The organism is Aquimarina celericrescens (genome assembly GCF_042682765.1).
GTDB classification, from domain to species: domain Bacteria; phylum Bacteroidota; class Bacteroidia; order Flavobacteriales; family Flavobacteriaceae; genus Aquimarina; species Aquimarina celericrescens.
In genome coordinates this window covers 173,015-230,685 of record NZ_JBHUHY010000003.1, presented here as the reverse complement: position 1 = coordinate 230,685, position 57,671 = coordinate 173,015, and the positions used below count along the sequence as shown (strand labels likewise).

General features: G+C 34.8%; 47 protein-coding genes and 1 tRNA gene (2 of these 48 running past the window's edge). 28 read left to right on the top strand and 20 right to left on the bottom strand.

Translation table 11 applies throughout. The features are described 5' to 3' along the window. From ACFSJT_RS04885 to ACFSJT_RS04845, 9 genes are all read left to right on the top strand, one after another. Positions 1–2,473, top strand: the 3' portion of a protein-coding gene (locus tag ACFSJT_RS04885; RefSeq protein ID WP_378319101.1) for an RHS repeat domain-containing protein. The gene continues 716 nt to the left of window position 1, outside the view; the window shows 2,473 of its 3,189 coding nt (coding positions 717–3,189); its start codon lies off the left edge, out of view; the stop codon is at positions 2,471–2,473. Between the two features lie 12 nt (positions 2,474–2,485). Further along, positions 2,486–7,840, top strand: coding sequence for a DUF6443 domain-containing protein (locus tag ACFSJT_RS04880; protein ID WP_378319100.1), 5,355 nt, complete (start codon positions 2,486–2,488; stop codon positions 7,838–7,840). A gap of 21 nt (positions 7,841–7,861) precedes the next feature. Beyond that, entirely contained in the window at positions 7,862–8,302 is a 441-nt protein-coding gene (locus ACFSJT_RS04875) for a contact-dependent growth inhibition system immunity protein (protein WP_378319099.1), read from the top strand. 441 nt (positions 8,303–8,743) lie between these two features. Next, positions 8,744–9,025 carry a hypothetical protein gene (locus ACFSJT_RS04870; protein ID WP_378319098.1) on the top strand — a complete coding sequence of 94 codons (282 nt, stop codon included), beginning with the start codon at positions 8,744–8,746 and terminating at the stop codon, positions 9,023–9,025. A 5-nt stretch (positions 9,026–9,030) separates the two neighbouring features. Continuing rightward, positions 9,031–9,885: a restriction endonuclease subunit S gene (locus tag ACFSJT_RS04865; RefSeq protein WP_378319097.1), complete on the top strand. Its 855-nt coding sequence runs from the start codon at positions 9,031–9,033 to the stop codon at positions 9,883–9,885. 1 nt (position 9,886) lies between these two features. After that, positions 9,887–12,949 carry a type I restriction endonuclease subunit R gene (locus ACFSJT_RS04860; protein WP_378319096.1) on the top strand — a complete coding sequence of 1,021 codons (3,063 nt, stop codon included), beginning with the start codon at positions 9,887–9,889 and terminating at the stop codon, positions 12,947–12,949. Next, positions 12,949–13,605, top strand: a complete 657-nt coding sequence (locus ACFSJT_RS04855) for a M48 family metallopeptidase (RefSeq protein WP_378319095.1) — start codon at positions 12,949–12,951, stop codon at positions 13,603–13,605. Before ACFSJT_RS04860 ends, ACFSJT_RS04855 begins: the two co-directional genes overlap by 1 nt. A gap of 153 nt (positions 13,606–13,758) precedes the next feature. After that, a complete protein-coding gene (locus tag ACFSJT_RS04850; protein WP_378319094.1) occupies positions 13,759–14,409 on the top strand; it encodes a hypothetical protein in 651 nt (216 codons plus the stop codon). 130 nt (positions 14,410–14,539) lie between these two features. Beyond that, positions 14,540–15,121 (top strand): hypothetical protein, encoded by a 582-nt coding sequence (locus ACFSJT_RS04845; protein WP_378319093.1) that lies wholly within the window; start codon positions 14,540–14,542, stop codon positions 15,119–15,121. 157 nt (positions 15,122–15,278) lie between these two features. Here ACFSJT_RS04845 and ACFSJT_RS04840 read toward each other — a convergent pair. Both ACFSJT_RS04840 and rseP read right to left on the bottom strand, forming a co-directional pair. Further along, a tRNA-Asn gene (locus ACFSJT_RS04840) sits at positions 15,279–15,352 on the bottom strand. A 92-nt stretch (positions 15,353–15,444) separates the two neighbouring features. Further along, positions 15,445–16,767, bottom strand: a complete 1,323-nt coding sequence (rseP, locus tag ACFSJT_RS04835; protein WP_378319092.1) for an RIP metalloprotease RseP — start codon at positions 16,765–16,767, stop codon at positions 15,445–15,447. 156 nt (positions 16,768–16,923) lie between these two features. On the opposite strand from rseP, the gene ACFSJT_RS04830 reads away from it, so the two are divergent. The 4 genes from ACFSJT_RS04830 to ACFSJT_RS04815 all read left to right on the top strand — a co-directional run bounded on the left by ACFSJT_RS04830 (position 16,924) and on the right by ACFSJT_RS04815 (position 20,233). Continuing rightward, entirely contained in the window at positions 16,924–17,595 is a 672-nt protein-coding gene (locus ACFSJT_RS04830) for an SCO family protein (RefSeq protein WP_378319539.1), read from the top strand. A 107-nt stretch (positions 17,596–17,702) separates the two neighbouring features. Then, positions 17,703–17,930, top strand: coding sequence for a FeoA family protein (locus ACFSJT_RS04825; RefSeq protein ID WP_378319091.1), 228 nt, complete (start codon positions 17,703–17,705; stop codon positions 17,928–17,930). A 15-nt stretch (positions 17,931–17,945) separates the two neighbouring features. After that, positions 17,946–20,042, top strand: coding sequence for a ferrous iron transport protein B (gene feoB, locus ACFSJT_RS04820; protein WP_378319090.1), 2,097 nt, complete (start codon positions 17,946–17,948; stop codon positions 20,040–20,042). Positions 20,043–20,083: 41 nt separating this feature from the next. Then, positions 20,084–20,233: a FeoB-associated Cys-rich membrane protein gene (locus ACFSJT_RS04815; protein ID WP_378319089.1), complete on the top strand. Its 150-nt coding sequence runs from the start codon at positions 20,084–20,086 to the stop codon at positions 20,231–20,233. On the opposite strand, the gene ACFSJT_RS04810 is transcribed toward ACFSJT_RS04815, so the two are convergent. Continuing rightward, positions 20,230–21,156 (bottom strand): DMT family transporter, encoded by a 927-nt coding sequence (locus ACFSJT_RS04810; protein ID WP_378319088.1) that lies wholly within the window; start codon positions 21,154–21,156, stop codon positions 20,230–20,232. The genes ACFSJT_RS04815 and ACFSJT_RS04810 overlap by 4 nt on opposite strands. 26 nt (positions 21,157–21,182) lie before the next feature. Continuing rightward, on the bottom strand, positions 21,183–21,599 hold the full coding sequence (locus tag ACFSJT_RS04805; protein ID WP_378319087.1) for a hypothetical protein: 417 nt from the start codon (positions 21,597–21,599) through the stop codon (positions 21,183–21,185). A gap of 99 nt (positions 21,600–21,698) precedes the next feature. Here ACFSJT_RS04805 and crtD point away from each other — a divergent pair, with 99 nt between their 5' ends. The 3 genes from crtD to ACFSJT_RS04790 are packed head-to-tail and all read left to right on the top strand — an operon-like array spanning position 21,699 to position 24,972. After that, entirely contained in the window at positions 21,699–23,183 is a 1,485-nt protein-coding gene (gene crtD, locus ACFSJT_RS04800; protein ID WP_378319086.1) for a 1-hydroxycarotenoid 3,4-desaturase CrtD, read from the top strand. A gap of 1 nt (position 23,184) precedes the next feature. Continuing rightward, entirely contained in the window at positions 23,185–23,811 is a 627-nt protein-coding gene (locus ACFSJT_RS04795) for a carotenoid biosynthesis protein (protein WP_378319085.1), read from the top strand. Beyond that, positions 23,812–24,972, top strand: coding sequence for a lycopene cyclase family protein (locus tag ACFSJT_RS04790; protein ID WP_378319084.1), 1,161 nt, complete (start codon positions 23,812–23,814; stop codon positions 24,970–24,972). On the opposite strand, the gene ACFSJT_RS04785 is transcribed toward ACFSJT_RS04790, so the two are convergent. Continuing rightward, positions 24,965–25,699: a TerB family tellurite resistance protein gene (locus ACFSJT_RS04785; RefSeq protein WP_378319083.1), complete on the bottom strand. Its 735-nt coding sequence runs from the start codon at positions 25,697–25,699 to the stop codon at positions 24,965–24,967. The two genes, ACFSJT_RS04790 and ACFSJT_RS04785, sit on opposite strands and share 8 nt — an antisense overlap. Before the next feature lie 211 nt (positions 25,700–25,910). On the opposite strand from ACFSJT_RS04785, the gene ACFSJT_RS04780 reads away from it, so the two are divergent. From ACFSJT_RS04780 to ACFSJT_RS04765, 4 genes are all read left to right on the top strand, one after another. Next, on the top strand, positions 25,911–26,321 hold the full coding sequence (locus ACFSJT_RS04780) for a BrxA/BrxB family bacilliredoxin (protein ID WP_378319082.1): 411 nt from the start codon (positions 25,911–25,913) through the stop codon (positions 26,319–26,321). A gap of 146 nt (positions 26,322–26,467) precedes the next feature. Then, positions 26,468–27,208 carry a lysophospholipid acyltransferase family protein gene (locus ACFSJT_RS04775; protein WP_378319081.1) on the top strand — a complete coding sequence of 247 codons (741 nt, stop codon included), beginning with the start codon at positions 26,468–26,470 and terminating at the stop codon, positions 27,206–27,208. A 13-nt stretch (positions 27,209–27,221) separates the two neighbouring features. Then, positions 27,222–28,223, top strand: a complete 1,002-nt coding sequence (locus ACFSJT_RS04770) for an acyl-ACP desaturase (protein ID WP_378319080.1) — start codon at positions 27,222–27,224, stop codon at positions 28,221–28,223. Positions 28,224–28,233: 10 nt separating this feature from the next. Continuing rightward, on the top strand, positions 28,234–28,887 hold the full coding sequence (locus ACFSJT_RS04765; RefSeq protein WP_378319079.1) for an HD domain-containing protein: 654 nt from the start codon (positions 28,234–28,236) through the stop codon (positions 28,885–28,887). A 49-nt stretch (positions 28,888–28,936) separates the two neighbouring features. Here ACFSJT_RS04765 and ACFSJT_RS04760 read toward each other — a convergent pair whose 3' ends face one another. The 8 genes from ACFSJT_RS04760 to ACFSJT_RS04725 all read right to left on the bottom strand — a co-directional run bounded on the left by ACFSJT_RS04760 (position 28,937) and on the right by ACFSJT_RS04725 (position 36,358). Next, entirely contained in the window at positions 28,937–30,235 is a 1,299-nt protein-coding gene (locus ACFSJT_RS04760) for an HlyD family secretion protein (RefSeq protein WP_378319078.1), read from the bottom strand. A gap of 2 nt (positions 30,236–30,237) precedes the next feature. After that, positions 30,238–32,436 (bottom strand): peptidase domain-containing ABC transporter, encoded by a 2,199-nt coding sequence (locus ACFSJT_RS04755; RefSeq protein ID WP_378319077.1) that lies wholly within the window; start codon positions 32,434–32,436, stop codon positions 30,238–30,240. A gap of 58 nt (positions 32,437–32,494) precedes the next feature. Then, positions 32,495–33,592 carry an alpha/beta hydrolase-fold protein gene (locus ACFSJT_RS04750; protein ID WP_378319076.1) on the bottom strand — a complete coding sequence of 366 codons (1,098 nt, stop codon included), beginning with the start codon at positions 33,590–33,592 and terminating at the stop codon, positions 32,495–32,497. Positions 33,593–33,607: 15 nt separating this feature from the next. Further along, complete coding sequence (gwsS, locus tag ACFSJT_RS04745) at positions 33,608–34,645, bottom strand: grasp-with-spasm system SPASM domain peptide maturase (RefSeq protein ID WP_378319075.1); 1,038 nt, start codon at positions 34,643–34,645, stop codon at positions 33,608–33,610. Further along, entirely contained in the window at positions 34,642–34,863 is a 222-nt protein-coding gene (locus ACFSJT_RS04740; RefSeq protein WP_378319074.1) for a hypothetical protein, read from the bottom strand. Before ACFSJT_RS04740 ends, gwsS begins: the two co-directional genes overlap by 4 nt. Next, positions 34,856–35,842, bottom strand: coding sequence for a grasp-with-spasm system ATP-grasp peptide maturase (gene gwsG, locus ACFSJT_RS04735; protein ID WP_378319073.1), 987 nt, complete (start codon positions 35,840–35,842; stop codon positions 34,856–34,858). Before gwsG ends, ACFSJT_RS04740 begins: the two co-directional genes overlap by 8 nt. A gap of 80 nt (positions 35,843–35,922) precedes the next feature. After that, on the bottom strand, positions 35,923–36,132 hold the full coding sequence (locus ACFSJT_RS04730) for a hypothetical protein (protein WP_378319072.1): 210 nt from the start codon (positions 36,130–36,132) through the stop codon (positions 35,923–35,925). A gap of 37 nt (positions 36,133–36,169) precedes the next feature. Next, the gene (locus tag ACFSJT_RS04725; RefSeq protein ID WP_378319071.1) at positions 36,170–36,358 is read right to left on the bottom strand and encodes a hypothetical protein; all 189 of its coding nucleotides are present in this window, start codon (positions 36,356–36,358) and stop codon (positions 36,170–36,172) included. A gap of 321 nt (positions 36,359–36,679) precedes the next feature. On the opposite strand from ACFSJT_RS04725, the gene ACFSJT_RS04720 reads away from it, so the two are divergent. The 3 genes from ACFSJT_RS04720 (at position 36,680) to ACFSJT_RS04710 (ending at position 40,482) form a co-directional block, all read left to right on the top strand. Beyond that, entirely contained in the window at positions 36,680–38,377 is a 1,698-nt protein-coding gene (locus tag ACFSJT_RS04720; protein ID WP_378319070.1) for a helix-turn-helix domain-containing protein, read from the top strand. A 126-nt stretch (positions 38,378–38,503) separates the two neighbouring features. Then, on the top strand, positions 38,504–38,665 hold the full coding sequence (locus tag ACFSJT_RS04715) for a hypothetical protein (protein ID WP_378319069.1): 162 nt from the start codon (positions 38,504–38,506) through the stop codon (positions 38,663–38,665). A 158-nt stretch (positions 38,666–38,823) separates the two neighbouring features. Continuing rightward, a complete protein-coding gene (locus tag ACFSJT_RS04710) occupies positions 38,824–40,482 on the top strand; it encodes a S8 family peptidase (RefSeq protein ID WP_378319068.1) in 1,659 nt (552 codons plus the stop codon). 11 nt (positions 40,483–40,493) lie between these two features. Here ACFSJT_RS04710 and ACFSJT_RS04705 read toward each other — a convergent pair whose 3' ends face one another. Further along, a complete protein-coding gene (locus ACFSJT_RS04705) occupies positions 40,494–41,567 on the bottom strand; it encodes a PA0069 family radical SAM protein (RefSeq protein WP_378319067.1) in 1,074 nt (357 codons plus the stop codon). 150 nt (positions 41,568–41,717) lie between these two features. Between ACFSJT_RS04705 and ACFSJT_RS04700 the strand changes: the two genes are divergently transcribed. The 5 genes from ACFSJT_RS04700 to pbpC all read left to right on the top strand — a co-directional run bounded on the left by ACFSJT_RS04700 (position 41,718) and on the right by pbpC (position 52,658). After that, a complete protein-coding gene (locus ACFSJT_RS04700) occupies positions 41,718–42,701 on the top strand; it encodes a toll/interleukin-1 receptor domain-containing protein (RefSeq protein ID WP_378319066.1) in 984 nt (327 codons plus the stop codon). A 130-nt stretch (positions 42,702–42,831) separates the two neighbouring features. Beyond that, positions 42,832–43,902, top strand: a complete 1,071-nt coding sequence (locus ACFSJT_RS04695; RefSeq protein WP_378319065.1) for an isoaspartyl peptidase/L-asparaginase family protein — start codon at positions 42,832–42,834, stop codon at positions 43,900–43,902. 249 nt (positions 43,903–44,151) lie between these two features. Next, positions 44,152–49,677 carry an alpha-2-macroglobulin family protein gene (locus ACFSJT_RS04690; RefSeq protein ID WP_378319064.1) on the top strand — a complete coding sequence of 1,842 codons (5,526 nt, stop codon included), beginning with the start codon at positions 44,152–44,154 and terminating at the stop codon, positions 49,675–49,677. A 197-nt stretch (positions 49,678–49,874) separates the two neighbouring features. Next, the gene (locus ACFSJT_RS04685) at positions 49,875–50,261 is read left to right on the top strand and encodes a GNAT family N-acetyltransferase (RefSeq protein ID WP_378319063.1); all 387 of its coding nucleotides are present in this window, start codon (positions 49,875–49,877) and stop codon (positions 50,259–50,261) included. 93 nt (positions 50,262–50,354) lie between these two features. Beyond that, positions 50,355–52,658, top strand: coding sequence for a penicillin-binding protein 1C (gene pbpC / locus ACFSJT_RS04680; RefSeq protein ID WP_378319061.1), 2,304 nt, complete (start codon positions 50,355–50,357; stop codon positions 52,656–52,658). Positions 52,659–52,660: 2 nt separating this feature from the next. On the opposite strand, the gene ACFSJT_RS04675 is transcribed toward pbpC, so the two are convergent. The 6 genes from ACFSJT_RS04675 to ACFSJT_RS04650 all read right to left on the bottom strand — a co-directional run. Then, positions 52,661–53,173: a YciI family protein gene (locus tag ACFSJT_RS04675; RefSeq protein ID WP_378319060.1), complete on the bottom strand. Its 513-nt coding sequence runs from the start codon at positions 53,171–53,173 to the stop codon at positions 52,661–52,663. Positions 53,174–53,248: 75 nt separating this feature from the next. Continuing rightward, positions 53,249–54,154: a transporter gene (locus ACFSJT_RS04670; protein ID WP_378319059.1), complete on the bottom strand. Its 906-nt coding sequence runs from the start codon at positions 54,152–54,154 to the stop codon at positions 53,249–53,251. A gap of 338 nt (positions 54,155–54,492) precedes the next feature. Continuing rightward, a complete protein-coding gene (locus tag ACFSJT_RS04665; RefSeq protein WP_378319058.1) occupies positions 54,493–54,960 on the bottom strand; it encodes a CYTH domain-containing protein in 468 nt (155 codons plus the stop codon). Positions 54,961–55,041: 81 nt separating this feature from the next. Then, on the bottom strand, positions 55,042–55,875 hold the full coding sequence (locus ACFSJT_RS04660; protein ID WP_378319057.1) for a DUF2911 domain-containing protein: 834 nt from the start codon (positions 55,873–55,875) through the stop codon (positions 55,042–55,044). A 23-nt stretch (positions 55,876–55,898) separates the two neighbouring features. Then, entirely contained in the window at positions 55,899–57,002 is a 1,104-nt protein-coding gene (locus ACFSJT_RS04655) for an AraC family transcriptional regulator (protein WP_378319056.1), read from the bottom strand. 256 nt (positions 57,003–57,258) lie between these two features. Further along, positions 57,259–57,671 carry the 3' portion of a hypothetical protein gene (locus ACFSJT_RS04650; RefSeq protein ID WP_378319055.1) on the bottom strand. 286 nt of this gene lie beyond the right edge of the window, so the window shows 413 of its 699 coding nt (coding positions 287–699); its start codon lies beyond the right edge, outside the window; it ends in the stop codon at positions 57,259–57,261.

The window sequence follows — 57,671 nt, the reverse complement described above, 5'->3', positions numbered from 1 at the left end:
GGGTTGGATGTTAGATCGAATACTGACCAAGAATTCAAAAGAAATACAGTTTACCTACACGCCCTATACGCTTGAGTATACACTGCATCAGATATCACATAATATTAGTTACGCCCCAGCTTGTATTAACGAACCAGGGATCAAATGTGTAGGCTGTGCCAACGATACTCAAGGAGCGCATAACACAAAGGTATTCCCCACCTCGATACAATATACCTCGATCAATCAATTAGTATCCACCATCGAGACCGAAAAAGTAAAAGCAACCTTTAACTATGTAGAAGACGTTAGCTTATCCACCTGGAAAAAGCAACTGAGTTCAATTACAATTCTGGATAAGATCAAGAACAAAACCAAACGCTTTGAGTTTACGTATAGACATTTTTCTGGGGATGCACGATTACGTCTGGATGCGGTTCAGGAAATAGGATTTGACGGGAGTGCAAAACCCCCTTATAGGTTTGAATACGTTGCAGGAGCGCTTCCTGAAAAAGCAAGCTTGTCTAAAGATTTTCATGGATTCTATAATGGGAAAAACAATACGAGTCTGGTACCATATTCGACACAAGCTTATAACACGATCAATCAGGCTTTTCGTAACAGTCTGGCAGATCGTAGAGAAGATACCAATTACCTTGCGATAGGAACCTTGCAAAAAATTACCTATCCAACCGGCGGAAGTACCGAATTTGAGTATGAGGCCAATGCAGTACCTTCGACGACCAATGACAATCCAAGATATATAACTAAATATGCGTCGGTGCATGCTTCAAGCGCGTATACAACTTCTGGAAGTTACCGGGTATTTAGATCTCCTTTTACCATCACAGAAGATCTAAGCCATTTGGGAACTCTGGTTACGTATACCACTTCCTCTTCCATATGCAATTTTGATCCTTTAGAACCCAGTATTGATTGTTCCCCCTTCAATATTTATCAAGTAAATACAGATGGGAGTTTAGGTGCGGCTGTCTTTTCCCCTTCCAAATTAATAGGTGCTGAAGGAAGCGTAGACCTTTTGAAGGGAGATTATATGTTAGAATTAAAGGTGGAAGATGCCAAACTAATTGCTAATCCTACGGCTCTGATTTCAGTAAACCTAAGCTGGGATGAGCAAGAAGCAGAAAGTACGGCTACCCGATATACCGGAGGGTTACGGGTACAATCGGTAATTGATAAAGATGCCGATGGAAGTATTGCCAAGCAAACCCAATATAGTTATAGTGGTTTAACAGGCTATAGTTTGAATTTGAGCGATACATTTAAGAGCTATGGAGAGCGGGCTGTATTTTCTTCCGATAATTTATCCTTAGAGGCCAGCCTTATAAAATCGGGCTATTTCTATGATACTGTCACTATAGAGACCATAGGAGATGATGGCCCTATAAAAACAATAGAATATTTTAAGGAGTTATATAGAAATAAATCGTATGAATCTGTAATGACTCGTCAGGAGTTCTATGAAGGTTCCTCCAAAGTAAAAACGGTTGATTTGGAGTATACCAATACCCTAGAGCAGAACCTGCAATTCTGGGTATTGTCTGATAAAGATGAGTGTTATCAATTTTCGAATACGATTTTGCCAGGACAGTTAGGATATCGCAATATGATTTCCAGGAATTATTATCATCGAAAAAATGAACTTACTGGGCGCACCGAGGTTGAGTATTATTCGGGAACCCCTTTTAAAGCTTTTCTGACCCAGTACAGGTATCAATACAATGATGATATGCAAATCATAAAACAAGAGCTGGATGGCAGGTATTATGCAACCAGTGAACAGGCGATCATCAATAAAAACTTTAGTACGAACCCCTACGGTAAACATACCATCATACAATATACGTATCCGGTAGATCATGCCTTAGAAAACAGTAGTATCGCTACGTTGCAAAACAACTACCAGGTGGGATTACCGGTGAGTAAAACCGTAACCACCAATGGTAGCCAGATCCTTGGACAGTTTATAGACTATGATGCCCAGGGTAATGTGGTTGCTACCTATAGGCACCATAAAGGAGAGACCATGCATACACACACCGCGGGTCATATCCCATCAGATTATGAGTTACGACAGGAGTTTATCTTAACTGCCGGAAAACCTGTGGAGGTACAACGAAAAGATGGACTTCCTACCACTATTTTATGGGATGCCACCCATAGTTATGTGTTGGCTCAATTGGTGGGAGTCACCAAAGCTGAACTGGATGCTGTGGTAACTGGAGTAATCGATCTGAAAACAAAAACTCATGCCCAACTCAGAACATTGTACGGTACGTTACGAAGTTCGTTTCCCGAGGCACAGATCACAACCTATATTCACGAACCTCTTCAAGGGGTACTGGAAGTAACCGATCCCCGTGGTTATACCACCCAATATAATTATGATGGGCTAAGTCGATTGACCCAGGTTAAGGATGAAGACAGTAATCTGATCTCTAAGCAACAGTACCACTATAAAAACCAACAGTAAAGAAAAGACATAATGAAAAATAGATATATAAAAAACATACTAGTATGCTGTATCCTGATGGTAGTGGGCCAGGGCTATGCACAAGATCCTATTGGGGATCCGGATGGTAATACATTATATTACTGGGATGGTGATGGTGATGGGTATGGAGCAACATCTCCCACCATAGTGAGTAATAGTTTACCTCATGGGTATGCAGATAACAATCAAGATTTAGATGATAGCAATAGCCTGATCACCAATATACCTCCCAGGAACTTTTATCGGGATGCCGATGGGGATGGGTTTGGAAATCCAAACAATAAAAAATATCAAAGTGCCCAACCTTCGGGTTATATTACTGTTAGTGGGGATTGTAATGATGGTAATGATGAGATCCACCCCAATACGGTATGGTATCGCGATAGCGATAATGATACGTGGGGGAACCCTAATGTAACAAAACAACAATGTACACAGCCCTCGGGTTATATTCGAAGAGCTGGGGATTACAATGATGGTAACAACTTGATCACCAATGTTGCTCCCAGGAACTTTTACCGTGATGCCGATGGGGATACTTTTGGAAATCCTGGAGTAAAGACCTACCGCAGTTATCAACCCAGTGGCTATGTCACCAATGCCAGTGACTGTAACGATGGGGATGCTTTGCAAAACCCCAATACGGTTTGGTATCGAGATTTTGATGGGGACGGCTGGGGAAGTGACCAGGGGATTGTCAATAATGACCCTCCTACCAAAACCCAATGTAGTCAACCTATAGGGTATGTTCGCAAGAAGGGGGATTGTAATGATGGTAATGCTTCGATGCATCCCGATACAGTTTGGTATAAAGATAGCGATGGCGATGGCTTTGCCAGCATGACCAAAACCCAATGTACGAGTCCTGGCACGGGCTATGGGTTTACAGTAAAACCCTTAGGGGATTGTAACGATGGCAATGGTTTGATTCATCCCAATACAGTTTGGTATAAAGATAGCGATGGCGATGGTTTTGCCAGCACCACTAAAACGCAATGTACGAGTCCTGGTGCGGGCTATGGGTATACAGCAAAATCCTTAGGAGATTGTAATGATAGCAATGCTTCGATTCATCCTAATACGGTTTGGTATAAGAACAGTGATGGGGATGGTTTCGCTAGTACGACCAAGACACAATGTACCAATCCTGGTTCAGGCTATAGTTTAGCGGTCAAACCTTTGGGGGATTGTAATGATAACAATGCTTCGATTCATCCGAATACGGTTTGGTACAAAAACAATGATGGCGATGGTTTCGCTAGTACGACCAAGACACAATGTACCAATCCTGGTTCAGGCTATAGTTTAACGGTCAAACCTTTGGGGGATTGTAATGATAACAACGCTTCAATTCATCCGAATACGGTTTGGTATAAGAACAGTGACGGCGATGGTTTTGCCAGTACGACCAAAACACAATGTACTAATCCAGGGAGCGGGTATAGTTTAACGGTCAAACCTTTAGGGGATTGTGATGATAACAATGCTTCGATTCATCCCAATACGGTTTGGTATAAGAACAGTGATGGTGATGGGTTCGCCAGTACGACCAAAACGCAATGTACCAATCCTGGATCAGGGTATAGTCTAACGGTGAAACCTTTAGGCGATTGTAATGATGGTGATGCTTTGATTCATCCCAATACGGTTTGGTATGCAGATCATGATAACGATAGCTTAGGAGACCCAAATGATATTAAGACACAATGTACACAACCTACAAACTATGTCTTGGATAATACCGATAACTGTCCCAACATCTATGGGGAGATCCAGGGATGTCCAGCGACTCCGTATGAAGCGGTAACCTTAAGTGATGAAAATTATGTGTTTACCCAAAGCTTTCAGGAACCGGTACAGTCTACATCAGAGCTTCAATTCAACGAAGATGTGATCGAGAGTGTTTCATATCATGACGGCTTGGGAAGAGCCAAACAACAGGTAGCCATCAAAGCTTCTCCCGATGCTCAAGATATCGTCACCCATATCGAATATGACAGCTACGGAAGACAAGCCAAACAATACCTTCCATTTGCATCCAGTGGTACAGTGGGAAGCTATAAAACAGTAAACGTTGAAAATGATATCAATGCGTATTATAAAAACAAATATGCAGCAGACTTCCAGGGGATCACAGATCTTACCCAAATAAATGCCTATAGCGAAAGTGTATTGGAGACTTCCCCATTGAATCGGGTTTTAGAACAAGGGGCTCCTGGAAAGGATTGGAAAGCAGATTCCAACAGTAATACTGATCATACCATTAAGTTTGATTGGGACACCAATGCTTCTAATGAGGTAATACATTTCAAAGTAACTTTTGCAAATGCGGATACTGAGAAACCCCAATTGGTAAAAGAAGCGTATTACCCAGAAAATACCTTACAACTCACCATCACCAAGGATGAAAACTGGGGACCCAACCAAACACACCCGGATGATCATACCACCAGAGAGTATACCAATCATCTGAGGCAGGTGATCTTAAAACGCACCTTTAATGATGGGATTGAACATGATACCTATGATGTTTATGATGATTATGGGAATCTCACCTATGTACTGCCACCAAAAGTAGATGTCACTAATGGTGTCTCTAACACCGAGCTTGCCGAACTATGTTATCAGTACAAATACGATTATAGAAATCGCCTAGTAGAAAAGAAAATACCTGGGAAAGGATGGGAATATATCGTGTATAACAAACTCGATCAACCCGTAATGACCCAGGATGCATTATTAAAGGCAGAATCTGCTTGGTTATTTACCAAATATGATCGATTTGGCAGGGTGGCTTATACCGGAAAACTCACTGATAACCGAGAACGAAACATAGTACAAGAGGAAGCAACGGCGTATACTAATGATTTATGGGTAGAAAGAAGCAATGCCAATGTGATCGGCGGTGTTACCATGTATTATACCAACGAGGGCTATCCCGATGTGCAGAATGGAGAAGTATTGACCATTAATTATTACGACGATTATGAGTTTGATACGGCTGGGATCAACAATCCGGATACGGCCTATGGGGTAGGCACCACCGATCGTACCCAATCCCTGGCTACCGGGAGCAAAGTAAAAGTATTGGACACCGACGATTGGATCACTACGGTTACCTATTACGATACCAAAGGAAGACCTATCTATGTGGCCAGCAAAAATGAGTATCTTAATATTACAGACATTGTAGAAACCAAGCTAGACTTTGTTGGCAAAGTTAAAAAGACAACCAGCAAACACAAAAAAGGGGCTAACCCTGAGATCAAAACTGAAGATGTGTTTATATATGATCATATGGGTCGACTTACACAACAAATCCAAGAGATCGATAATCAAGATAAAGAACAAATCGTAACCAACAAATACGGTGAATTGGGGCAATTGGCTAGTAAACATGTTGGTGGAAATATCACCCCTAACGGAGTCGAGCGGTCAGGTTTACAAAACGTAGACTATACCTACAACATCAGAGGATGGCTTAAAGGAATTAATGATGTAGATAATCTAGGGAATGATCTGTTTGCCTTTAAGATTGCCTATAACAATCCCGAACATGGAACGGTTGCTATGTTCAATGGAAATACTTCCGAAACTGAATCAAAAACTGCAAACGATAATTCACAGCGGTGGTATAAATATGGATATGATAACTTAAACCGACTAACAAGTGGTATAAGTAATTCAGGAAGGTATGACCTTACTAGTGTTGGTTACGATAAAATGGGGAATATTACATCACTAAATAGAAAAGGACATTTAAACAACGAAGCCACTTCTTTTGGTGTTATGGATAATCTTAGTTATATCTATAATGTTGGAAATAAACTATTAAAAGTTACTGATGCTGCTAATAAAACCTATGGTTTTAAAGATGGCACCAATACAGATAATGACTTTTCTTATGATACCAATGGTAATTTAAACCAGGATCGAAATAAAAATATTACAAGTGTTGCCTATAATCATTTTAACTTACCTACAGAAGTCGTATACAATAACACTAACACTCAAAAGATCAACTTTATCTACGATGCTGAAGGTAAGACCGTAAAGAAAGAAGCAATTGATGGAGATGTTGTAACTTTTACTGAATATTCTGGAAAAGCAATTTATAAAGACAATACTTTACAGTTTTTACATAACCCTGAAGGGTATGTAGAACCCGAAAATAATGGCTCTTATACCTACGTTTATAATTTTAAAGATCATTTAGGTACAGTACGTCTTAGCTATGCAGACAATGATAAGGATGGTAAGATTGACGTAGTAAGAAATAACGTAGATATTGACGGGGATAATGATTATGCCCATGAGATCAGAAAGGAAAGCAATATATATCCTTTCGGAATGGCACACAAAGGTTATAATAACGTAGTTAGTGGTGCAGAAAACGACTTAAAAACTTATCAAGACCAAGAACTATCAAAAGAATTAGGACTCAACTGGCATCACTTTAAGTTTAGGACATATGATGCGTCTATGGGTAGGTTCTTACAGATAGACCCATTAGCAACGACCTATACTTATAATGCTACTTATGCTTTTGCAGAAAATAACGTTTTGAGTGGTATAGACCTAGAAGGAAAGGAATTAACTTTTGAGCTAGATGGAAATAGGGCAACCGGTGTATCCGGACCAAGACAAGGAACATATACTTTAAGTGAAGTCAGAAGTATAATGTCCCAGAGAAAAACTGAAAATGATGCCTTGATGAATAAGCTAAACCCTTCAATTGTTAGTCCTACTGTCAAAGGCGAAATTAGCTTACCAAGCTCCCATATAAATAGGGCAAAGTATGCTTATCCCCAGTCCGGGCTAATGATAGCAGAAGGTGTTGGCATTGGGGCAAAAGAGGCTGTACAAGATGCTGCTTTAGGAGGTATTGGGGTAGGTCTTGTTAAAGGAGTGCAATCAATTAGAAGATTTAGATTGGCAGATAACGTACTCTCTCCTTTTGCTTCTAATTCTTTAAAAAGAGGACGTATAGCTGAGAGAATGATGAGAGCTAATATGAGCTGGCCAAGCAATTTTCCAGTAATTGATAAAATAATTGATGGCGTTGCTACAAGTATTAAAACCTATGATTTAGATGCAGCAACATATAATAACGGAAATAGATTATTATCAAGGCTAAAAAGTGACATAAACAAGTTGGATAATCTGAGTGGTACTACAAGTTGGGGAGGAACGGTTGTAGAAGAAGGTGTTGATTACACGAGTAAGGCATTTAGTATTGGAGTTCAAACAAGTAAAGGAACTGAAAGTCAATGGAAACAAATTCAACAAGCCGTGGATTATGCTTTGTCCAAAGACATTAATGTATCTATTAGATTTATTGATTAAATTTAAGCATTAAAGAGAATTATGAAAAGAGCTAATATTTTAAAATTCGAAAAGGACAATAGATTTATAATGTACCCTGTTAACACTTTAAGGGGAGGTGGAGGAATTGCTTCTTCTCCTTACATAATCAAACAGAATTTATCCGATACAGAGGTTGCAGAAGAATTATTGCATGTTTTGGATAATAGTACAGTTGATGTATTAAGACCTGTAGATTGGGAACTGTTTCAAAAGAGTCATTTGAAAAATATGGGATTTAAAACAATGAAATCTTTACATGATGACAGTATAAGTGTGAGTGTATTTACCAAAGATAATAACTACTATATAAACCCAACGGTTAACAAAGGTCCCAAACAAGGCTTTCAAGGTGCTACTGAAGATCGAATAATTATTTCGATAAATGCAACAATTGATGAAATGGCCGATGCTCTAAAGGAAGCCTTTGCTAGATGTAAATAATATTGATAGATTAAAAAAAACAGTTACAAGATCTAATCTTGTAACTGTTTTTTTTAATTAGTGTTGTTCCTATTGCTCAAAGTTTAAAAAAATTAACAGGGATATTAAAAAATGCAAAATGAGCAAAAGCTAGATAAGGTATAGAAGGTCCTGGTTTAAGGGGTCATTTTACCAAACATGGATTACAAGTTGGGGTACAAAATGCAAGATAATTTGATATCAGTGCTAGACTTACTATTCGAAATGGAAGAAGATTTAAATATCGTGATAGAATGACTGGACAACCTAGAGTAGGTTATTATGATAGTAGTACTGGTTTATTTACAGCTACTACTCAAAATGGGGAAAAATAATAATTAAAACCCATTTTCCAGAAACTTGGTCAAATCTTAGGAAACTTCCTGGTTCACAATACAATAACTGCTGTATAATAAATAGTACATGGATAATTCAATCAGATTTATAGAAAAGCACTTGAATGATAAATCAAAAATGCATCATCAAGCAAGTTCAATAGGCTATCAATTATTTTTAATGAAAATTATTGATGGCCATAGCTTAGCTGATAATTTAATTTTAAAGTATAAGAAAAGATTAGTTGATTGGAATTTAGAAGATTTATTGTCTAAACAAGTAGAATATGGAATTGTAATAGCAGAATCAAATGAAAATTTAGAATATGAAGAAATGCATAAACTATTTTCCCTTTGTGATGAAATATAGCTACTGTGCTTTCGAAAGTAGATGAAGGTATCAAAGCTACCAAAAACGGCATAAAGGCAACAGAGAAGCTCAAAGAAGCACTAATGCAAAACTTACTTACTGGAAAACTAAAACCTGATAACACCTGGCGTACAAAAGATGAGTTTTATGAAGATGAAAAGTTCGGGAGAGTTCCTATTGGGTGGAAGGTAAAAAGTATTAATCAACTGTTTGATTTCCATCCTACCTCTTCTTATTCAAGATCAAAACTCATTGATGAAGGAGAAATAGGGTATATACATTATGGAGATATTCATACAAAATTTAATAGAATACTTGATTTATCGTTTGAACCTATTCCTTTCATACCAAATGCTCTTGAAAAGAAATATGAAAAATTAAAGGATGGAGATTTAGTTGTTTCAGATGCTTCTGAAGATTGGGATGGAGTTGGAAAGTCTATTGAAATAATTAATTCAGATTCTAAAAAAGTAATTGCAGGTCTTCACACGTTACACCTTCGTCCAAAATCAGATGATTTAATATTAGGAATAAAAGGATACATAATGAATCTTTATAAGGTTTCAATATCAATTAAGAGGTTAGCAACTGGAGCAAAAGTTTATGGTGTAAGTAAATCAAGTTTATCCAAGGTTTTACTTCCAGTTCCTTCTGAACTAGAACAACATGCCATTAAAGCTAAATTAGATGAAGTTTCAAATGAAACAAGTCAAAAACAAATCAAAATCAAAAGCCTTCAACGCTTAAAAAAATCATTAATGCAAAACCTGCTTACTGGAAAAGTTCGTTTACCAGAAGATTTTATTACACAATTTGACAATGAGTGTGAAGTAACCAATACAATTACAATTGAACAGTGATATGGGGAATTTATCAGAATTAAAAGGTGTAGAAAAACCAGTAACCAAGTGGTTAGGTAAAATGGGCTGGTCGTTTAAAAGTAATAAAGATTTAAAACACTATGAACGTCCTTTTTCTAAACCTATTATTGAGCAAATTTTGGTAGAAAAAACAACTGCTATAAATAGCATAAGTGAAGAAGTTGCCCGACTGGCTGTGGAAATGCTATTGCAAAACCTAAACAACCCAATTCCTATTTTAGGTAATGAGGCGTTTTTAGATAAATTGGTTTCAGGTGTTACACTATCGGTAAAAGACCAAGACATTGATGTTCATTTTATTGACTTTGAAAACATTTGGGAAAACGATTTTATCGTAACCAACCAATTTTGGGTACAAGGTTATAAAATGGTTAAAATCGATATTGTATTGTTGGTAAATGGTATTCCGTTAGTTCCAATAGAAGCCAAACAAAGAGCCAGAAAAGGAACGAATTGGATGGAAGGCGTTCGTCAGTTTTCTACCTACGACCAAAGAGCGGATAAATTGTATATGTGCCACTGTTTTGGTGTGGCTTGTAATGGAAGAATTACCAAATATGGTATTCCTGGAGCTTCTTCATCTTATTTCAATGAATGGAAAAACACCTTGCTAGACATAAGTCAACCAAACCCAATTTTAGAACCTAAAAACGATTTGTGCAGAACGTATCAAGACGAAAAAGATGGTCTTTGGAACTTTGATGTAGACCGTTTACCCAATGGTGAAGTTTTGGAAAGAATGAAGCTTGGTATTATTGGCTTATTGCAACCTGCTAGAGTATTAGATATTCTTAAACACTTTTTAGTTTTTGAACGAGAAGAAGGAAAAATCGTTAAAAAAGTAGCTCGTTATCAACAATTAAGAGCAGCTAATAAAATTGCGGATAGAGTAATCAAAGGAGATTTAGACCAAGGCGTCATTTGGCATACACAAGGTTCGGGTAAGAGTTTAACAATGCTTTATACAGCATATAAACTTCGTCAAAGCAAGGAACTAAAGGACCCAACCGTTTATATAGTGGTTGATCGTAAAGATTTACGAGAACAAATTGGTGGCACGTTTGACGATTGTGAATTTCCTAATGCAAGACCAGTAAACAATATTGGCGATTTAAAACATATTATCAAAACAGCACCTTCGGGAGTTTTTATTACAACAGTTCAAAAATTTGATGAACTGGGTGACCGTCAGGACTTACGGGATAATGTAATCGTTTTAATTGACGAAGCGCACAGAACACAATACGGTAATTATCAAATTGAATTACGAGCTGTATTGCCTAATGCAAAACGATTTGCGTTTACAGGGACACCAATACCTAAAACACACCAAGAATTTGGAATCGTTGACCAAGAAAAGGGAAAACACGAGTATTATCTAGACAAATATAGCATACAAGATGCAATTGATGATGGAGCTACAAAACCTATTCGATACACATTTGGGCCAACAGAATGGTTTTTAGATAAAGAGAAATTAAAAGAAGGCTACAAAGAAATCACAGCAGAACTTACAGAAGATGAAAAGAAAGCAGTAGAAAGAAGAGTATCGGCTTGGAAAGTGTTTTTAAAGCACCCAGAGCGTGTTGAAACACTGGCTAAAGACATAGCAACAGATTTTAAAGAAATGCTAGAGCCACAAGGTTATAAAGCTCAGATAGTAGCATGTGATAAAGAAGCTTGTGTATTGTATTACAATGAATTATTGAACTATTTCGACCGCTCAGAAATAGCTATAATTTTCTCAACAGGTCATTATGAAGAAGGTGAAAAATATGAACTCTACAAAGACCATTATAAAGAGGATAAGGAGCGTAAAAAACTAATCAAACAGTTCAAGAAAAGAATTACCGAAGAAGAACAAAAAATGGGTAATAACCTTAAAATCTTCATAGTCTGTAATATGCTTTTAACTGGATTTGACGCACCTATTGAGCAAACAATGTATCTGGATAGTCCATTACGAGATCATAACCTTTTACAAGCAGTAGCAAGAACTAACAGACCTTATGATGATAAGGTGACTAAACTCTCTAAAGAATTTGGACGAATCGTAGATTACGTTGGTGTTTTCCAAAATTACAAGGAAGCACTGAATTATGATCCTGAAGACATTGGTGAGTTTGAAGACGTAGAAAGCTTAGTAAAGACATTTCCAAAAGTATTAAGTGAAGCCTTTAAACCTTTCATAAAGATTCAATTGGAAGATAGTTACGAATGCACAATGGCAATCGTTAGAAAACTATCTGAAATAGACCATGGAAAATTTGAGAATGATTATAGAGAAGTGATTCAATTGTGGGAATCTATTTCACCGCACCCAGCACTTCGAGAATCAAAAATAAAATACTTGTGGCTTAATGAGATTTATGAAATCTATTTAGAAGAATTTAAACGATTGGATTTTGATGCAGAAATCTATGCTGCCAAAACAAGAAAGTTAATTCAAGAAAGTGCTAAACTGCTTAATTTTAAAGGACATTTACCTGAAATCTCTATTGATTCAGATTACTTAAATAAACTTAAAGAAATCAAGCTTGACCCTTCAGATAAAGCTGAAAAAATAATTAGAGATATCGAAACTGTAATTCGAAAAAATGAAGTAAATAGTGCTATTTACGTTGAATTTCAAAATCGTTTAGATGATTTGATAAAGCAAAAACAAGAAGAAAGTCTAGCCATTGAAGAAATCTTAAACCAATTAGGCGAATTGTATTCAGAACTGGATGAGGTTGCTTCACTTCCAACTCGAATGGGTTTTCCTGACAAAGGAAGTTTTGAGTTTTTTACAATTATAAAAAATTCTTCGGGAGAATCATTTAATGAAGAACTAGTCAGAGAATTTTCATTTGAGGCAGCTGAAAAAATCAAGGCTAAAATTTATAACGGTTGGCAAGAAGTGCCAAGAGAATTTGACCGTTTGAAATATGAAATATTGTTACTTTCAGTAAATCCAAAGTTTGAAGAATTGAAAATTGATTCAAATGAAGAATTAATGGAACATATAATGAAAGCCGTTCTTCAAAATTATAAATTGAGTTGATGCAGTTACCTGATAACTATATATTAATTCGCAAAGAAGTAAAACACGCTCGTCTTCGAGTAAGTGAAGACGGAAAAGTACGCATAATTGCCCCTCCTGATTTTTCGGAGGATGATATAGACTTAATGTTGAAGAAAAAGGCAAGATGGATTGATAAAAACTTAAAGTATTTTGATAGAATGTCATCTATTGAATTAAGACGAAATCAATTATTGCTTTTTGGAAATAGATATGACTATTTTTATAATACGACCTATTCACAAAAGGTAATTGTCGATCATGAATATAGAACAATAAATTCAAAAAAGGATTTACTTGATTCAAAAATTCAAGAAAAATGGTACAGAAAAATTGCCAAACAACATTTAACTAAACGGACAAAACAACTTTCTGAGAATTTGAATTTTAAATACAACAAGATTTTCATTAGAGAGTCCAGAACGAAATGGGGTAACTGTTCAAAAGAGAAGAATTTGTCACTAAACTGGAAATTGGTAAAAGCACCTGAATTTGTTATTGATTACATTATTATTCATGAACTGATGCATACTGTAGTGATGAATCACACACAAAAATTTTGGACTATGATGAAATCGTATTATCCAAATTATAAAGAATCTATAAAATGGTTAGAAAAATATGGGAATAGCCTATAGTTAAAATGGCTATTAACATTTGTAATTCACACAAACCAATTCTAATGATAAACTGAACGAAAAAAAGCTGGCGTATAACATTGTGTTCTAAATCATAGTAGGAATGTTAGAATAAAATTTCAATAAGCGGTTACTAGAAAAAAGAAAATCCCAATGTCGAAGAATACAATATTTGCAACAGATAAAGATGGAAATGAAATTACAATTGGCCAAGTTGAGAATTGGATAGCAGATAAAGAAAAAGCAAAATTGGCAACATTAGTTTATGACAGATTGTATGGTAGATATTTAAAACCTTTTGATTTCGAAGATGCCGAATACGAAAAGAGTTATAAAAATGGATTTGCAATTATGGCAAATTGCTGTTTATTGATAGAAGCTTTTATTTCGTTTCAGGAACCAGGATTAAAAAGCACTTATAGAAATAGTGAAAGATGTTTTGGAATTTTTTTCACAACCCAAGATAGATTTAAAGATCTTTCAAACGATGGACTTTCGGCAGCTCAATATAAGAATCTGGAATTTAGAATGAATCGCAATAATAAAGGAATACCGAAAGAGTTTTATACAGATGTTAGATGTGGAATTCTTCATTCCGGAGAAACAAGAAATAACTGGAAAATAGTCCGTAGTGGTGAATTTTTTGATGAAGCGAATCGGCGAATAAATGCAACTAAATTTATGAATCGATTAAAGTACTCTATTTCCGATTTCAAAAAGGAATTAAAAAAAGAAGATTTTGACACTTCAATTAAATGGAAAATCTATATAGAAAAATTGAAACATGTAATTTTAAATGCATAGAAAAGCCTTTAAAACGCGCCATTTAATTACGTCATAAAAACTCAAAGCGAATCACAAATCAATGTCTGTCCAAATTTGGACTCTATATTTATTATTAAGATATTTATCGTCAACAAATTCACACAAATCAATGACAAATACGCTTAACGATAAATACGATTTTGAATTACGCTTTGCTTCAAAAAAAGAAATAAGCTCCTTGATAGAATTCCTTGCCGAAAAGAATTTTAGAGACCGTTTAATGAGTAAAAAAGAAGTTAATATGCCATGGATTGTGAAAGAAAGGAATGACTTTATCAAAAAAGAGAGACCAATTATACAAGGTTTAATAGGAGACAAAGTGATAGTGCAGGATTTTAAGAAACACCATGTGTCTATTTATGTCTACAACTATATTCAGGAATTTAAAGAAAATAAAATTACGTCGATCACCTCGAGAGTCCTTAAAACAACAAAGGGTATGGAAATCCTAAAAGAAGATGATGTAATCTTTGATTTGGAACATATAAAGACTTTCGGCTATCATGATAGTGATATGAACAAAGGAAGGCCAAGCAAACCTACCAATCAGTCCATACAAAAAACATTAGAGATCAACGAATATTTAAGAGCTAATCCAAATAAACATATGGATGCCATTTGTCAAGAATTTGGTATCGGAAAAACTACATATTATAGAGTGATGAAGTGGTTGGAGGTTAGAAACGTGTAGTACAATTGAGATCGAAAACACCTCAAAAAGCATAATGGGTTGGTTTTGATTTGTATAAAACCACGAAATGCAAGCAAAAAGCAAGCAAAAAATGCTAAATAAGGATGAAAATAAAAAAAGAGCTACGATTTTTGATCGTAACTCTTTGATAATTAAGCTCCCCCTCTTGGGCTCGAACCAAGGACCCTTTGATTAACAGTCAAATGCTCTAACCAACTGAGCTAAGGAGGACTATGGTTTTGCAAATATAGAGCGTTTTTCTCTTTTTGCGAGTGCAAATATATACTATTTTTTGTATCTCAAAAAGATTTTTTTAATTTTTATTACTTTCCTGTGATCGCTCGATAAATATCATTTCCGTTAGCAAATAGTAACAAAGCAATAAGAATAATAAAACCAACTAGTTGTGCATACTCCATAAACTTATCATTGGGTTTTCTACCGGCAATGATTTCATATAACAAGAACATCACATGACCTCCATCTAATGCAGGTATAGGTAATATGTTCATAAAAGCAAGAATAATAGAGATAAAAGCAGTAGTTCCCCAAAAAGCTCTCCAGTCCCAGGCATCTGGGAAAAGATTTCCGATAGCTCCAAAACCACCAACCTGGCTGGCACCTTTTTTAGTAAATACATATTTAAATTGGGCAACATAATCATGCAAGGTCCAGTATCCAAAGTCAAAACCTTTGGATATACTCTCGACAAAAGAATAATTTTTATGCTGTACCGTAAAATTTGTTTTTGGATATACACCAAAAGTGCCATCTTCATCAGGAGTTACCTGCACGGTATTTTCTACATCATCTCTAAGGTAGGTAACATTCATCGCTACATTAGTAGTATCCTTAGCTTTTAATCTGTTAAAGTCACTCCAATACTTCACTTCTTTACCATTAAGAGACAAAATCTTATCTCCCTCTTGTAGTCCGGATTTATCGGCGGGTGACCCTTTGATAATACTATCTAGTACCGGAGGCATTAATGCAGAAAAAGGGCGTAAGACCCCAGACTCAAACATGGTGGTACCAATATCCTCTGGGATGTTGATGGTTTCCTCTTGACCATTTTGATGTAGAACACTTATCGTCTCTACATCTCTCATAAACAGATAATGATTAATGTCGGTGACATCTTCAAGCGCTTCACCATTTACCGCCATAATTCTGTCTCCATCTTCAAAACCATATTTTTTAAAGGATTCTTCTACTGCAAAGCCGTTTGGCATATCTTCAGCACCTACATAACTGATTCCCCAGGTATATATAATAGCCATGTAGATTAAAAATCCAAGGATAATATTTACGGTAACTCCTCCTAGCATGATGATAAGTCTTTGCCAGGCTGGTTTTGATCTAAATTCCCATGGCTGAGGTGGGCCTGCCATTTGCTCTTTATCCATACTCTCATCGATCATTCCAGAGATTTTTACATAACCTCCAAGGGGTAACCAACCGATACCGTAAACGGTTTCACCAATTTTTTTCTTAAAGAGAGAAAATTTCACATCAAAGAAGAGATAAAACTTCTCTACTCTTGTTTTAAACAATTTTGCAGGTATGAAATGTCCCAACTCGTGTAAAACGATCAGGATTGATAAACTTAATAGTAACTGTATTGCTTTTACAAAAAATGGACTCATGGGTCTTATTCAAAATTAAATCACGCAAAAGTAACCTTTTAAGAGAGTATATAAAAATCTCGATAGCTGTATATCACAAGTTTTAGTATTATTTTAATGCAAACAAAGATTATAAAAGGTAAAATCCTCGTAATTTTGCAGCCAGAAAAAATAAATATGCTTCAGTTTTTTGCGAAATATAAATTTTTTGCAGTGGTAATGCTTGTACTATCTGCAATCATTGTCTCCATCATCTATTCAATCCTGAAACCAGACAGAAAGTTACCGGTCTACGAACCTGAGATGGTGAATGCCGAACTGGTGGATAGCACGGTACAATATGTTAGAAAATATCACAAAATTTCTGACTTTAATCTTATCAATCAAAACGGAGAAATAGTTACCCAGGAAAATTATAAGGATAAAATTTATGTGGCCGACTTTTTCTTTACAACATGCCAGACCATTTGCCCTATTATGACAGACCATATGAAAGAAATTCAGGAACGTCTGATTGATGATAATGATGTACTACTACTCTCGCATAGTGTAACTCCAAAAATAGATAGTGTCGCCAGATTAAAAAAATATGCCCGGTCAAAAGGAGTGAATGATGCAAAATGGAATTTGGTTACCGGGGATAAGAAGCAAATTTATGATCTTGCCAGAAAATCATATTTGGCAGCCAAATCAGATGGAGATGGCGGGCCTTATGACATGGTTCATACCGAAAACTTCGTATTGGTAGATAAAAAGAAACGTATACGAGGATTTTATGATGGAACAAACCCAGAGGATATAGATCGATTGATAACCGATATTGCTATATTAAAGAGAGAAGATAAGTAAATCACACTTTTTTAACGAACTGTTAGGTCTATTTTGGGTTTTTGGCTTTCTCAATACAATTTTTTGCGTTACTTTTGCCTTGTTTAAAATCAATCTAAATAAATTTTTTGAAGACTACTATTGCTAATCTTAAACGAGGTCAACGAGCGTTGATAAAAGAAATTACCTCAGATATCATTCCGCTTAAATTACTCGAAATGGGTTGTTTACCGGGAAATGAAGTCGAATTGCTTCAAATGGCGCCCTTTAAATGCCCCATGTATCTTAATATCAATGGTAGTCATCTTGCAATCCGTAAAGAAATTGCAGCCCAAATAGAAGTTCAAATTATTTAATCGCAGGTACTTCTTATGGCTAAGCAAATTAAAGTTTCACTTATCGGAAACCCCAATACCGGAAAAACATCGGTTTTTAACTTGCTTACCGGTCTTAATCAACAGGTGGGGAATTATCCCGGAATTACAGTAGAAAAGAAAGAAGGCGTTTGCAAATTATCCCGAGGCGTAAAAGCACACATTCTTGATCTTCCGGGCACCTATAGTCTTAATGCATCTTCTCTTGATGAGAATGTGGTGATTGAGCTGCTTCTCAATAAAAAGGATAAAGATTTTCCTGATGTTGCAGTAGTAGTTAGTGATGTAGAGAACCTGAAAAGAAACCTCCTTCTATTTACACAAATCAAAGATTTGGAGATCCCAACTATTTTGGTGATTAATATGGCAGATCGCATGAATCGAAAAGGGATTACTCTGGATATCCCTTTGTTAGAAAAAGAGCTCAACACCAAAATAGCACTAGTGAGTGCTCGAAAAGGGAAAGGAATCGATGATCTTAAGAATTTAATAGAATCATATACCTCACTGCCAAAAGCTCCATGCGTTAATGCATTGTCGTTTGCACCAGATTATTTTGATAAATTGCAAAAAACATTTCCAAACCAGTCCTTATACAAACTATGGTTAGTCATTACACAAGATGTAAACTTCAGAAAATTTGTTAAGCAAGATATTACTATTACTCCTGATTTCAAGATTAAGTCAGAAAGCGAGTTAAAAAGACTTCAGCAAAAAGAAACCATAAAACGATATCAATTTATCAATAATGTGCTCAAAAGAGCTCTTGTAATTGACGAAAAAGCGGCGACCGGAATGCGTGCCAGACTTGATAGAGTGCTTACACATAAATTCTGGGGGTATTTTATTTTCTTCGGAATTCTTCTATTGATCTTTCAGGCAATTTACGACTGGTCTTCGTACCCAATGGACCTGATCGATGAAGCATTTGCATGGCTAAGCGAGGCGACAAAATCGGTGTTACCTGCCGGGCCTTTTGTAGATTTGATTACCGAAGGTATTATCCCGGGATTAGGTGGAATCGTAATATTTATTCCTCAAATTGCCTTTTTGTTTCTATTTATATCTATTCTAGAGGAAAGCGGTTATATGAGTCGAGTCGTTTTTCTTATGGATAGAGTAATGCGACGATTTGGATTGAGCGGTAAAAGTGTTGTACCCCTGGTTTCTGGTACGGCATGTGCCATACCCGCAGTAATGGCTACTCGTAATATCGAAAACTGGAAAGAACGATTAATTACCATTTTGGTGGTTCCATTTACAACATGTTCGGCACGATTACCTGTATATCTTATTATTATTGCTTTGGTAATTCCTGATAAAAAAGTAGGGTGGATATTTAGTTATCAGAGTCTTACGCTCATGTTCTTATATTTTCTTGGTTTTGCGGCGGCAGTAGGATCTGCATGGCTATTGAATAAGGTTTTAAAAATTAAAAGCACCACATATTTTGTAATCGAAATGCCAGGATATAAAATCCCATTGTTAAAGAATGTAGCAATCAATGTAGTTGAAAAGACAAAAGCTTTTGTCTTTGGTGCAGGAAAAATAATTTTAGCCATTTCGATTATTTTATGGGTATTAGCCAGTTTTGGGCCTAATGAAAAATTTAGTAACGCCGAGGAGTTCGTAGCTAAAGAATTTAGAAACCTTCCCCAAGAGGAACAGGATAAAAAGATAGCTTCGTATAAATTAGAGCATTCTTTTATTGGTTATGCCGGTAAAGCTATAGAACCTGTAGTAGCTCCTTTGGGATATGACTGGAAAATCGGAATCGGGATTATTAGTTCTTTTGCTGCAAGAGAAGTATTCGTCGGTACGCTGGCAACCATTTATAGCGTAGGGAGCGATGAAGAAGAAACGATAAAAAACAGGATGGCTGCAGAGGTAAATCCGGTACTGGGGGGTCCCTTGTTTAATTTTGCAAGCGGAATTTCTTTATTGCTTTTTTATGCATTTGCTATGCAGTGTATGAGTACATTGGCAATTGTGAAACGAGAGACCAATAGTTGGAAATGGCCTATAGCTCAATTGGTTTTTATGAGTGCTTTGGCATACAGCGTGGCTCTTATCGTTTATCAAATTTTAAAATAAGATTAGCGATAGTTTTAGTATCTTTATACAACTTGATAATTATGAATATTTTAATTCAAAACATACTCGTATTTCTCATTTTTGGTCTGGCGGTAGGATTTTTGGTCAAAAAATTCTTCTGGAAACCCGCTTTGTCTTCTTCAAAAAAGAAATCTGCTTCCTGTGGAAGTACTGATTGCGGTTGTCATTAATGGTTTGATCTTTTAAACCATTTTAATGGAGTACTGCTAATTAAATAAACTCCAATTACAATCAAAATACAGCAGAGAAGTTTTGTGATGGTTATGTCCCCTTTGTACTGGCTGTTAACTACAAAATAAGAAACCAGGGCTACAAGAATCATGGCTACTGCCGGTTGTACATAAATATAACTACTGGAAACTGTAGGTTTTACATACTGCAAGGCAAACATATTTAATAAGTATGCCAAGAAAGTAGGGCCGACTATCACATAAAATAAAGAAATCCAATTTGAGGAAGCAAAGGATCGAAAGTCGGTATGGATCAATTTTTCAATACAAAAAGGAAACATAAAGATGAATCCAAATAAAAAGGTCCAAATAATTATCGTGATAGGTTTGTATTTAGACATTAGTGGTTTTACAATCACCAGGTAAAAGGCAAAAGCCAGTGCATTGATGCAAACAAATATATTTCCTTTGAGCGAGCCCGTTCCCAATCCAGAATTTCCTAAATAAATCAATAAAGCAGCCCCAGTCCCTCCTATAGAAATCCCTAATATTCTTTGTAGAGTAAAAGGCTCTTTAAGCAAGAAACGACTAATTACTACAGTAAAAATAGGTAGTGCTGTGATAATAATAGCAGCATCTACAGGAGAAGTTAGACTAAGCCCGTTCATAGAAAAAAACTGATTGGTAGCAACTCCTAAAAAACCACATAGCGCTAATCTGGGAATGTCTTTTTTGTCTACTTTTTCTTTATTAAAAAATTTGAGTAGTAAGAATAATATCCCTGCACCACTTATGCGTAAAAATACCAGAGCAGAAGCTTCAATTTTATTAGGCATAAGTCCTTTGGCAACAAGATAATTTGCTCCGTAAATCATATTAACGCTTACTAATGCTAAATGAGCTTTGACCTTATTGGAAATCATCTGGCAAAGGAAATGAATTCTAAAGATTATTGAACTATTAATTCCAAGGAATATTCTGAGGGCTTAATAGTCTTTTCTAAAGAAGGATATGGTTGGATATTATATGCATAAATCGTTTTAGGGTCTGCAACAAATAACTCTTTTTTATTATTAGGATTAATGGCGTCTACTCCAAAAACAAATTCTTTTTTTTCAATCAAAACACCATCTTCATAAAAAGCAATAAGAGCTTTTGCTTCTCCGGCCCAGATGCAATCGGTTCCGGTTGGACATCTAGAATCTTCAATAACGCCAATAAATTTCATACTTTTAGAGTCAAAGTTTATCGAATGTCCAACTTTAAGTGTTGTAATAATTTTAGGAGTTTCGACATGTATTGAATCCTGAGCTGTAGTCCACACTAATGGGTAAAAAATCAAAAATATTAAAAGGAATGACTTCATAATGCTTTAACAGAAGTTAAAGATATACAAAAAACGAATCAGAATTAGTCACCTTATCATCTTATTGTTGATTTTTGACATGTTCATTTTAAGAACGCTATGAAAAGAAAAAAAGCAATAATTGTAGGATCCGGCATTGCCGGAATAGCTACTGCTATACGATTACAAAATCAAGAAATAGATGCTCATGTTTATGAAATCAATGATTCTCCCGGTGGGAAATTAACAGAGATTCATATAGATGGATATCGATTTGATTGCGGGCCTTCGTTATTTACAATGCCACAGTTTGTTGAAGAACTTTTTGAAGTTTCAGGAAAAAACAGTAATGAATATTTTCAATATATTAAAAAAGAAAATGTTTGCAACTATTTTTACGAAGATGGGACTAGATTTGTAGCGTGTGCTGATCAAAATAAATTTGCAAAAAAGGCTTCAGAGGTTTTTGATGTAAGTGAATCAAAAATATTAAAATACTTTCAAAAAAGTAAACAAAAGTATGATCTTACCTCTTCTTTGTTTTTAGAAAAATCTCTTCACAAACTTTCTACTTACCTTTCCTGGGATACTATAAAGGCAATCATAAGAATTAATTCTTTAGATATTAATAAGTCATTGGATCAAGTAAATAAGAAAGAATACAAGGATCCTAAAATGGTCCAATTTTTTAATAGATTCGCTACTTATAATGGTTCATCACCCTATCTTACTCCTGGGATCATGTCTATGATCCCGCATCTAGAACAGTATTATGGTACTTTTTTCCCTAAAGGCGGAATGTATAGTATAACCATGAGTTTATATCAACTAGCCCTTGATTTGGGAGTCACCTTTCATTTTAAATCCAAGATAGACCAGATTTTGGTAAAGCATAAAAAGGCAGAAGGAGTTTTGGTAAATGGAGAACAAATTCTTGCAGATATGATTATCTCAAATATGGATATCGTACCAACTTATCGAAAGCTTTTGGTAGATCAAAAAGCACCTGGAAAAGTAATTAAACAACCAAGATCTAGTTCTGCTTTGATTTTTTATTGGGGAATAAAGAAAAAATTTTCTGAACTTGATCTACATAATATTTTCTTCTCTGAAGATTATAAGGGAGAGTTTAATTATATATTTAATAAGAAAAATGTTTCAGATGATCCTACCGTTTATATCAATATTACAGCAAAAAATGAAGAAAACGATGCTCCCAAAGGTTGTGAAAATTGGTTTGTAATGATTAATGTTCCGGGTAATCAAGGACAGGATTGGGCTCATATTATTAAAAAAAGCAGAGAAAATATTCTTAAAAAATTATCTCGAATATTACAAGCTGATATCAAAAGTTTAATCGAAACCGAAGAAATTCTTGACCCTATAACTATAGAAAACAATACGCAGTCTTATCAGGGATCTCTATACGGTGCATCGAGCAATAATAGTTTTGCTGCATTCTTAAGACACCCTAATTTCTCAAGAAAAATACAAAACCTGTATTTTTGTGGAGGCAGTGTACACCCCGGCGGAGGAATTCCTTTATGTTTGTTGTCTGGTAAAATAGTTTCAGAGTTAATCCAAAAAGATTATAATCATAAATGATATGAGCACAAATAGACACTTATATATTTCGATATTCATTATTTGGCTATTTAACATTTCAGGGATGATAGGAATTCTAATGGGTTATGAAGATTGGTTCTTATCATTAACATGGCTTAATTTGCTAGTATATCTTTTTTTAATCATATGGAATACGAATTTTAATAAAGCGTTGATCCTTGCTTTACTAATTCCTTTTAGTCTGGGAATGATTACTGAATATTTGGGCGTGAACTATGGTCTAATTTTTGGAAACTATGCGTATGGAGAAAATCTTGGGCTTAAAGTGTATGGTGTGCCTTGGATTATTGGAGTAAACTGGGCTATCTTAACCTATTGTTCTGCTGGTATAGTGAGAACAATACATCATAATTTGTTGATATCTTCAGTTTTGGGAGCTATCCTGATGGTATTTTTGGATCTTATTATCGAGGTTTCTGCACCAAGATTTGATTTTTGGAAATTTGATAATGGGGTGGTACCTCTTCAGAATTATTTGGGATGGTTTTTTATTGCTTTAATAGCTCATTTGTTTCTTCAAAAAATTATAAAAGTGTTTCGTTTCAGAATTTCTCTACACATTTTTATTGCTATATTGACCTTTTTTACTTTTTTCTTAATTGTCTGAATGCAAAAATACGATTACATAATAACAGGGACAGGAGCTTCTGGGCTAATGTTGATACATCATCTTATTTCAGACTCATATTTTGATCAAAAGCAGATCTTAATGATCGATAAGCAAACCAAAGATCTTAATGATCGCACATGGTGCTTTTGGGAAAAGGATATAGGAATATGGGACAAAATCTTAATCAAAAAGTGGAACAATATTTACTTTGGCAGCGATTGGTTTTCAAAAAAAATTGATATTTCTCCGTATCAATATAAGATGATTCGCAGCAAAGAATTTTACAGATTTGTTTTTAATGAAGTACAAATGAAATCCAATGTAACTATTGTACAAGAAGAGGTGTTAGATATTAAAGATGAAGGGAATATTGTAAAAGTAGAAACAGACCAAAAAAACTATCTCGGGGATAAAGTATTCAATAGTATCATTTTCTCTTCGGCATATAAAGAACAAATGAAATATCCGGTTTTAAATCAGCATTTTATAGGCTGGTTCATTAAAACATCAGAACCTGTTTTTGATACTACAATGGCTACTTTCATGGATTTTACAGTAGAACAAAAAGGGAATACGCGGTTTATGTATATACTGCCCATTTCTGAAACCGAGGCATTATTTGAGTACACCTTATTTTCGGAAGCTCTTTTAAAGGAAAAAGAATATGAGGATGAAATTATAAAGTACCTCCAGGAAAGAGAAATTACACAATATGAAATTACCGAAAAAGAAAAAGGATGTATACCGATGACCTGCTACGATTTCAGGAAACATAATTCTAAAAACATAATTCATCTAGGCACTGCGGGGGGGTGGACCAAGCCAAGTACTGGATTTACATTTAGTCTAACTTCTAAGAAAATACAAAAATTGACCAACTATCTTAAAAAGAGTTCAGATCTTTCTCAATTTGGAAAAAGGACTAAGTTTTGGTACTACGATTTGTTGTTTATAGACCTTCTATATAAAAAGAATCACATAGGGGCCTCTTTATTTTCAAAGCTATTTGAGAGAAATAAGGTCACAAAGATTTTGAAATTTTTAGATGAAGAAAGTACCTTGTTAGAGGATGTACAAATCACTACAAGTTTGCCTGCATTAAATTTTTTAAAAATGCTTTGGGTAAGGATTTCAGGTAAATTTTCTAAAGCTAACTGATGCCACGTTCTTTTTTAATTTGATCGTAGGCTTTCTGCACTTCGCGAAACTTCTCTTCTGCACCTTTTTTATAAACTTCATCCATGTGCTGTAGTTTATCTGGATGATATTTTTTTGCCATGGTTCTAAATGCCTTCTTTACTTCAGAATCGCTGGCATTTTTTTCAATTTCGAGAATTTTATACGCTTGATCCACAGTTTTAAAAAACATAGCCTTAATACTTTCAAAATCCCTTAAATTAATACGCAAAAATCTTGCAATATTCTGGATCTCGTTAGCTTCAGCACTACTCACACTACCATCTGCATTGGCTATTCCAAATAAAAAGTGTAGAATTTGTAATCGAGAAGGATATTGGGTATGTTGATTAATATACATACAGATTCGATGTGCAGAAACATCTCGATTTTTTATAATTTCATTAAATGTTCTGAAGGTTGCATTGGCACGTTCTTTTCCGTAGGCGCTCACAAAATAACTTCGTACATAATCTAGTTCTCTCTGGTTAACTCTTCCGTCGGCTTTAATTACAATAGATGATAGCGAAAGTAAATTAAGTTCGAAGTCTGCCGGTGTTACTTTCTCCCCTTGAGAGAATACGGTTTTAAAATTACCACTGGTTTTAATAGTAGTTGAGTCTAGAAGACTTCCAAGTATAAAACCAAGAACTGCTCCTGGAAATCTAAAAAATATATAACCTAATATGGCTGCGAACCATTTTATCATTCAAATAGTTTTTGGGTTGCAAAGATAATCGAAAATATCTAGGGATACATTTCGGCTTTTATTTTAATTAGACAGTGCTACAACCTTTTTGTTACGATAAAAAAATCATAATATTAGTTAAATAATGATGTTACAGTGACCTGGTTGTAGGTGCGATATGGTACATAATTCGTACCTTTGCATAAAATTTAAAGAAAAAACAAGAAGAAATATGTATCCAGCAGATTTAGTAAAACCAATGCGCGAAGATTTAACCAATATTGGTTTTGAAGAATTACATACAGCAGACGCAGTAGAAGCAGCAATAGCAAAAGAAGGCACCACACTGGTGGTTGTAAACTCGGTATGTGGTTGTGCAGCAGCAAATGCACGTCCTGGGGCGAGAGTTTCATTAAATAATGATAAGAAACCAGACAATCTGGTTACTGTTTTTGCAGGAGTCGATAGAGAAGCAACCGATAAGGCTCGTGGATATATGATCCCGTTCCCACCGTCTTCACCGTCGATGGCACTTTTTAAGAACGGAGAGTTAGTTCATATGTTAGAGCGTCACCATATTGAAGGAAGACCTGCAGAAATGATTGCAGAAAATCTTAAGGATGCTTATAATGAGCATTGCTAAAAAAGTACTGTATATTTGAGATCTAAAGTAAAAACCGTCCCGAGTCTCGGGGCGGTTTTATTATAAAAAATATGTTGGTTTACTGAAAATAATGTAAGAACTTGCAACACAATTACACAAATCAAATTTATTATTAGGCATAAAGAATGGGGGCAATAAAAAGGGTAATTAGTTATCCACTTTCTATAGTTTTCTATTTATTTTTTGGGTTAACACTTGCCGTTTTTCATCCATTGCAATGGATGGGTAAAAATTTGGGCGGTACAGCAATACATAGAGGAGTTGTAAATGTGATGAACTTATTCTTATTAAGGTGTTTGCATATTTTGGGAGTGACGTTTAGTTTTAAAAATAAATACAAGTTACCAAAGGACCGGTCATTGATTATTGTTTCTAATCACCAAAGCATGTTTGATATCCCTTTAATATCATGGTACTTACGTAGAAATAAACCAAAGTTCATATCCAAAATTGAATTAGGTAAGGGAATACCAAGTATATCGTACAACTTAAAACATGGAGGTAACGTTTTAATTGATAGAAAAAATCCAAAACAATCTATTCCCGCATTGTCAGAATTTGGAAAGTTTATTGCAACCCACAATTTCTCGGCAGTTATTTTTCCTGAAGGAACGAGAAGCAGAAACGGAATACCGAAGCCATTTGCTCCAACAGGTTTAAAAATCTTGTTTAAAAATGCCCCAAATGCCTTAGTAGTTCCTGTAGCTATAAACAATAGCTGGAAATTATTACAATATGGCAATTTTCCGATGGGTACAGGTATACATTTGACTTTGGAAGTACAAGAACCTTTAACAATTGATAAAGAACCCGAAATATTACTCGAAAAAATAGAAGAAAGGATTACTTTAGCAGTTAAAACATAATACACAGATCATCATGGCCTTAGATAATATTAGATTAGAAGTAATGCAATTGCTCGAAAAGAAGGTGGATTCTTTTATTGATAAATTTTTAATTCCTATTGATACGGTATGGCAACCCACTGATTTTTTACCCAACTCGCAAAATGAAGATACTTTTTTTGATGAGGTTAAAGAACTAAGAGAATTAGCTAAAGAATTACCTTATGATTTTTGGGTGGTTCTAGTGGGTGATACAATTACCGAAGAGGCCTTACCAACCTACGAATCCTGGTTAATGGACGTAGAAGGGGTAAACCAACATGAAGGAGGTAAAGATAACGGCTGGGCAAAATGGGTGCGTTATTGGACTAGTGAAGAGAATAGACATGGGGATACCTTGAACAAATATTTATATCTATCTGGTAGAGTCAATATGATAGAGGTAGAAAGAACTACCCAACATTTGATCAATGATGGTTTTGATATAGGAACCGATAGAGACCCGTATAAAAATTTTGTGTATACTAGCTTTCAGGAATTAGCGACAAATGTTTCTCATAGCAGAGTAGCAAAACTAGCTAAGGAGTATTCGAACAAATCATTAGCCAAAATGTGCAGAATTATAGCAGGAGATGAGATGCGTCATTTTAACGCATACAGTGAGTTTGTAAAAAGCATTTTTGAAGTCGATCCAAGTCAGATGATGATTGCTTTTAGTGACATGATGAAACATAAGATCGTTATGCCAGCTCATTTTCTTAGAGAATCTGGCGATGCTATTGGGACAGCTTTCGAGGAATTTTCTAATGCAGCCCAACGATTAGGAGTATATACTTCACAAGACTATATCGATATTATGCAGCGGCTAATCGATAAGTGGCAGATCGATAAACTAATTGATTTAACAGATGAGGCTGAAAAGGCAAGGGATTTTGTCATGAAACTACCAGCCAGAATGCAAAGAATTAGTGAGAGATTAGTAATTCCAGATGAAGTTTTTCAATTCAAATGGGTAGAGCCTGCGCTGGCAAAATAAAGTTGTGACGATGAAACCTTCAGAAATTATAGAGAAAACCATAATTTTTGTTAGAAATACACTAAAGGATGCAGAAGGAGGTCATGATTGGTTTCACACAGAAAGGGTTTTCAAAAATGCTGTTTTAATCGCAAAAGATGAAAATGTCGATCCTTTGGTAATAGCCTTAGGAGCATTGCTTCATGATATTGCTGATTCTAAATTTCACAACGGCGATGAAACTATAGGACCTAAAGTGGCTAGAGAATTTCTACAACGGTTCGAAGTAAAAAAAAATGTAATTGATCATGTAATTCTGATCATTGAAAATATCTCTTTCAAAGGAGGGAATGCTCAACAAAAATTCAATTCTCCAGAACTTGATATTATTCAGGATGCAGATCGGCTGGATGCTATCGGAGCAATTGGGATTGCCAGATGTTTTAATTATGGAGGGTTTAAAGATAGAGCACTGTATAATCCGGATATTCCTCCTCAACTGGATATGACCAAAGAAGAATATAAAAAATCTACAGCACCAACCATTAATCATTTCTACGAAAAATTATTATTGCTCAAAGATCGTATGAACACCAAAACAGGTAAAAAACTGGCACAGCAAAGGCATACTTTTATGGAGCAGTTCCTTGATCAGTTTTACAAGGAGTGGGAAGGGGAGTTATAAAAGAGAAAATTTTTATCATCTAGGGGTCATAACATATTGTTAGATAGTGTTAAGTTTTAGAGTGTATTATTTTTTTAAATTGATAAAAAAACCGTTCTATTAATCTAAGATCTTCAGTAATGATCTCTGCAGATCCTTTCATTTCTTGTTTAAAATCGATTTCCTTTTGGTAACTCGTAATCAATTTATCTGGTAGAGATACATCTATGAGATACAAGTGATCTTGATTGGGTAATAAGGATACTTTATTTACCACGCCCTGTAGAACACCAAATTCGGTTTCTGGATAATTTTCTAATTTAATATTTACTTTTTGACCGACTTTAATTTTGCCAGAATTGCGTGAAGGGGCTTGTAATTTTCCAACATACCTCGTATTTTTAGACGGAATTATGGAAAATATGAGATCTCCAGCAGATACACTTTGAGTGGTACTCCAATAATTTAAAAAAGTTACTCTGCCATCTATATTAGATTTTAATACATATAGTAATTCCCAATTTTTAATAGATTTCTTTAACTGATTAAAAGATTGGATTACATTCTTGAATAATTTAATATTTTCCTTTGTTTCGTTTATCAGGTTGCCTTTTGAGTTCTTTTTCATAGTGCCTATGGCCTCTCTAATCTGAGAAATCGATGCGCTCATGGCAGCATAACTGCGCTCTGCCTTAAGTATTTCAAGTTTCTTATTTTCAAATTCTTGTTCAGAAATAACTCCTCTTTCAAAAATTTTTTTGAGCCTTTCCAAATCTTTTCTCTGCAACAACAACTCTTTACTATTAATTTCTTTTTGCGATAATGCACTTTGTAGACGTTGTTTCAATTCGGATAAAGATGAAATATTTGCAACGGTTTCATTTGAAAAAGGCTGAAGTTGTTTGTTAAGTAAGTATTCTGAATAACTATTTTCGAAAAGAGCATAATCTGCTGAAATATCTCCTAGAAATAAGATGGGAAGCTTTTCTGAAGGGAATGAAAAAAACTTGTTGTTCAAAGAGATAGTATCAACAATCGATTTGAGAAATAATACATCTTTATAATTAGCATTGTTTTTTAAAATAGCCAAAGGAGTATTTTTTTTAACGATATCACCATCATTTACCAATATGACTTCTATTTTTTCATCAATTTTTGAATACACTTTTTCTGGGGGTAACTCTGTTGTAATACTACTTTCTGAGAGAATAACATCTGGATATTTGATCAAATATGATAGAAAAAGAACCATAAGAATTAAGATCAGAAGTAATAAACTACCCCATTGTATCATCCAATTGGGGGTTTGTGATAGTACTTCTTGTACCTCTTCACTTCTTAAATCTATGTTGTTTAAGCTGTTGGGCATGATTAATTTCCTAATTCTAATTGGTTTTTAACAAGATTAAAATAGCTTCCTCTTTGTGTAATCAAACTATTATGATTTCCTATCTCAACTACGTTTCCATGATCTAAAACGATGATCTGATGGGCGTTTTTTACGGTACTTAATCGGTGTGCTACCACAACCACAGTCTTATTTTCAAAAAAACTATCTAGTTTCTCCATGATTACTTTCTCGTTATTAGCATCCAAAGCACTAGTAGCCTCATCAAAAAACAGAAACCTGGGATTTTTATAAACGGCCCTGGCAATGAGTAAGCGCTGTTTTTGGCCTGTACTTAGTCCGATTCCTTCTTGACCAATTTTAGTATTATATGATTGAGGCAGAGATTCAATAAATTCACCAATATTTGCAATCTCAACGGCATGGGCAAGTTTCTTCTTGTCGATGTAATCTTCGCCTATTGCAATGTTATTGGCAACAGAATCATTAAAAATAAAACCCTCTTGCATTACAACTCCGCAATTTGCTCTCCAATAAGTTTGAGACACATTTTTCAGGTTATGGTTTCCTATTAAAATTTTTCCTTGATTTAAATTATAAAAGCGTAATAGGAGTTTTAATAAAGTTGTTTTTCCACTTCCACTCACGCCAACAATTGCAGTTGTTTTATTAGCTGGAATTGAGAAATTCAAATTTTCTAAAATATGATTTTCTGCCCCTGTGTATCTAAAACTTAAATTTTTAATTTGAAAGCCTGAATTTTCAGGGATATCATTAATTTTCTCTAAGTAATCAGGCTCTTCTTCTTCCTTATTATGAATTTCTGCTAATCGATCTATTGATATACGAGCATCCTGAAACTCTCTAATGAAGTTGATAAGTTGAGAAATAGGAGAATTTAATTGACCTACTATATAAGTAATGGCTAGCATCATTCCAAGAGTAATCTCCCCACCAACAACTAGCTTTGCTGCAAAAATTGTAATAAGAATATTTTTGAGCTCGTTTATGAAGCTAGAACCTACATTTTGATATTGTTCTAAAGCGAGACCCTCTATGGATAATTTAAATAATCTGGCTTGCAAAAACTCCCAGCCCCATCGTTTTTGTTTTTCGGCATTATGTAGTTTTATTTCCTGCATGCCATTTATGAGCTCGATAACTTTACTTTGCTCCTGACTTACCTGAGAGAACTTCTTATAATCTAAATCTGCACGTTTCTTTAAAAAAATCAGAATCCAACCAAAATATAAGATGCTCCCAATAACAAAAAAGGAAAATATTTGGAGGTTATAGTACGCCAGAACCAAGCCAAATATTAGTAAGTTAGCCATAGAGAATAAAACATTTAACGAAGAGGTGGTCAATATGCGTTCGACCCTTTGATGATCATTGATGCGCTGTAGAATATCGCCTGTCATTCTAACGTCGAAAAATGAAATAGATAAATTCATTAACTTAATAAAAAAATCTGATATTAATGAAATATTAATTCTGGTGCTTAGGTGTAATAAAATCCAACTTCTTATAATTTCTACTGCTGTTCTTCCTATAAATAAAAAAAGTTGTGCAAATAGGATTAAATAAATGAAGTTAATATCCTGATTTTTTATTCCAACGTCAACGATGCTCTGTGTAAGAAATGGAAAAATTAGCTGCAACAGACTACCGGCAATTAGACCCAATACTAGCTGTATCAAAAATTGTTTATACCTGAGTACATATTTTGAAATAAATGAAATTCCAAAGCTTTTTTGCTCGCCTTCAAGATGTTGTTCGTACAGCCGTGGCGTGGGCTCTAACAGTAATGCGAGGCCTTCTTTGGTCTCTTCGCTGGCATTATTCCCTATCCAGCTTTTTAAGGATTCTTCTTTGGTATATTTAAGGAGTCCGTGAGCCGGGTCAGAAATATAATAAGCATCTTTGCTAATTTTATAGAGCACGGTATAATGACTTTTATTCCAATGAAGAATACACGGCAGGGGCATTTCCTTTAAATCTGTATGCGATATCTTAACACCCAAAGAACGAAAACCTATTTTTTCGGCCGCGTCACTAATCCCCAATAAACTGCTTCCCAAACGTGTTGTTTCGCTTAAAGAACGTATTTTTTCTATTGAAATAACCTTTTTATAGTGCTTGGCAATAATTTTTAAGCATGTAGGACCACAATCTTTTTGATCTGGCTGTTCGTAATACGGAAATTTTGCAGTTAAGGCCATGGATATTTGAAAAATTAATAATTCTAATCTTAGTTGGAATATTCAATTAGGTTATTGTTCAATCAGATTTTTGTAAAGCTCTGTTATAATTACTTTCTAAATATTTTAATTGATAAAGATCATTTTCTGTGCTTTTTTCAACCATAATGGCTTTCTTGTAATAAGAGATGGCTTCTTGATTCAGATTCGCTTTTTCTAAAGCTTCGGCAAAGCTGTCATAGGTATTCGAAGAGTGGGGGTACAATCGTATATTGTTTTTAAATATTTCTAAGGACTTTTTTATATTATTTGAATTCAGATAGTAATATCCTAATCTATTATAATCATCTTCTCCAGCTAATATTTCGCCGCCATAGAATATTGATAATTCTTTAAAATGGTCGTAAAATATGGTTGGGTCGTCTTTTTTTTCTAGGAACTCCCATTTCGATTCAGGCATGAACAAGTTTCGATACAGATATTTTAGACCCTTTCGTATTCCGATAAGGATTGAGGAATTATGATCTTCTTGACTATAAATATCTAATCGGGTATTGATGCGATTTGGATGTTCATTTTCGATAATTTGGTGTAAAGTATCACATGCTTTCATTATTGAAGGATAATCTTGCTCACCATAACCTAAATAAATTTCTTTATTTGAAGAAAATTCCTGGTGATCCTTAAACTTTTTGATCAGGTCAATTCCTTTTTTCTTTACTGTTGGGCTTATCGAAATTACAGTATTTATTTCAGCAGATTCTAAACAGCTATTTAATACAAAAGCACCTCCAAATGAGTGGCCAATTGCTGTTTTTAATGTATTGGTCCGGTATTTTTTGTCTATAAATGGCACAAGTTCATTCAGAAAAAAAGAGGTGAATTCTTTACTTGTCCCTAGCTCTTTTGGCCTATCAACTTGATGGATTCCTATAATAATCGCGGGTGGGTATAGATCCCAGTTATATCTATATAACCCTACTACATAGTCGAACAGAATATTTCCATCAAATACATATATGGTAGGATAGCTTAATTCACTTCCTGCGTAATTGGTTGGCAATTGCATACTAATCTTTCTATCTTGATCAAGGGTTTTTGAATAGATGCTTATTTCTTGGCTCATGATAGTTAAGGAATAAAAGCTGTAGAGCATGTAAATGATGATATTTTTCATTGACTTTCCTTTTGATTAGTTATTGGCAATTAAAGTTTCTGGTTTACTTTTCCATTGTGACTCGTATGGATTGTAATTACATCTCTTGGGAGCACTATATATTTCTGATTCATTTTCTACATAGGATAAACAGTTGTATCTAAACTCACAATCTTTACATACCTCTACTTGATCCTTGGTTACAGACCAGTATTTCTGAAATTTCGGATTATTTATTACAGAATTGAGATCAATATCATTTATGTTTCCAAAATGATTTTTAAACGAAGGCGTGTTTTTGATGAACCCATCTTTATCTATAGTTACTTTTCTATTTAGATAATTATTATGGTGCATAGATTCTGATATCATTTTTACATTGAACACAAAACTATCAGGTGTGATTTTAGTAGTATCCTTGTAAACAGCATTATCAACAATATTTTTCGTTAAATACACATTGCCCATATCGTCTCTTGTTCTTTGAAGGTGCTTATCTTTATCTGAAGAAGTAAGCATTAATGATCTAATACGAATGTTTTTTTTTGCAAATAGACAAGCAGCTTCTATATCTAAGTTAATATTGGGAATCATTAGATCAATACATTCTATCCTCGTACCTTCAAAAATTTTGAATCTTTCGATTAAATCGTCTAACGTGATAGGAGAATAATGTCTAATAAGAATATCACCACAACCTAAGGCATCTAATTGTGTAATGGCTTTATCAAAATCATAGGAGCTATTAGAATCAACGTCAATAATTGCGTTAGTGATTTGAGCAGGATAATCCCATTGCATTTCTATTTTTGGGAATTTTTCTGGTTGGTCTGTCCAAAAACCTAATTCATTTTTTTCTAAAAACTCAAAGTATTCTTCTATAATATCTTTATGATGTCCAAATTCAACGATAATTTCTTCCTTCGTCTTATGGGTATGATTTTCCAATAAATCATACATACCCAGCGGGATATAGAATAAATCATTTCTTTGCGAGTCTACGATAACGGCTCTTCTGTGACCTTTAACAGGAATACAACAGGCGTACAATTTAAAAACTTTTTTAGGGATCATAATTCACTGTTATTTTGCATTTTTACTCCTAAACAGATTAACTTATAAAAACCTAGAGGAACGAACTTAGGAGTTTGATGAACGTTAGATTTTATATAGAATTGATCATCACTTTCATTTTTTTTATAAGTGATTGATTCTATCTCGGCATAATTATAACTCACCGGGAATTGTTCTTTTTTATCTGAAAATGGATTTTTATTATCTTTTTTATTCATGATGAATTAATTTTTTGGCAACCGTTCTTTCTAAATAATAATTACAAGGCGTAGAGACCATTCCAAATTGACCAACAGGATTTACCTCAAGAAACACATATTGATTGTTTTCAGTAAAAATCAAATCTATCGAGCCCGTGTTTAAGTTCATTGCTTTCATAAAAGCATCAATCTTGTCTTCAATGTCGTTTGGTAATTTGTAAGGAACATTTCTATTGGGTACTTCTTCATCATATTTTCTAAAATCGATTTCTGTTTTGGTATTGTTTTGAGAAAAAATAGCCATGCTGTACATTTCGCCATGTAGATAAAATGTTCTTAGTTCATATTTTTTCTCTAACTTTTGTTGAAATAATGATGGGAAAAAAGTTTCGGGAATAATATCCAGATCAGTAACTAGTTCTGTATATACACAATAGAATTCATCTTCGCCCAAAAAATGTAAGGCATCACCGATGGCCTTGGTAATTACCTCACCTTCTTTAGCAATAAACTCTTCAAGTCTTTTTTTAGAAGTTGTAATTAGCGTTTTAGGAATAGTAAGTCCCGTGTTGTCAGCTATTTTAAGCATTTCTAGTTTATTGGGCAAGGAGTTTTCAATACTTCCAATAGAAAAGCAACGACTACTTAAATATTTATGTATATAGGTAGAAAGTGTTCTCGTTTCCAACATTAAATCTTTGGCAATTTCCTTAATCAATAATTTTGAAGTAAACAAATTCGATAGTCTTTGTCCCTGATAAAATCGTAAGTGACCTCCTCTTCTATACCAGAAGGAGGTAACTTTATCCAAGTCAATACGATTGCCGTTGTATTCTAAGATGATTTTGTGCTGGGTATCGTTATACATGGTAAAATTTACCTTGATCGCTTCTTTATGATCCCCATTTATGCGTATAACTTGATTGTTGTAATATTCCAGCCAATCGATAATATCGCAGGTACTGAATTCATTCTCTTCACTAAATATTAAAATCATGATATTTTTATTTTTTAACCTGATTAAATGAGATCTAGATTATTAGTTATAGGACAATCAAGTATAGAACATGTTTTTGCTTAATAATCTATATAATCGTACTGGTCTTCAAGATTGTCCGGCGCATTGTCGGTATTGTCAGTAACTTTATTAGTTCTGGTGGCTTTTGTCTTTGAAGGAGCACCTGCAATTACAGATTTTATAGCATTGTAATTGAGGGTTTGATCTTTTCCGTAAAGAATGTTTTGATACTTTCTAAATCTTTCATAATACATTTTGTTTAAAGCCACTGCTGAGGCAGTGGCTTTAATTACTTAAAAATTTCAATTACTCGATAGCAATTTCTTCAAAATCGTCTGATTCATGCGGGTCACTATTATCTCCATTGCCTGCCCACTTAGTTTTAGAACCTTTTGTTTTTGTAGTACCTCCTGCAAAAACAGAGTTCATAGTTTTAGAATCTAGCGTTTGATCTTTTCCGTATAGATCATTTTTAATACTTTCTAAATTTTTCATTTCTAATGATTTTTATGAATTATCCTACTCTTTTAAGGCTTTTCGGGTAACGCCTTTCGTTACGTAACTGTATTTGATCAGGTCAAAGATATTGGCAAGAATAGGGTAATTGCAAGACAAGATGGTCTTCATTAAAGAACTACGAGTCGTGATTAAAGTATTAAGATAAACTTGATTAAAATGTAATAATCACGTTTTCAGTATTTTAATAATTTGTTTTTATTTTTTATAGTGACTTACTGACAAATGTTTTTTATCATCAAACGAATTATCTTTTAAAAAAGGATTTTCTTAAATTTGACAGCATAGAGCATCGTCGTCATGTATTTTAAATCCGTATTACTCGTTTTACTTATACTATTGGTTAAGTATAAAACAGGTTATGCTCAAGGCATACCAGATACTTTATTATACAAATCAAATTCTGAATTATTGAGTAGATTTCATGAGATCGGTCAACAAAATATCAAGGCCTTATACATGAATGCTTATATACAAAAGGGAAGAATAAATAATGACACCTTGATAATTATTGATGGTTTTTCAAAGCTATCCGAACTTTATACTGATGAAAAAAGTATAAAGTATGCCGACTCAATAATTATGTTCACCGAAAAAAACCCCACATCGTTCTACCCGGCAGGGGCATATATCACGATTGGAGAGCATTATTTTGATTCTAGAAAAATGAAGTTGGCTTTAGATAATTTTCTTGTTGCACATGATCTTGCACAAAATTATTTTAATAGGGATATTTTTTATGGTAGTAACCATATGATAGGACTATTAAAAGATAGGATAGGGTACTCTGAAGAAGCATTAGCAATTCATAAAGAAAACTTAGAATTTGCGAAAGAACATTTTGATCAAGACACCGGTCAGCTTCTGGAAACGACCTCAATTCATGCTATTGCATTTACCTATAAAAATCTGGGTAAACTAGATTCTGCTTTATATTATAATAATCGCGGGTTAGAGAAATCTAAACATCTTAAATTTAAGCCGTTAACAAATTATTTTTTATTAAATCAAGGTGTGATTTTTTATCAACTTAATAAATTAGATCAATCAAAGATATCGATAGAAAAAGCCCTTATGTTTTTTGAAGAAACAAATAATTGGCCTAATATGGCCGAAGGATATTTTTACTTGGCCAAAATATATCATGCTCAAAATCAAAAAGAGGAATCGATGACTTATTTTAAAAAAATGGATTCTATTTTTTTAAAAAATAATGATTTATTACCTGAAGCTCGAGAAGGTTATGAAATGCTAATAGAATACTATAAAGAAAAAGAAAATCCAGCGAAGCAACTAGATTATTTAGAGCGCTTAATCATTTTGGACAGTATACTTAACTCTAATAGAGTGTATCTCGGTGACAATATAAAAGATAGGTATGACATTCCTAAATTAATAGCTCAAAAAGAAGATCTTATTGATGAACTTAAAGGAGACAAAATTGATTTAAAATACATTGCGATAGGCATATGTTCAGCTTTAGTTATAGTCATATTGGGTCTATATTTTAGACAAAGAACATTAAAGAAGAAATTTAATGTGCTGATGAATCAAGATGAGGTTAATAAAACTTTAGAGGTCGAAAAAAGACCAGACCCTGAAAAAGGCGGTATTGATATTCCGCAAAATATTGCGAATGATATCTTAAATAGACTCAATACTTTTATTAAAAATGAAGGGTTTACAGATAATAAGATCACTCTTTCATCTCTTGCAAAATCTTACCAAACAAATTCAACATACTTATCAAAAACAATTAATCACTATTATAATAAAAGTTTTACCAATTATCTAAACGATTTGAGAGTGAATTACGCTTTAGAGAAGTTAAAGACAGACTCTTCATTCAGAAAATGGACCATAAAAGCTATTGCACAAAACTCAGGTTTTAAGAGTGCAGAGACTTTTTCTAAACTTTTTAAAGCTAAAAACGGAATATATCCTTCATATTTCATAAAGCAAATCAATAATGTAGAACTTAAACAAATAAGTAATTAAATTACTGATTTTAAGATGTTTAAAAGTCTTGATTTATTAACGAAGACATCAATTTCAATTTTTATTTGAAAAGGACTTACTCTTGTCATTACCTTTAAACATGTTAAACATAAAAAAATTACACAAATGAAATCATCACATTTATCGTTGGAAACATTTAAAATTGCAAAACTAAATGATCCTCAAAAAGTAAGAGGAGGGGGAGGGGATACATTTAAACCAAAATGTATTAAGACTTCAAGAGAATATGTTATGATGTATCAAGAAGATGAAATATCGCACAATTAATGATTACTAAATCAAATTTATGACGAACTTATCCAATACTGTTTGGCAAAATGCCAAACAGTATTGGATAAGTTCGATTTTTTCTTTTAAGAATATATATGAAAATATTTTTGCATTATACGATTAGCTTTTTTTTTCTTTTCTCATGTAAAGAAGAATTGAAACACAGTAAAAATACTGAGAATAAATTTTCTTTGGATACTACAATTTCAATACGTACTGCCAAAAATAAAAAGCTAACAGATAGTGAGAAAATGACGTGGTTGGAAAATGATGCAATAGAAGATACAATTCCTGGCATTAGTCTAAAAAAAGCTTATAAGTTTTTAGAACAGCGAGAGCCAAAAGATACGATTATAGTGGCAGTCTTAGATTCGCCTGTCGATATAGAACATGAAGATTTTAAAGGGCAAATATGGGTGAACAAAGATGAAGTTCCAGACAATAATATTGATGATGATGCTAATGGATACATAGATGATATTAATGGTTGGAATTTTTTAGGAGATAATCAAGGCAAGCAGGACACTTTTTTTCTTTATGAATCAACTAGAATTTTAAAAAAATATCAGGAGTTATTCGGTGGCATGACTAAGGATAAAGATAAAATAGAAAACCCTCGTTTGTTTGAGCTTTACAGTACGGCAAAAAAAAGACATGAAATTGAGACCAAAGAGGCAATTGAGGATACGGCTTATGCTAATATGTTGATCGATATCTCTAAAAATGCCCGTAAAACTCTGAGTTTCTATTTTCCTGAACATGAATACACCCTAGAATCATTAGATAGCTTGAAAAAAGTGTATCCTAAAGATACCCTACTACAAGTTGATATACTTAGGATGAGTAATTTTATTAAATATAACTTTACCGAAAAGTACATTCATGATTATAAATTAAAAGCAGATGCAAAAATAAATAAACTTCTCAATCTTGAATACAACGATCGCTTGACTCGTGGCGATGATCCTGAAAATCCTTTTGATTACAACTATGGAAATGGGATCGTAAATCAAAATATAGATTTTTATAGCCATGGAACAATTGTGTCTGGTGTAATTGGAGCTCGCAGAAATAATAACCTTGGAATAGACGGAGTGGCTAAAGTTATAAAGCTTATGCCTGTTTGTATTTCAGCTTTTGGTGAAGAGCATGACAAAGATTTGGCGTTGGGGATTCGCTATGCGGTAGATAATGGAGCCAGAGTGATCAATATGAGTATTGGTAAAAAACTGTCAATGAATAAAAAATGGGTGGATGAAGCTATTCAATATGCTGAAAAAAAGAATGTACTAGTTGTTTCTTCCGCAGGTAATGAACATAGAGAATTGAATGGGACCAATGAATACCCAACAGACAGTAGAGAAGATAGTACCGAAATAAGTCACAATTTTATTCATGTGGGAGCTTCTTCTTATATGATGAACGAGAAACTTGTAGCTCCTTTTTCTAATTATAGCAAAAGTTTTGTAGACATATTTGCACCAGGAAGTGAAATTTATACATTGCACCCACACAATAAATATGTCTTTGACAGCGGAACATCTTTGTCTGCTGCTGTAGTTTCGGGTGTGGCAGCATTGATAATGATTTATTATCCTGAATTGTCAGGTTCGCAAGTAAAAGAAATTTTGATGAAATCAGGCACTTCGTACTCTTTTAACACTGAAATTAAACAAAGAGACGGAACAAAAAAAACGGTATCATTTTCAGAACTTTCTAAATCAGGCAAGGTTATTAATGCCTACAACGCATTATTAATGGCAGAATCAATTTCTCAACAACATGAAGTTGGTAAAGAGATCAATTCTAGATAAACGTGAAGATTTCAAAACAACTTCATCTGCCCATCTTTATATTGTTCATGTAAGTCACAGTTTAAGTGAAGTTTTTCCGTTTTTGGGAAATATTTTTTTCTGGCCAATTCAAAAAGCTGATGGATTTGATCTGCAATCTTTCCCGATCCTTTCATTCTTCTTCCAAATTCACTGTCATTAAGATTTCCATTATGGCATTCCATGATTTGATGTAGAATTTTATCCTTTCTATCAGGCAAGGTATTTTCTAACCATGTACTAAAAATTTTTCCAATGGCCCCATTAAGCCTAACGATGGTAAATCCAATACTTTTTGCTCCTCGTTCAGAAATTTCTTTGGCTAGTGGCAATATTTCATGACTATTAATCGAAGGAATAATAGGAGCCATCATTACATTGGTTGGGATACCTGCCGAATTTAATTTTTCCAAAGTTTCTAACCTTTTTTTGATACTCGCTGTTCGGGGTTCAAGAATTCTTCTGGTTTCTTCCTTTAATGAAGTGATAGATAAGTATACCGAAACAAGATTATCCTTAGCCAATTCTGATAGGATATCCAGATCTCTCTGGATAAGTGCATTTTTGGTAATAATACCAACTGGATGTTTATATTTTAAGAATATTTCCAAGAGATTTCGAGTGATTTTTAGCTTTTTCTCAATAGGTTGATAGCAATCTGTATTGCCTGAGAGGGAAATGGGATAGGCTTTCCAATTTTTGCTACGCAGTTTCCTTTCTAATAATTCTGGTGCATTTTTCTTCACCAGGATTTTACTTTCAAAATCTAATCCGGGACCATAACCCCAATATTCGTGAGAATTTCGAGCATAACAATATATACAGCCGTGTTCGCAACCTTGATAAGGGTTAAGCGAGTACATCATCCCGACATCGGGACTGGTAACGGTATTTACGATAGTTTTAGGAAAAGTCTCTATATAGGTGGTTCGAAACCTGTCGATTTGCTCTCCTTCTCTTTCACAATAATTTAAGAAATCATCTCGTAACTCATGATGATTTTTTGAGAATCTATTATGTACTTTTTCCTGTGCACCCCTGCCTTTAATGTGGTTTTTCGGTTTCATGAGTATGGTTTTATTACGGTTTAAAAGTAAAACTTTTGTTGGAATATTTCCTATTAAAAATGGAATATTTCCAAATAAAGACGGTAATTTTGTATAACAAGACATTCGATAGAAAATCTAATGGTTTTTAGGTATAAAAATAAGTCAGTGATGAAAAGTAATAGCTATGAGTATGATGTGGCACTCTCTTTTGCCGGAGAGAATCGGGCGTATGTAGAGGAAGTCGCAAATAGCCTGAATAAGAGAGGAATTAAAGTATTCTATGATTTGTTTGAAGAAGCAAATTTATGGGGTAAGAACTTGTATGAGTATTTATCAGAGATATATCAAAATAAAGCGAGGTATACAGTTCTATTTATATCTGGTTTTTATAATCAGAAATTATGGACAAATCATGAGAGGGTTTCGATGCAAGCTCGTGCATTTCAAGAAAGTCGAGAATATATTTTACCTGTTAGGTTTGATAACACAGAAATTCCAGGTATTCTTAAAACGGTCGGTTATATCGATCTTCAACAAAAAACACCAGAAGAATTAGCCACTTTGATCGAAAAAAAATTGAACAAAGACCAGACGTTTTTTAGAAGAAGATGGTCGAAACTCTCTACCATGATTAATGCAAAACCCTTTATTTTTTCAATAAAGATTATCGATCAGGACGAAAAACAAGTCAAAAATGCCAAAGTGGTTTTAGTTGCAAACAATTCTACATATTTGGAAGGGATTTCTGATGAGACAGGATTAGCACATTTTATAATTCGCACGCGCAAGCTGTATACGGTATTAATAGCTCATCCTCAGTACCCGGCTGTAATGTTCAAAAATATTAATCCAAAGGAAGATATTGAAGTAACGATAGAAAAAACAGAAGGGTTTGGTTCGGTGATCATCAATAAATCTGGAGCAGTTCCCGGCCTAACTGGTAAAATAGAACCCATCAGAAAGTCAGATAAGGTATTGGCTTTATATGCTGATAATATTGCTATAGAGGATGGTAGTCATCAACCATATGACTTTGAGTTAAATAAATCCATATCCTTAGAAGATAATGGAGGAAATATTATACATTTAACCTTCAGATTCTTTCAGGGAAGAATCGCATTAGTAGATTATTGTAAACACAAATCATTCTAAAACATGACACCAACATGATCAAAATAATTATGAAATAGAATGTAACATAATTATTTTGATTAGCAAAGGTTCCATGCCTGCACTGAGCGAAGTCGAAGTGTGACCATTAAAAAACAGTAAAATGAAACACATGAAAAGAATACTCATTTGTTTAAGCTTTATCTTGGCTTTTGCATGTAAAGAACAACCAAAAAAATCAGCAGAAATCTCTGTTGCAGACACTACCACAGAAGAACTCGAAAAATCGGTAAATACTTTTGGAATTGTAATTCATGGAGGAGCAGGAACCATTCTGAAAGAAAACATGACCCCAGAAAAAGAAGTGGCTTATAAAACAAAGCTTGAAGAAGCTATTAAACTAGGGCATACGATCTTAAAAAATGGAGGGACAAGTCTTGAAGCGGTAGAAAAAACAATCAATGTTCTCGAAAACTCACCGCTATTTAATGCAGGAAAGGGCGCTGTTTTTAACAGTGAAGGAGTAAACGAATTAGATGCCTCTATCATGGATGGCAGCAATCTAAATGCTGGGGCCGTGGCAGGTGTAAAAACAGTTAAAAACCCGATCAATCTAGCAAAAGAAGTGATGCTTAACTCACCTCATGTATTATTATCAGGAAGTGGTGCAGAGCTGTTTGCTAAAGAAAGGAAATTAGAACTCGTTGACCCTTCATATTTCTTCACAGAAGACCGTATGAAATCTTTGGAACTAATTAAAGAAAAGGAAAAAAATAAAGAAAAAAATAAAACAACAGCATTCTACGATCCGGTAATCAAAAACGCTAAGTTTGGAACGGTAGGCTGTGCTGCATTAGATAAAAATGGTAATCTTGCGGCAGGTACTTCAACTGGAGGGATGACCAATAAAAAATGGAATCGTATTGGAGACTCTCCTATTATTGGTGCAGGTACCTATGCGAATAATGCCACTTGTGCAGTATCTAGTACGGGTTGGGGTGAGTACTTCATAAGAGGTATGGTAGCCTATGATATTTCAGCAATGATGGAATATAAGCAGCTTTCACTAAAAGAAGCCACAACCGAAGTAATTCAGAATAAACTTACGGCCCTTGGTGGTACTGGAGGAATTGTAGCCATAGATAACAAAGGAAATGTCTCTATGGAGTTTAATACCGCAGGGATGTACCGTGCTACCATGAATGCCGCAGGAGAATTGACTATTGGTATTTATAAAGAGTAACGATTAGGTTGATGATTTTAATCAATAGAACTCCCTGAGGCTCTGCCTCGGGTGTAGCGTATAGTAGTTCACAGTCTTCAAGGAGCCAAGAGCCAAGACAAAAAGTCTATTGTCTTGGCTTTTTTGGCGCAGTGTTATTCGTTCTGATACCTTGCTCTGCGAGGTAGTTCATTAATGACCCTCTATTTGGAGGGTTTTTTTATGATAAATTATCTTACATTTATAAGATCAACTAAATCCAATTCTTTTATGCAGTTATCAAGAATTCTCTCTGTGTTACTTGTTGTAACCCTAGTATTCTCATGTAAGAAAAAAGACGCTCAGGCAATTGCAGAGGCAAATGCTTCAGAACTTAACAAATACCAAGACTATATCTCAGATGTTTCTACCGGGGTTATTTCGGTGCTGGATAATGTGTATGTGGTTTTACAAACACCGGTAAAAGGCTGGGATGATAATCAAGAGCTATCAAAAAAATTGCTAAAAGTATCCCCATCGGTAAAGGGAAAAGTAATTGCAGTTAACAATCGCACTATTTCTTTTCAACCAGAAGAAGGATTTGACGAAGACACGCAATATACATTTACTCTGGACCTTGAGGATTTGGTTAAAGAGATAAAAAATGATTTAGATGAGGAATTTGTATTTAGTGTAAAAACATTGAAGCAGCAATTTTCTATACTCACAAATAATCTTCAATCCTACAGTAAAGATTGGCAGTACATCGACGGAACCTTAACGTCTAGTGATCAGTTGAAGTTTGATATCGCTAAAAAATTGGTGACAGCCACTCAGAAAGGGAAAAATATCTCAGTAAAATTTAGTGAATCATTGGATAAAAGCAGGCAGTTTACTTTTAGAATTGATAGCATTCAACGTTTTGAAGAGGATTCTGAAGTAGAAATTAAATGGTCTGGAGAAGATTTTGACATTGATACCAAAGGAAAGGATGTTTTAACAATCCCTGGTAAGAACAACTTTTCGGTATTAAGTGTTTCTGTTGCTAATGTGGATAACCAATATGTAGAAATTAATTTTTCCGATCCGTTAAAGAAGAATCAGAATTTTAATGGCTTAGTGACCATTTCAGGAGCTAATAATTTAAAATATACCGTAAATGGAAATGTGCTTAAGGTATATCCCAAAACAGAATTAAAAGGAACTTTAGAAGTAACTGTTTTTGAAGGAATCAGAAGCACAGATAATTATAAGTTAAAGACAGCGTATTCAGAAAAAATATCATTTCAGCAACCCAAACCAGAGGTGCGGTTATTACAAAGCGGAGTGATCTTACCCACTTCAAATAATCTTAAATTTAATTTTGAGGCGGTTAATCTTCGTGCTGTCGAGGTACAAGTAATTAAAGTATTTGAAAATAACATTCTTCAGTTTTTACAAAGTAATAATCTTGATGGTTATGGTAACCTAAGAAGTGTAGCACGACCCGTTGCAAAAAAATTAATCAATCTTCAGGAAAATGCTTCTCTAAATTTGAGTAAATGGAACGCATTTGCAATCGACTTAAAAGAATTAATCTCTCCAGACCCCGGCGCAATTTATCATGTTGAATTGAATTATCGAAAGGAATATTCATTATACAAATGTGATGGTCAAAAAGCAGATGATACAACTATAGATGAACTTGCAGAAAATTATGATGAAGAGTCAGAATCAAGCTTTTGGGATACTTCACAGTATTATTATGACGACTACTATGGGTACAACTGGCAAAAACGAGATGATCCATGTAGTAATTCTTATTTCAGGGATCGAAAAGTAGTAGCGAATATACTGGCTTCGAACCTTGGGGTGGTAGTCAAAAAGGGGTTGAATCATTCTTATACGGTTACAGTAAATGATATCGTGACTACCAGTCCGATCTCTAATGCTAACATTACGTTCTATAACTATCAACAACAAGAAATGGGTGTGGTGACCACAGATGCTGAAGGTATGACCGTTTTTGATGCCGACCGCCCGGCATATTTTGCAATTGCACGATCAGGAAAACAACAAACCTATGTTAAACTTAGTGACGGTAATGCATTATCAGTAAGCAAATTTGATGTTTCTGGAGTACGTCTGCAAAAAGGGATTAAAGGATTTATGTATGGTGAACGTGGGATTTGGCGACCTGGTGATACCTTGTTCTTGTCATTTATGCTGAATGATAATGCCAATAAACTTCCAGAGGAGCATCCTGTAAAGTTTGAACTTAGAGATCCTTATGGTAAAGTTACTTATCAAGAAACCAAAACTGATGGGATCAACAATTTCTACAAATTTGTAGTGAATACTTCAGACGAAGCTCCTACCGGCAACTGGCAAGCAAAAGTAATGGTGGGAGGGGCTAGCTTTGCGAAGTCACTAAAGATTGAAACCATAAAACCGAATCGACTCAAAATTAAAACAACGTTTGAGGATGATATACTGGGTGCAGATAAAAATATTAAAGGAAATTTGGAAGTAATTTGGCTGCATGGGGCTATAGCAAAAAATCTAAAGGCAGATATCAATGTTCGCTTCAACCCCAGTAAAACCAATTTTAAAACTTTTCCAGGTTATATTTTTGATGATCCAACACGTCGTTTTGGTAGCGAAGAGCAAGAAGTTTTTAGTGGAAGGGTTTCAAATGAAGGAAAAGCTAGTTTTAATCTAAAACCAAAATTGCAAAACAAGGCGGCAGGAATGCTTAGAGCATCATTTATCACCAAGGTTTATGAAAATGGAGGAGATTTCAGCACAGATGTAGTTTCAAAAGACTATTCGCCATATAGCACATATGTAGGTATCAACGTTCCAAAAGGCGATAAAGCCAGAGGAATGCTACTTACTGATACCAAGCATACGTTTGATGTGGTTGCTGTCGATGAAAAAGGAAATCCAAAATCAGTAAAGGATCTCGAAGTACATATTTATAAAGTTGACTGGCGATGGTGGTGGGATACTTCAGAAGATAATTTATCATCCTACAATCGGGGTTCATATCACAATGAAGTATTTAAAACTAGAATAACTACTAATACTACTGGTAAAGCCAGTTTTAATTTTGAGCTAAAATATCCCGAATGGGGAAGATATTTGGTAAGAGTGATGGATCCGAATGGAGGTCATGCGACAGGAAAAATAATGTATATCGACTGGCCGGGCTGGGCAGGAAAATCACGTAAAAATGATCCTTCTGCAGCCACAATGCTGCTATTTTCTACTGATAAGAAATCGTATACTGTCGGTGAAAAGGCAACCATAACCTTTCTGTCTAGTGAAGGCGGTAGAGCATTGGTTACCGTAGAAAATGGTACCGAAGTATTGTCTTCACAATGGATAACACCACAAAAAGGAGAAACCAAATTTGAGATGCCCATAGAAGGTCTTTATACTCCAAATGTGTACATCCATATAACGTTGTTGCAGCCTCACGCCTCCACAGCAAATGATTTACCAATACGCTTGTACGGTGTAGTACCTATTTCGGTAGAAGATCCAAATACCAAAGTACAGCCAAAGCTAACCATGCCTGATGTGCTCCAGCCCGAAGAAACCATTACTGTAAAAGTTAGCGAAACCCAAGGGAAACCTATGACTTATTCGGTTGCTATCGTAGACGAAGGATTACTGGATCTTACGCGATTCAAAACCCCAAATCCATGGGAGAGTTTTTATGCCCGCGAAGCGTTAGGTGTTAAAACATGGGATATATATGATGATGTGATTGGCGCCTATGGCGGAAGTATTAACCAGGTGTTTAGTATTGGTGGTGATGCAGAAGCTGGCGGAAGCAAATCCAAAAAAGCCAATCGCTTTAAACCAATGGTCGTATACAAAGGCCCTTTTGAGTTAAAACAAGGCGAAACACGTTCGCACCAGATTAAAATTCCAAAATACGTGGGGTCGGTGAGGACTATGGTTGTAGCTTCAGATGCTAACAAAGCTGCCTACGGAAGTGTAGAAAAAACCACGCCGGTTCGAAAACCATTAATGGTGCTAACTTCAATACCCAGAAAAATAACTCCCGGTGAAAGAGTGACGATACCCGTTACCGTTTTTGCCATGGAGAATAAAGTCAAAAATGTAAGCGTAACGCTGAAACCCAATAAAGGGTTTAGAGTACTTGGTAAGACTCAAAAAAACCTCTCTTTTCCTCAACCCGACGAAAAGATGACCTATTTTGATATCGAAGTACTAGATGGAGCTACAATTACCGATATTGAAGTGCTGGCTAGCGGTGGTGGAGAAAAAGCATCATATAAGGTTCCAATTAATATAATTAATCCGAACCCCATGACTACTGAAGTGACATCAATCATTCTAGAACCCAATAGCCAACAAGAAATCGATTTTGCAGCTTTCGGAATTTCAGGAAGCAATAGTGCAACGATAGAAATGTCATCACTACCGCCCATGAATTTTGAAAGCAGATTAGATTATTTAATTCGATATCCCCATGGTTGTGTTGAGCAAATTACATCAGCTGCCTTTCCACAGTTGTATTTGGCAGACATATTCAATTTGTCTTCAGAACGTCAAAGTAAAATCCAAAAAAATATAGAAGCCGCTATTTTTAATTTGAAGCGCTACATTCAACCTAACGGGGGAATGTCCTATTGGCCTGGGTATAGCAATCCTAATGATTGGGGAACTACCTACGCCGGTCATTTTCTGCTCGAAGCAAATAAGAAGGGATATGTACTGCCTATAGGTTTCAAAAGCAACTGGATTAATTATCAACAGCAGCAAGCCAAAAGATGGCGTAGTGGAGGCAATGATTTGGCTCAAGCCTATCGTCTATATACATTGGCATTAGCTGGTAGTCCTGATATGGCATCTATGAATAGATTGCGAGAGACTTCAAATCTATCTAACGATGCCAAATTAAGGTTGGCGGTAGCCTATGGTTTGATTGGTCAAAATAAGGCAGCCCAAAAATTATTGAATTTAGCTAGTATCAATTTTCAGCAAAGGCAAAATTATTATGATACCTACGGATCTGCGAATCGTAATCGGGCTATGGCGTTGGAGACTCTTGTAATGTTAGATGAAAAAGCCAAGGCACAACAGGTGGCAGTAAACCTTGCCAAAGAACTATCCTCAAAGAGCTGGATGAGTACGCAAACTACTTCGTATGCCTTGATGGCTATGGCAAAATATGCGACCTATGTTGGTGGAAAAGGAGTAAACGTGCAGTATACTCTTAATGGAAAATCCAATAGTGCTAATACTATTAAAACCCTGGCAACTTCAGGAGAACTAGCAATTCAAAAAGACAATAAATTGGTCTTGAAAAATAACAGAGACAATACCATATTTGTACAGTTGGCTACTAGTGGGATCCTTCCTGTTGGTGAAGAAAAAGTGATCGAAAGTAATTTTAAAGTCGTTGTAGATTACAAAAATAGAGAGGGTAGAATAATTAATCCAATTCAGTTAACGCAAGGAACCGATTTTGTCGCCGAGGTAACTATTACAAATACGACTGATGTCAAGGTGAAAAATATTGCCTTAACCCAGATTTTTCCATCGGGTTGGGAAATAGTGAATACCCGATTTACTGATTTTGGGGCGTTTAGATCAAATAAAGTTACACATACAGATATTAGAGATGATCGAGTGAATTTCTACTTTGATTTGAAACCCAAAGAAAGCAAAACTATGACTATTTTATTGAATGCCTCTTACCTGGGTAGATATTATTTACCCGGTGTTCAATGTGAAGCGATGTATGACCATGATTATTTGGTACGAACTAAAGGAAAATGGGTTGAGGTGGTGAAGTAGCCCGAAATGAAAATAATACGAGTTCTCATATGAAATTACCGTATAAAATTGTCTCTTTTGACTTGATGCTTCGTTATAAAATTGATCGATAGCTATGGCTATCCATAAATTTTTTGCCTTGCCTAAAATCAAAATAGTTCAATTCGTATATCAGTAATTTCATATAAGAACTGGTATAAAGATAACAAACGAACATAATGAAATATACGATAACGACAGATGAGCAACCCAACACAATAGAACTTCTAGAACTTTATAAGCAAACTAGTTGGGCAAAAAACAGAACTACAGAAGATGTAGCACTTATGTTGCGCAATACGACAATAAGAACTGCGATTAAAACTGATAATAAACTAATAGGATTTGGTCGTGCTCTTACAGATGGAGTCTACCGCGCGATGCTAGATGATATTGTTGTTGATAAAAAATACAGAGCTCAAGGTTTTGGCAAAATTATAGTGGAAGAGCTTCTAAGGCAACTAAATGGAGTAGAACAAATATTTTTAAATACCAAACCAGAATTAGAATCTTTTTATAAAACTTTTGGGTTCTCGAAATGCCAGGCATTTACGATGGATTTATAAAATTCATTCGGTACTATGAAAACCTCCTTCAATTACATTTCATCGTTGTTTCAAAAAACTAAAAAATATATTCAAAAACACCGTAAGCCTTTTATGGTTATAAGTATCGCGTTAATCTTGTATTATTTTGCGCTTCCAAAGCCATTATTCGATGATCCAACAGCTACTGTAATTGAAGCCAGATCGGGAGAACTTCTGGGCGCCAAAATAGCAACCGATGGCCAATGGCGTTTTCCTGAAACCGACAGTGTGCCTTATAAGTTTAAGAAATGTATCCTCGCCTTCGAGGACCAACAATTTTATGTGCATCCTGGATTTAATCCTTTAGCTATGCTAGAAGCTATTAAAGAGAATATAAAGGCGGGCAAGATAGTTCGTGGGGGCAGTACTATCACTCAACAAGTGATTCGTTTGGCACGGAAGGGTAAAAAAAGAACGTACTTCGAGAAATTGAAAGAGCTAGTCTTAGCTACTCGACTTGAGGTCTCAACTTCAAAAGAAAGTATTCTAAAACTATATGCTTCGCATGCACCTTTTGGTGGTAATGTGGTGGGAATTGATATGGCAGCCTGGAGATATTTTGGGTTGCCGTCACATCAACTGTCGTGGGCAGAAAGTGCAACATTAGCCGTGTTACCTAATGCTCCGTCTCTTATTTATCCAGGCAAGAATCAAACCAGATTGCAAGAAAAAAGAAACCGTTTATTGCGAACGCTTTTAAAAGAAAAAACCATTGACTCTTTAACCTATGAGTTATCGATAAACGAAACTTTACCCCAAAAGCCTTATTTTCTTCCGCAGATAGCTACACATTTACTAGATCGATTGGCAAAGAAATATGATGGAGACAGAGTAAAGACAACGATCAATTTTACATTGCAAAAGCAAGTCAATCAAGTGGTAAAAAAACACCACGAAGTTTTGAAGCAAAATGAGGTTCATAACATGGCTGTTTTGATAATAGATGTAGATGCTCGTAAGGTTATAAGTTATGTAGGGAATGCACCAACAGATAAATATCATCAAAAGGATGTAGATATCATTCAGGCGAATCGCAGTACAGGTAGTACCTTAAAACCATTGCTATATGCTGCAATGATGGATAAAGGTGAATTGTTGCCAGCACAGTTGGTGTCAGATATTCCAACAGTAATTGCAGGATATAATCCGAAGAATTTCGATGAAAGCTATAGCGGTGTTGTACCTGCAAACAAAGCACTGGCAAGGTCATTAAATGTACCTGCAGTGCGATTATTACAACAATACGGTTTACAGAGATTTAGAGATGAATTGAATGCATTTAAAATCAATGGGCTAAGATATGGTGCAGATCATTACGGATTGTCACTTATTGTGGGAGGGGCAGAAGGTAACCTTTGGGACCTATGCAAAACGTATGCAGGTTTTGCAGGAGTACTTAATCATTATCAAGAAACATCGAGCGAGTATTTTGAAAACGAGTTTAGTGAGCCTCTTTTATTAGTAAATAAAGAAGTTGATTTTGGAAAAAAAGAATTGCAAAAACAACTATATGGTGCAGGAAGTGTCTGGTTAACTTTTGAAGCCATGAAAAAAGTAAATCGACCAGAAGGAGATGAAGCATGGGAGTTCTATGATTCGTCGCGAGAGATTGCCTGGAAAACAGGAACAAGTTTTGGTAATCGGGATGCTTGGGCTATTGGCGTTAGCCAAAAGCACGTTGTAGGAGTATGGATTGGTAATGCAGATGGTGAGGGTCGCCCAGAACTTACTGGGCTTAATGCAGCCGCGCCAGTCTTGTTTGACATATTTAATTTATTACCCAATACAAAATGGTTTCCTGCACCCTACGATGATCTTGTTGAAGTTCAAGTTTGTGCAATAAGTGGCTTTCTGGCTGGAAGTAACTGTCCTAAGACGCAAAACTACGTCCCTATCTCTGGAACTAGCAGTACCTCTTGTCCCTTTCATCACTTAATACATCTGGATAAAACAAAGCAATATCGTGTCAATTCTTCATGTGAATCTGTTGCCGATATCGTACATGAACCCTGGTTTGTTTTACCACCTTTACAAGAATATTTTTTTAAAACAAATAATGCACAGTATAGATCCCTACCATCATACCGCCGCGATTGTGTAAAAGAATCTCAGTCCAGCATGGATTTCATTTTCCCGAAAGGGAATAGCACCGTGTATCTGCCAAAAGGATTTGATGGAAAAACCAATGAGGTAATCCTCAAAATAGCACATACAAGTCCCGAGACACAGGTATTTTGGTATATTGATGATGAATTTGTAGGTGCTACCAGGCAATTTCATGAGATGCCGATATTACCAAAACCAGGCAAACACATCATTACTGTTCTGGATGAAAAAGGAAACGAGTTGAAACGTAAAATTGAAATCAAGGAATAGTTTTACCGCAAAGGAAATCCTTTTGCTGCCCACCAGGGATGGGTTTCAATAACTAAACGACCTGCTTTCACCATTGGATCTGAATTAGCAAGGCTATCGGCCATTTTTTGAGTAGGTGTATTATAAATGGTGATCCCACGAATATCTCCGTCGTCTCCAAAAGGTCCAGAGATATCTGCGTATCCCTGGGTATACATGTTCCTTAAATGCGCTAAATGAAGTTTCTGTAAACTATCAGCCTCTTCTTTACTTTGTGAACGATTAGGACCCCTTTTAAGAAAAGCGATAAAATATTGTTGCATAATTACCGTATCTCCGGTTTCTTCATCTACATAATCAAAAATTTGAAAACCATCGTTTAATAGTTTTTCTTTTATTTCTGTGACTGAAGGTTCTATCTTTCTAACTGTTTCAGGGAGAGTTTCTACAGCAGTAGTTTTTGTTTCTTGTTGCTTACAAGAAAAGATAACAGTCAAACACAGTATACAGATAGTTTTAATGAATGAAGAACGCATAAAAAAAATTTAAAGATAATCACCTTCAAAGATAAAACTTTTGAAGATGATTACCTTGTAAGAAATATCACAGGTCTATTTTGCGGTATACACGAATCCAAAAGACAATCCGGTTTCTTTACTAAAATTTCTTCCATTTAGGGTTGCCAGATATCCAGCCGAGATTCCGAAGGTGTTTTTATAAACAGGAACATAAAAATCAAAAGAAAGTGTAGTATAATCTACTTCGGTTTCCGGGAGAATAGCGGCACCTCCTGCATCAGCAAACTCAGGCGTACCTATATCCAAACCAGACATAGAGTTTTGTATATCTAATTTGGCATGCATATACAAAAAGTCGTTATAATATCCTATCTTGGCACTATATAGCATTGCATTGGGAATGTCGAAATCACCACTATCTCTAAAACTATAGCCTATTTGCGTTTCAGCAAAAATCTTCATAGGAAGTGTATATTGAAATACAGCGGCCCCGTTAATCGAGGTTGCTTGATTACCGAGTGATAATACTCCGGCACCTTCATAATCCCCAACAGGGAAAGTAATTCCCGTTACTCCTCCAATCGTGATTTGGGAAGAGTTTTCGAATTTTTTTTCGAAGACTCGGGCTTTCGCAAAAATACCTAAATCCTGGATTCCATCGACTTGATCGACTTGTTGCACAGGATCAAGAACACCATCTTCACTTTTTATCGAAATGTAAGGCAGTGTTACTGTAGTCGAAAGCCAATCTAAAATTGCATATTGGCCATACAAAGAAACGATTGAAGACGAAATTTCTCTTAAACCGGCAGGATTTCCTTCAGATAAGGTAGTACCCCGATAAAACTGATCGTAATTTTTATAAGAATAACTGGATGCCAGGGTAAAAGAGTTTTTTGCAGGATAGAAACCATCAACAGGAAGTTGTGCGAATACAGTTAAAAAAGGGCATAAAAGTAACAGTATCCCTAATAGGGAATTTTTAGATTTGTGTAACATATTCTTAAATTTGGTTAATAATAAGTTCCCTTAGACGAGGCCGTTATTTTAACCTTACACTTTTTTGATGTTACTTTTCTATAAAGATGTTTTATGCTGTTTTAACCCGGATTATGCATTAAAGAATCCCCGCCTGCCTATTCGAAACATCAAGGCGGGCAGGTATTACAGCTTGAAACCGCTTCAAAACCTAACGCTCCACCGCATTTACAAGTTTAACCAGAGCGATGCTATGCAAAAACTTGTAAAATACCAGGTTTTATTGCGTTTTCAACCTTCATGACGAAGTTTTAATGCATAATTCGGGTTTAACCGAAGAGGAAATTTGTTGATACTTTTTACCATTGCATGAACGGCTTTTTGCTTAATTGGGAGTTATAGTATTTTGGATCTCCTGTAACTTCTTTTCCAAGCCAATTTGGAGTTAAAAAGGATTCGTTTTCGTTATTCAATTCTATTTCCGCTAAAATCAAACCTTCATTTCCACCCAAAAACATATCGACCTCAATAATATGATCACCAGAAGAAATTTCATAACGTGTTTTTTCAATAATTCCGGGTTCACAAATTTTCAGTAGTTGTTCTGCATCGGTTACCTTGATTTCTTTTTCCCATTCAAATCTTGTGGTTCCAGAAGTGTTCCCCATTCCTTTAATAGTAAGAAATGCTTTTTCTCCTTTAACACGAACGCGAACCGTTCTTTCGGGATCGGTATTCAAAAACCCTTGTACTATGCGATAACTATTTTGTGACTCTTCTTTAAAAGCTTCAGAATTCACCAGAAATTTACGTTCTATTTCAATCATTTACGATACTTGATATTTTTTGAATGTAGATTCAAGATATTGTATTTTTCAAAACTAGTATCTTGAATCTACAAAATAATCTTATCTGGACCATTTCTTAATGTTTTTTTCATTTAATCTGATAAAGTCTTTATTTTTTGCTTTTTTGGATAATTCTAAAGATTTTTTGGCAGCTGTTATTGCTTCTGTTTTTCTATCTAAGTCTGCAAGGATTAACGCTTCTCTATATACCTGAAAAAATAACGGATTCTTACCTCTAGTAGCTTTTTGGATATAGATCAAAGCTTTATCCAGATCTCTTTGCGCTTCATGCAGGTATAGCGCCGCCTGAAAATAATCAAAATCAGTTGGCCCAGTAATGGTTTTTTCGATACTGGCCATAGTCTTTTTATGTGTGTCAAACTTAATTGGTACAGCGATTTTAACCTGATCCCAAGCAAATACTAACTGTGCACTATCTAAAGTGATTTGATCCATATAAATCAGAAAGGTCTCTAAAGCTTCGTTTAATTTGATATGCTTAGTGGTAAAGCTGGCAATAGGAGCTTGATCTAGATAAGTATTCCAATTGCCAGAGGTATAGGTGTAAAAGTATATCTTCCAAGAGTTTTTTCCTGGTTTAGTAAGAATAGCATAGGAGCCTTTTTTTATAGATGTTTCAAAAATAGTTACATCAGCTGTAAAAGTGATCTTAGTTGCTGCATTGGCGCCGGTTCTCCATAGCTCATTATACGGTATGATACCATTTTCTCCAAAAATGGTACGATTTCTTTTACTGGGTCTAGAATATTCAATTTCGATTTCAGTTAATCCAACGGTTTGGGTCGTCTTTGATTTGGGGCTCAGGGCAGGAACGGTAAGTTGCGCACTAACTGTTGATACAGTAATAATACTGATAAAAAATATTTTGAACATAGTTTATTGAAATTTTGATATGATTAAAGATTTGAAAAATACTCTTTAGGGGTAGTACCCATTAAATCTTTAAACGATTTGTTGAATGTAGTTTTAGAGTTGAAACCTGCCTCTTGCGCAAGTCCAAATAAGGTCATATTTTTAGCTTGGTCTGTTTTTGCTAAGACTATAAATTCTTTAATTCTATAATAATTTACATACTCAAAGAAATTCATTCCAATGCGCTCATTGAGTAAACGCGCTATTTCTGGATTACTTACGCCTAATAATTCTGCTAGCTCTGATTTTAGAAGTTTTCTGTTTAAATATGGTTTTTTTTCTTCCATTAAACCTTCTAATCTAGATTTTAAAGTATCTAATTGTTGGTTTGATAGTTTGGATTGCGCATATTTTTTTGGCATTAATAGCTGGGTAACCTTGAATAACTGAGGCTCTTTTATACTATAGAATGTAATAAATAAAATAATAAGAGCTATGCTAATCCATATAATTTGCCAAGCAGATTTATCCAAGAACTGATATCCCAATAGCCAATAGATAAACATAATAAACCAGCAAAGCATACAGATTCCTACCGCTATCAGAAAATTCATGAAAAACTGTGATTTCACAGTATAACTTAATTCGTTTTGAATGTCTTTTCTAAATTTTAAAAACATTCTAAAACTTAAGACCCAATAAGTGATATTAAATAATAATCCTATGGCAATAAAAAATAAGGTAAATCTAAATTGTTCTCCGCTTTCCAGTCTTTCTTGTAATACCTCGTCAGATGGCAGTATGAAAGTAGCAGTCACAAATATATTGTATACCAAAGCAGGTACATAATGCAGTAATTCTTTATACGAGAACTGTTTATTCGATAGACTGGATCGGGTAAATAAATAGATCGTGGCGCCAAATAATAATGTTGCGAATTCAGAAAAAATAACCCATCGGTAATTATCTCCAAAGAAACCAGAGATATATACTATACGACCACTTAACCCTATTGCTAAAACCAGCACTAACAAAGCAATATATCTATTGATACTTTTTCTTTTTTTTGGAGAAAAAACATAAATAAATAGTAAAAACAAACTTTGAAAATACCCGAAATAAACTAATTGATTTAGGAATGATTGCATGTTTTTGATAATCTGTTTTTGTGCTTGATCTATGATTAAGAAATTAAAACATAAACCGGGTTTAATATACTAACGTGAGTTCGATCTAAGAAACTTGATTTATAAAAGCCGTTAAATTGAGTGATTTTTCATAGTGAAACGAAGAAAAATTGTATCGAAATTAGGCTTTTGATTGAAAATTTACTTGTCTTCGATACAATTTTCTATCGAAAATCACTCTGACTGACGTAAATTTTCTTACATCGAACTCAAGTTACTAGTTTAATACAAATTGATTTACGTGTAGCACTCCATTGTGATTCATCTTAAGATTTTCTTTATAAAAAGCATCAAACGCTGCTTTATTCTCCCATTGAGTGATAATTAATACTTCGGGATTATGATAATAACCCAAAGGTGATTTTCCATTTGAGAGCTCAAGAATCTTTTTTCCTCCCTTTGCTGTGGATTTTTGCAACCAAAGCTCAGTGAAATTTTTAAATGATACCATATCTTTTTTCCAGTAAGAGGTAGCAACATTGTATTTGCTTCTATCTATTTCAAATGAAACATCTTTTGGCATTTCGTAATAGGTTAGATTAAATAGGGACCAGATATTTCTACGTTGCTCGTGAAAATCTGGGACAATACCTTCAATTTCGGCAATAAATTGTTTGCGATTTTTTAGAT

Excerpts from the sequence above, each read along its gene's own strand:
- ACFSJT_RS04805 (WP_378319087.1), bottom strand. The coding sequence starts at position 21,599 with ATGAAGTCATTCCTTTTAATATTTTTGATTTTTTACCCATTAGTGTGG.
- feoB (WP_378319090.1), top strand. The coding sequence starts at position 17,946 with ATGGCTAAGCAAATTAAAGTTTCACTTATCGGAAACCCCAATACCGGA.
- ACFSJT_RS04685 (WP_378319063.1), top strand. The coding sequence starts at position 49,875 with ATGAAATATACGATAACGACAGATGAGCAACCCAACACAATAGAACTT.
- ACFSJT_RS04830 (WP_378319539.1), top strand. The coding sequence starts at position 16,924 with ATGCTTCAGTTTTTTGCGAAATATAAATTTTTTGCAGTGGTAATGCTT.
- ACFSJT_RS04695 (WP_378319065.1), top strand. The coding sequence starts at position 42,832 with ATGAAAAGAATACTCATTTGTTTAAGCTTTATCTTGGCTTTTGCATGT.
- ACFSJT_RS04725 (WP_378319071.1), bottom strand. The coding sequence starts at position 36,358 with ATGAAAAATTTAGAAAGTATTAAAAATGATCTATACGGAAAAGATCAA.
- ACFSJT_RS04740 (WP_378319074.1), bottom strand. The coding sequence starts at position 34,863 with ATGAATAAAAAAGATAATAAAAATCCATTTTCAGATAAAAAAGAACAA.
- ACFSJT_RS04810 (WP_378319088.1), bottom strand. The coding sequence starts at position 21,156 with ATGATTTCCAATAAGGTCAAAGCTCATTTAGCATTAGTAAGCGTTAAT.
- ACFSJT_RS04790 (WP_378319084.1), top strand. The coding sequence starts at position 23,812 with ATGCAAAAATACGATTACATAATAACAGGGACAGGAGCTTCTGGGCTA.
- ACFSJT_RS04760 (WP_378319078.1), bottom strand. The coding sequence starts at position 30,235 with ATGCCCAACAGCTTAAACAACATAGATTTAAGAAGTGAAGAGGTACAA.
- ACFSJT_RS04755 (WP_378319077.1), bottom strand. The coding sequence starts at position 32,436 with ATGGCCTTAACTGCAAAATTTCCGTATTACGAACAGCCAGATCAAAAA.
- ACFSJT_RS04655 (WP_378319056.1), bottom strand. The coding sequence starts at position 57,002 with ATGCAATCATTCCTAAATCAATTAGTTTATTTCGGGTATTTTCAAAGT.
- ACFSJT_RS04690 (WP_378319064.1), top strand. The coding sequence starts at position 44,152 with ATGCAGTTATCAAGAATTCTCTCTGTGTTACTTGTTGTAACCCTAGTA.
- ACFSJT_RS04795 (WP_378319085.1), top strand. The coding sequence starts at position 23,185 with ATGAGCACAAATAGACACTTATATATTTCGATATTCATTATTTGGCTA.
- ACFSJT_RS04880 (WP_378319100.1), top strand. The coding sequence starts at position 2,486 with ATGAAAAATAGATATATAAAAAACATACTAGTATGCTGTATCCTGATG.
- ACFSJT_RS04785 (WP_378319083.1), bottom strand. The coding sequence starts at position 25,699 with ATGATAAAATGGTTCGCAGCCATATTAGGTTATATATTTTTTAGATTT.
- ACFSJT_RS04670 (WP_378319059.1), bottom strand. The coding sequence starts at position 54,154 with ATGTTACACAAATCTAAAAATTCCCTATTAGGGATACTGTTACTTTTA.
- ACFSJT_RS04660 (WP_378319057.1), bottom strand. The coding sequence starts at position 55,875 with ATGTTCAAAATATTTTTTATCAGTATTATTACTGTATCAACAGTTAGT.
- ACFSJT_RS04780 (WP_378319082.1), top strand. The coding sequence starts at position 25,911 with ATGTATCCAGCAGATTTAGTAAAACCAATGCGCGAAGATTTAACCAAT.
- ACFSJT_RS04750 (WP_378319076.1), bottom strand. The coding sequence starts at position 33,592 with ATGAAAAATATCATCATTTACATGCTCTACAGCTTTTATTCCTTAACT.
- ACFSJT_RS04855 (WP_378319095.1), top strand. The coding sequence starts at position 12,949 with ATGCAGTTACCTGATAACTATATATTAATTCGCAAAGAAGTAAAACAC.
- ACFSJT_RS04860 (WP_378319096.1), top strand. The coding sequence starts at position 9,887 with ATGGGGAATTTATCAGAATTAAAAGGTGTAGAAAAACCAGTAACCAAG.
- gwsG (WP_378319073.1), bottom strand. The coding sequence starts at position 35,842 with ATGATTTTAATATTTAGTGAAGAGAATGAATTCAGTACCTGCGATATT.
- ACFSJT_RS04675 (WP_378319060.1), bottom strand. The coding sequence starts at position 53,173 with ATGCGTTCTTCATTCATTAAAACTATCTGTATACTGTGTTTGACTGTT.
- ACFSJT_RS04720 (WP_378319070.1), top strand. The coding sequence starts at position 36,680 with ATGTATTTTAAATCCGTATTACTCGTTTTACTTATACTATTGGTTAAG.
- ACFSJT_RS04875 (WP_378319099.1), top strand. The coding sequence starts at position 7,862 with ATGAAAAGAGCTAATATTTTAAAATTCGAAAAGGACAATAGATTTATA.
- ACFSJT_RS04815 (WP_378319089.1), top strand. The coding sequence starts at position 20,084 with ATGAATATTTTAATTCAAAACATACTCGTATTTCTCATTTTTGGTCTG.
- ACFSJT_RS04870 (WP_378319098.1), top strand. The coding sequence starts at position 8,744 with ATGGATAATTCAATCAGATTTATAGAAAAGCACTTGAATGATAAATCA.
- ACFSJT_RS04845 (WP_378319093.1), top strand. The coding sequence starts at position 14,540 with ATGACAAATACGCTTAACGATAAATACGATTTTGAATTACGCTTTGCT.
- ACFSJT_RS04705 (WP_378319067.1), bottom strand. The coding sequence starts at position 41,567 with ATGAAACCGAAAAACCACATTAAAGGCAGGGGTGCACAGGAAAAAGTA.
- ACFSJT_RS04665 (WP_378319058.1), bottom strand. The coding sequence starts at position 54,960 with ATGATTGAAATAGAACGTAAATTTCTGGTGAATTCTGAAGCTTTTAAA.
- ACFSJT_RS04765 (WP_378319079.1), top strand. The coding sequence starts at position 28,234 with ATGAAACCTTCAGAAATTATAGAGAAAACCATAATTTTTGTTAGAAAT.
- gwsS (WP_378319075.1), bottom strand. The coding sequence starts at position 34,645 with ATGATCCCTAAAAAAGTTTTTAAATTGTACGCCTGTTGTATTCCTGTT.
- ACFSJT_RS04770 (WP_378319080.1), top strand. The coding sequence starts at position 27,222 with ATGGCCTTAGATAATATTAGATTAGAAGTAATGCAATTGCTCGAAAAG.
- rseP (WP_378319092.1), bottom strand. The coding sequence starts at position 16,767 with ATGAGTCCATTTTTTGTAAAAGCAATACAGTTACTATTAAGTTTATCA.
- ACFSJT_RS04775 (WP_378319081.1), top strand. The coding sequence starts at position 26,468 with ATGGGGGCAATAAAAAGGGTAATTAGTTATCCACTTTCTATAGTTTTC.
- crtD (WP_378319086.1), top strand. The coding sequence starts at position 21,699 with ATGAAAAGAAAAAAAGCAATAATTGTAGGATCCGGCATTGCCGGAATA.
- pbpC (WP_378319061.1), top strand. The coding sequence starts at position 50,355 with ATGGTTATAAGTATCGCGTTAATCTTGTATTATTTTGCGCTTCCAAAG.
- ACFSJT_RS04850 (WP_378319094.1), top strand. The coding sequence starts at position 13,759 with ATGTCGAAGAATACAATATTTGCAACAGATAAAGATGGAAATGAAATT.
- ACFSJT_RS04715 (WP_378319069.1), top strand. The coding sequence starts at position 38,504 with ATGAAATCATCACATTTATCGTTGGAAACATTTAAAATTGCAAAACTA.
- ACFSJT_RS04700 (WP_378319066.1), top strand. The coding sequence starts at position 41,718 with ATGAAAAGTAATAGCTATGAGTATGATGTGGCACTCTCTTTTGCCGGA.